We start from the raw sequence: 56353 nt of genomic DNA on the forward strand, positions 1-56353 counted from the left end.
CCTCTTACAGGGGCTTTATTATTTCGCCTATTGAGCAGTAGTGATTGCAAGTACATCCTACTCGGCACCGCATTAGTGTCCAGCGATGCGTATTCATTTCCCCAATGCGGACTAGGACATGCGGCCTCGCAGCGCCAAGACATGATAACCGTTATGGAATCACGATCCGCGCTTCTCCATCCGGGCGTTGGATTCAGGTTCCACAATCAATTTTAAATAATTACATGAGCGGTTTATGTCAATACCTTGCAGTATGGTTTTACCAGAAACGGACTGGCGATATTGATTCAATTAAAACAAAAATAAGCCTTAGCGTTAATATAAAATATTGGCCCTGCAATTCATATATAAAGCGATATATCATCCAAAAATAATAAAGGCTCATCGTGAGCCTTTATTATTGCATGCTGGCTCAGTTCTTCTGATCCAGAGCCGCATGATAAGCATCCAGTACCGCTTGATCGGCCGCCTTAATGGTCATGCCATTCGGCCCTGTACCGACACTGACGAACTGTTTAATCGGTTCACCCTGTTGCTTGAATGCCTCATATTCGGGGGAAGACTCCTTGAATACCCATAGGCGGCCATCTTCTATTTCAGTGACAAATCCAGGTAAATTATGCTCACTGCCATGAGCAGAAAAAGCCGACAGACCCAGCATCAGAATACTTAAAGACAGAAAACCCTTCATATCAAGACTCCGTGATTGATGACCCAGGCACCATAATAAAACTGTATGACATTAATATTTCACAAGATAACAAGTCGACTGTTTTAAAATAATTGCATAATAAACGATCGGCAATGAAAAATAATCCGAATCTATATATCGGGTTTTATATTTATTCACTATTAGCTTCCTGATTATTGAGCAATAAATAATCCATCATTCGGCAATTAAATAATTGCGCACGCACGGAGTGATTCCGCATCGACAATCGCTGTGGTATCCCTTCATCTCGGAAGCAACAAAAGAGAGGTCGACAAAACATGACCAATAGGGTGATGTTCTGTCGACCATACAACAGGGGCAAGACGCGCAGGGACTGGCCGGGCCTGAAGCCCGGCCGGGTGCCCGTCAGCGGCTGCGCCGTTTCAGGGGCTGGCTCATGCAGTGCACGCCGCCACCGCCCTTGGTGATCATGCCGATGTCCGGATCCAGCACCGTCAGGCCCCGGGCCAGGCACTGCTGCTTGAGCGCCAGGCTATCCTTGGGCAGCAGCACCCGCTCACGGCCCAGGGCCATGATGTTGCAACCCAACTCCATGGCATCCTTGTAGGGCACATCCAGGATCTCGATGCCCTTATGCCGCAGCCAAGTCAGCAGGCTGTCCGGAACCACGGCGGTACAGACGGCGGCCAGCTTCTCCGCCACCATGATGCACTGCACGTCCAGATGCAGGAAATGGGGGTCGAAAGGCACGGTATGGAACTCCCAGCCCTCCTGTTCAAACCACCCCTTCACCTGGGCTATGCCTGCCGGGCTGGTGCGCTCGCCGGAGTAACCGCACAGGGCCACACCCGGCTCGATCAACATGAAATCACCGCCCTCGAAGGTGCCGGCAGTCACCACGTCATACACAGGGATCTGGGCCTGCTGGTAGAACTCCAGCACCGTCAACCATTCGCTGCGCCGCCAGGGGCTATACATCTGGCAAATGATGGGTCCCCAAGGGGTCATCACGGAGGAGTCCCGGGCGAAAACGGCATAGGGTTGTTCGGGACGGGGGGTGAGGAATTGCACCTCCACGTCGGCCTGGCGGTAGGCATCGAGCATCTCGCCATACTGCTGCCGGGCGATGGCTGCATCAAAGGGGGTGCCATTGGCCAGATGGCGGCGGGAAGTGGCGTTGCCATCCTTCCAGCTATAGTGGTCGATGGGCCCGACCAGCACGGATTCGAGGATATCGGTTTCGCTGGCCATGCCCCATTGGCTCAATGGGGGGGTGTGTCCGCCCTCTTGGCGGTGTTTCCAGGGTGAAGTCATGAGAGGTGTCCTTCTTGATCCAGAGTCAGCAGGGTGTGCAGCAATACGTCGGCGCCTTGTTGCAGCTGCTGCGGCGTGGCGTACTCCCGCTCGTTATGGGAGAGCCCGTCCCGACAGGGAATGAAGATCATGCCGGTGGGGCCGAGGCGGGTGAGATAAACAGAATCGTGGCCGGCCCCGGACACCAGGGTGCGCTGGGCTAGACCCAGGGTGTCGCAGGCCTGGCGAATGGCGGCCTGGCATTGTTCATCGAAGGCCACCGCGGGCGAACGCCACAGCGAGTGAATGGTGATCTGCAGGGCGCCCTGGCTCAGGGTGCAGAGATCTTCGATGCGGGCGGCCAGGGACTCCAGCACCGCCTGCCGGGGATGGCGCACGTCCAGGGTAAAACGCACCTGGGCCGGTACTGTATTGGTGGCATGGGTCGAGGTACTGATGGAGCCGACCGTGAGGCGGGCCTCTTCACCAGACTCGGCTACCAGACCATAGAGCCGGGACAGCAACTGCATCAGAGCTTGCACCGGATCGGTCCGCATCGCCATGGGCGTGGGGCCGGCATGCACCGACTGACCGCTGATGGTGACCTCGTACCACTGCATGCCCTGTACACCGCTGACCACGCCGATGGGCAGACCGCTCTGCTCCAGCACCGGGCCCTGCTCGATGTGCAGCTCAAGGGCGGCATGGAAGGCAAACGGGGCGCAGGGGTCGCGGCCCAACTGCCCACTATGCTGCAAGGCCTCCAGCAGGCTGATGCCCTCCCGGTCAGAGTGCTGGTAGAGCTCGGTCTGCTCGAATACACCGGCAAATACCCCTGAGCCCATCATGGCCGGGGCAAAGCGTGCCCCCTCCTCATTGGTCCAGACTGCCAGTTCCACGGTACGGCGAAGACGATGCCCGGCCTCTTGCAAGGAGTGCATCACCTCCAGGGCGGCCAGCACACCGTAGACACCATCGTAACGGCCACCGGTGGGCTGGGTATCCAGATGAGAGCCGAGCAGCAGCGGCAGCAGTTCCGGCTCGCGGCCCACAAAGCGGACAAACAGGTTGCCCATGCTGTCCCGGCGCGGCTGGCCACCCAGGGCCTGACACCAGGCTACGAAGCAGTCGCGCCCGGCGGCGTCCTCGGCGGTGAGAGCCTGGCGGTTACAGCCGCCATTCGGCAGGGCACCGAACTCGGCCATGGTCTGCAGTCTCTCCTGCAGTCGGGCGCTGTTGGTGTGTGGTATAGCCATCTTGATCTCGTGAATGGAAACTTGAGATCAATCTAGCGAGCCACAGGGTGCGCGGGTATCCCTCAGTCGGGTTAGCCGGGATGGAGCACCTGGTCAAACAGCTTGCCCAGCAACTCCTTTTGCGAGTTCACCTCCAGCTTGCTGTAGATATTCTTGCGGTGCACCCGCTCGGTCTCATAAGCCATGGCCAGCTTGTTGGCTGACTCCTTGCTGGAGTAACCGCGAATGAGCAACTGCAGCACCTCTTTTTCCCGCGGAGTGAGCCGGTCTTCACCAAAGTTGAGAATGGCCTGCTTGACCGGCACATGGGAGCCCGAATCCGCCAGGCCGTGCTGTTTGTCGTGCATCTGTACCGCAGCGCAGATCAGCGGGTAGAAGGCCTTGAGACGATCCAGCACCCGGCGGTTGAAGCGTGAGAGTGTCTGGGTGCGGCCCAGGGAGAGCAGATAACAGAGCTGGTGATCGGTCTGGATCACCAGGCACACCTCATCCATCAGGCCCGAGTAGCGGAAATAGTCGTCGTAGTAAGCGCTCTGGTAGAAGTCATCCGGGGCAATGTCCGCCAGACTGACCACCCCTTTGCCACCCTGCATGGCGTAGTCGTAAAAAGGGCTCAACAGATAGGCACCCTGCAGATAGCGATCCCAGGCCGCCAACTCGTCGCTGGCCAGGGAGGAACCCAGCACCACGGGGCGCGCCGTAGGGTGGTAGGCCAGGATGACATAATCGTCGTAGCTGCCCGCCAGCCGCAGCAGGTAGATGAGCTTGTCGAAAAACAGCGGATGGTCGATGGCCAAGATCAGATCTGCAGCACCGTGGATCAGGTTCTGTTCATTCATATCGCGCGCTGTCGCCATGGGAAAGGTCCTGTCGCCAAGAAGACATTCAGAGAAAAAACATCCTAACATAGGGTCCCAAAGGGTGGGCGATCAATAAATAGTCATTTTATTTCAATGCATTAGCCTCAAAGAAACCCCATCTAACTCAACAGGGTGATTGGCGGGCTGGTGTGGAGGCCTATGATGGAGTCCTCTCGTCAACACAATGTGAACCGCCAGGACAGGGATACGCCTATGACCACCTCACACCATGTCATGCAAGTCGAGCCGTTTGGCATCGAACCCATACCGGATGCGGAGCGCAACGCCTCCGTACTGGATTTCATCCGTCTGCAGTGGGGTGGCGCCAACACCCTGGCCTCGGCCATGCTGGGCGCCTTTCCCATCCTGTTTGGTCTCTCGTTCCAGCAGGCGCTGCTGGCCACGCTGCTGGGCATAGTGGTCGGTGCCCTGATCCTCTGCCCCATGGGTATATTCGGCCCCACCACGGGCACCAACAATGCCGTCTCCTCCGGTGCCCACTTCGGGGTGGTGGGGCGGATTGTCGGCTCCTTCCTCAGCCTGCTCACTGCCATCTGCTTCTTCTCCTTGAGCATCTGGTCCGCCGGGGATGCCCTGGTGGGGGCCTTCTGCCGCATCTTCGGCCTGACCGAGAGCCCCTGGCTGTTCGCCCTGGCCTACGGCCTGTTCGCCCTTATAGTGCTAGCGGTCTGTATCTACGGCTTCCAGTTCATGCTACTGGTGAACAAGGTGGCGGTGGTGCTGGCTTCCGTGGTGTTCCTGGTTGGCTTTGTCGCCTATGCCGACAAGTTTGACCCCGCCTTCGCCGGCGCGGGCATGACCAGCGGTTCGCCCGGGTTCTGGCCCTTATTTATCGGTGCCACCCTGATCGTCATGTCCAATCCCATCTCCTTTGGCGCCTTTCTGGGCGACTGGAGCCGCTACCTGCCCCGGCAGACCAGCAAGGGCAAAATCATGCTGGCCTCGCTGATCGCCCAACTCTGCACCCTGCTGCCCTTCCTGTTCGGTCTGGTCACCATGGTGGCCATCAGCCAATACGCCCCCGAGTATGTGGCGAGTGCCAACTACGTCGGCGGCCTGCTGGCCATTTCGCCCCTGTGGTTCTTCCCGCTGCTGATGCTGCTCGCGGTGATCGGCGGCTTGTCCACCGGCACTACCGCCCTGTATGGGACGGGTCTGGATTTCTCCAGCGTATTCCCTCGGCTCACTCGGGCCCAGGCCACGGTCCTGATCGGCGTATTCTCCATCCTGATCATCTTCCTGGGACGCTTTGCCTTCGATCTGGTGGCTTCGGTGACCACACTGGTGACCCTGATCATCGTCACGACCATCCCCTGGATGGTGGTGATGACCCTGGGCTACCTGCACCGCCGCGGTTTTTACAGCCAGGACGATCTGCAGCGTTTCAATCGGGGTCAGGAAGGCGGTATCTACTGGTTCTACAACGGCTGGAACCTGCGGGGCATGCTGGCCTGGATCCCTTCCGCCCTGGTGGCTCTGCTAACGGTCAATATCCCGGGACAGTTTGTCGGCCCTTGGGGTGGGCTGGCTGGCGGCCTGGATATCTCCCTGCTGGTCGCCCTGCTGCTGCCGGCGCTGCTCTACCCCTTGTTACTCAAGCTCAGCCCGGAGCCATCCGCCGTGTTTGGCCCAGATGCCAAGCCGGTGACCCAGGCTGAGTTCGCCGTCACTCTCGACCCTATAGCGGAGTAATGCCATGACCCCTTCGCTCCGACTCTGTGTCACCGCAGCCCCGTCGCTGCAGCAGACCATTGACCATCTGATCGATTGCTTTGCCCGTCACGATACCGAAGGCTACTTTGCCTGCTTTCATCCCGACGCGCGCTTTGTCTTCCACACGGTACCCGACGAGGTGCTGAGCAAGGCTGCCTACCGCCAGCGCTGGCACCAATGGGAGCTGGAGACCGGCTTTCAGGTGCTGGGTTGCACATCCCTGGCCCCCAACTCAGCTACTATGGCGATTGCGCCGTGCTGAGCCATCAGGTCCGCACCCGATTGCGGAGCCTGGAGGGCGAACTGACCCTGCTGGAGCGGGAGTCCATCATCTTCCAACAACAACAGGATGGCCGCTGGCTCTGTATCCATGAGCACCTGAGCCCGCTGGGGACACTATGAGTACCTGGCAACAGACCCCCACGGTTGGGGTGCTGATCGATGGTCAGTGGCAACAGGGCCATGGTGAGTCATGGCTGCTGGTGGATCCCCTGAGTCGCCAGCCCCATGGCCGCCTGCAAGCCGCCTCATCCGCCCAGCTGGATCAGGCGGTGGCTGCTGCTCGTCAGGCTCTGAGAGGATGGCGCGCCCTGGGCTATGCCGGGCGTGGTGAGTGGCTGGCCCGCATCGCCGCTATGGTCGAGCGGCATGGCGAGCGGCTCTGCGCCCTGCAGCAGCGCTACAGCGGCAAGCCGGAGCACGAGGCACGCATGGATGTGGCGGATGTGGTAGCGACTTTCGACTATTACGCCGAGCTGTGCCGACAGCTCCCCGCCCGTTCCCCGGTCGCAGTACCCCTGTCCGGCGTCGGAGTCGAGTATCAGCGCGAACCCGTGGGGGTGGCGGGACTCATTACCCCCTGGAACTTCCCTATGGTCACCAGTGCCTGGAAACTGGCGCCCGCCCTGGCCGCCGGCTGCACACTCGTACTCAAACCCTCCGAGTTGACGCCCATGGCCGAAATTGCCCTGCTGGAGCTACTGCAGGAGTCGGGGCTGCCCAAGGGGGTGGTGAATCTACTGCCCGGCGGCGCCCAGGTCGGACGCTGGCTGTGCGCGCACCCAGGCATCGACAAGATCTCCTTTACCGGCAGCCGGGCCGTGGGTCAGCAGATCTTGCAAGGCGCTGCCGAGCGCATCCAGCGGGTCAGCCTGGAGCTGGGCGGCAAGTCAGCCCTGATAGTGCGAGCCGATGCAGATCTGGAGCTGGCCGCCCAGCTGGCCTGCGATGGCGCCTTCTTCAACGCCGGCCAAATGTGCTCGGCTACATCCCGCCTACTGGTACACCAGCAGTGCTACGCGCCGCTGCTGGCCCGGATCCGGGAGAATATGGCGACCTATCAGACCGGCCCCTTGATCAGCGCAGGCCAGCATCAGCGGGTTGAGGCGCTGCTCAAACAAGGGCTGGCGCAGAGCCCTGATCTGCGGCTGCATCAGACGTCTCAACATCCGGCGGGGTTCGGCTTTCCTCTGACGCTGGTGGAGGGAGTAAGTCAGAACAATGTGTTGTGGCAAGAAGAGATCTTCGGACCCGTTCTGTGCGCCATGCCCTTTGAGAGCGACGAGGAAGCTATCCAGTTGGCGAATGATAGCCTCTATGGGCTAGTGGCAACTCTGGTGAGCCGGGATTTGACGGCCGCCCGGGTACTGGCGGATCAACTGCAAGCAGGCACCGTCTGGATCAACACGCCTCAGCTGATATTTCCTCAGGCCGCCTGGGGCGGCTACAAGCAAAGCAGTCTGGGCCGCGAGTTGGGCCCCTGGGGACTTGAGGCTTTTAGCGAACTCAAACACCTGCTGGTGAGTGCCAGCTCGAGTACATAACCAATCCAGCGGCAAACTATCCGACGCGTATCGTGTGTGACAACCGGTGCCAAGCCCCATCTGGGGGCTGGTGTATCCACCCCCAGATGGGAAAAGCAAGCACCGGTTTTGGCTTTAGGCCATCAGCTTTTGCATGGCACGGTTGAGGTCGACAGCCGTTTGATGCAGTTGATCGCTGGCCCCCTGGGTGCGGTGGGAGTTCTCTTCGTTCTCGGTGGCGATGGTTTTGATATCCACCAGGTTGCGAGCGATATCTTCCACCACCAGGGTCTGCTCCTCGGCGGCAGTGGCGATTTGCTGGTTCATGCCGTGGATCTGGCTGATGGAGCTCGTGATGCTCTGCAACTTGCGACCGGCGACCGTCACCTGTTCGATACTCTGCTGGCTGAGTTGCTGGCTGCTGCCAATGGCCAGCACCGCATCCTGGGTCCCGCGCTGTACCTTGGCGATGATCTGGTTGATCTCCGCCGTAGAGTCCGATGTGCGTTTGCCCAGGGTACGCACCTCGTCCGCGACCACGGCAAAGCCGCGTCCCTGCTCACCGGCCCGCGCCGCTTCAATCGCCGCATTCAAGGCCAGCAGGTTGGTCTGTTCGGCGATGGAACGGATCACCTCCAGTACGGTACTGATGCGGCGGCTATCTTCATCCTGTTGTTTGATAACGCCGGCAGTGTTGTCAATTTCTTTACCCATCTGGGCAATGCCGCCTATGGTGTCCTGCATCACCTGCTCACCTTCATGCGCGGTATGGTCCGCCTGATCTGCCGCCTGGGCGGCCGACGCGGCATTCTGCGCCGTCGCCGACATCTCGTGCATCGCGGTCGCCACTTCCGCCCTCAATGGCTCGAGAGCAGCATGGTCTTGCAGCCGCCACAGCATAAACAGCCAGAAGATGCGCAATAACCCAATGACTCTCATCGTCCGCCGACATCGGCATCGATCAGGGTCATGGCTTCCTGACTGGTGATTTCCTTTGGCGATAAAATTAGCTGCCGAGCCAGCCGTTCATCAGCGCCAGGTACAGAAAAGTACCGCTCAGGATGCTGAGCATGGCCTGCCGCCGCCAGAGTTGCAGCACGGCGACCAACAGCACGGCGGCGATTTGGGCCTTGCCCTGGGCCAGTGAGTGCCACTGCTGGACGCCCATGGCATACAGGGTTAGCAACAGCATCATGGCCACCGGCAAGCGCTGACCCAACACCTGGATGCGGGGATGATGGGCAATCCAGTGACGGGCAACGAAGGGAAAGGCCCGCAGGGCGAAGGTCACTCCGCCCATGATGAGGGCCGCCAGCAGATAATCAGTCGTGGTCATGAGTCACCTCCCCTGTGCCAGGCAACGGCCAGGCCAGTAACACCGCAACCAGCATCAAGGATGCGGCGAGCAGGAAATAGTGCGGGAAGAACCATCCCGCCACCAAGGCGGCCATAAGCCCTATCAGCGCGGCCCCCCAATCCCGTTTGGCGCGGATCTGCTCCACCGCCAGCACGGTAAACAGCGCGGTCAGGGCAAAATCCAGTCCCTGCAGGCCTGGAGGCAAGCCTTTGGCCAGCAAGACCCCCGCCAGCGTGCCCAGCACCCAGTAGCTCTGGTTCAGAAACACCACCCGCAGCGCCTGTTGCCGATCTTGCACCTGACCGGACGCACTGAGCAGGGAGTAGGTTTCGTCAGTAATGCCGAAGATGAAGTAGCCGCGCCCCAGGCCGCGGCCGGGTAGCAGGTGATAGAGCGACAAGCCGTAAAAAATATGCCGGAAGTTGACCAGCAACGAAGCCACGGCCAGATCGAGCCAGCCCGTACCGGCTGCCAGCATCCCCACCGCCAGATACTGCAGCGCACCGGCATACACCAGCACACTCATCAGCGGCGCCCAATACCAGCACAGGCCAGCGTTGGCCCATAACACACCGAACACGGCACCCAGGGGCAGATAGCCCATCATCACCGGGACCGTCAGCGGGAAGATCCCCTGCCAGGAACGCATCATCTTCGTCCATGAAACCAGCTCAAGAAGCGAAAATTAAGCCATCGATCGGTGTGGTGCAAGGCAATTCCCCCACTCGCCAGACAATTAGTCAGCAGGCTGTGCCGATTTCCACAGCAGAGCCCTGGATGTCGAACGGCTACATCCGGGTCAGCAAAATAACTTGTATTCGCAATACATCTAACGATAATCACTCTCACCATAGATGAGATTAATTCCTATTAGGTGCACTCATGTTTTTCGTCCCCTTTTTGATCATGTTCCGGGAAGGACTCGAGGCTGCGCTGATCGTCAGCCTGATCGCCGGTTACCTGCAGCGCACGAATCGCGGTCAATGGCTGAGCTCGGTCTGGATCGGCGTGGTACTGGCTTGCCTGCTCTGCTTGGGACTGGGTTGGTGGATCAACGAAACCAGCGGCGAATTCCCGCAAAAGCAGCAGGAGCTGTTTGAAGGTCTGGTCGCCGCGATTGCCGTGGTGGTGCTGACCTGGATGGTGTTCTGGATGCGCAAGGCAGCGCGCTCCCTCAAGGGGCAGTTGCAGGACGCCGTGGATAAGGCCCTGGATTCCGGCTCCGGGAGTGGCTGGATGCTGGTGTTGATGGTGTTCTTTGCCGTGGCCCGGGAAGGGCTGGAGTCGGTGTTTTTCCTGCTCGCCGCCTTCCAGCAAGACGTCGGCCTCGCCGCTCCGCTGGGTGCCCTGAGCGGTCTGCTCGCCGCCGTTCTGGTCGGCATCGCTATCTACTGGGGTGGGGTTCGCCTGCCGCTGGCACAATTTTTCCGCTGGACCGCACTGTTTATTCTGCTGGTCGCAGCCGGTCTGGCCGCAGGCGCGATCCGCGCTTTCCACGAGGCCGGACTCTGGAACCATTTCCAGGACATCGCCTTCGACTGGAGCGGCTTGTTGTCGACCCATTCACTGCTCGGAACCTTCCTGGAGGGGGTTTTCGGCTATCAGGAGTCACCCTCGGTCAGTGAGGTGGGGGTCTATCTGCTCTATCTGATCCCGACACTGGTACTGTTTTTAATCCAACCCCGCGCCCGTACGGCCCAATCAGCCGTCATGAACTCAACACCTTAATCCGTTTACAGGGAGTGTTACCCATGCGATTCCAGACCCAGATCCTGCTCTCCAGCGTGCTGGCCACCAGCCTGCTGGCACCTGCCATGGCCAAACCGGACCCGGCGGCCCTCGTCGGCCCGATTGCCGAATACAAGATGTATGTGATGAGCGAAGCCAAGCAGTTCGTGGTCGCCACCCAGGCCTTCACCGACGCCGTCAAGAGCGGCGATGTCGCCCGCGCCAAGCAGCTCTATGCGCCGGCTCGCCAACACTACGAGCGGATCGAGCCGGTTGCCGAACTGTTCTCGGATCTGGATGCCGCCATGGATGCCCGCGAGGATGACTACGAACAGGGCGCTCAGGATCCGGCTTTTACCGGTTTCCATCGCTTGGAAAAAGCGCTGTGGGCGGATAACAGCACCGCCGGTATGACGCCGTTTGCCGACCAGTTACAGCAGAACACCGTCGAGCTGGAGAAGCGTCTGGCAGGTCTGGCATTCCCGCCCAGCAAGGTGGTGGGCGGTGCAGCCGTGCTGATTGAAGAAGTGGCGGCCACCAAGATCAGCGGCGAGGAAGATCGCTACAGCCGGACCGATCTGTGGGATTTCCAGGCCAATATCGATGGCGCACAGAAGATCGTCGATCTGCTGCGGCCCTTGCTGGCGCAAGAGGATGCCGCCCTGTTGGCCAAGGTGGATGGCAACCTGCAACGGGTGCATAGCACGCTGGCCAAATACCGCACCGCCGAGGGTTTCGAATCCTATGAAAAACTGACCGATGGCGACCGCAATAGTCTGAAGGGCCCGATCACCGCGCTGGCCGAAGATTTGGCCCAGTTTCGCGGCGTACTCGCCCTGAATTGATAGCGCTGGCAAGCCCATAGCCCGCGCTGAACCGCGTCCACTCATTCGGGAGCACGGCCTCAGGGTTGTGCTCCCTGTTCGGAGAACACCATGTTATCTCGCGTCACCCTCTCCCTGCTCACCCTGTCGCTGGTGGCCCACCTGCCAGCGGTCAGCGCCGACGAGATCCGGCAAGTCCAGATCCGCGTCAACGACAAGCAGTGCAATCCCATGACCCTGACCGTACCGGCTGGCAAGACCCAGTTCATCATCAAGAACGACAGCATGCGGGCCCTGGAGTGGGAGATCCTCGATGGGGTCATGGTGGTGGAGGAGCGGGAAAACATAGCCCCCGGCTTTATGCAGAAGATGACGGTGGAGCTGGCACCCGGCAACTACCAGACCACCTGCGGCCTGCTCACCAATCCCCGGGGCACCCTGACGGTCGAGGGCGGTGACCAGAATAAGGTGGTGGAGGCCACGGCCAACGATCTGATCGGGCCGCTCGCCGAGTACAAGTTTTACGTCATGATGGAGGTGGCCGAGTTCGAAGCCAGAACCCATGAGTTCACGGCAGCCGTCAAGCAGGGGGATATCGCCCTGGCCAAGCGTCTGTATGCTCCGGCGCGCCAGCATTATGAGCGGATTGAACCGATCGCCGAGCTGTTCTCCGATCTGGATGCCGCCCTGGATGCTCGCGAAGATGCCTATGAACAACAGGCCGCCGACCCGGAGTTCAGTGGTTATCACCGGTTGGAAAAGGCGCTGTGGGCGGATCAGAGTACCGCCAACATGGCGGCCTACGCCGACAAGCTGGCACAGGATGCCAGCACCTTGCGGCAACGGATTTCTGCCCTGACCTTCCCCCCCACCAAGGTGGTGGGCGGTGCGGCCGTGCTGATGGAAGAGATTGCGGCCACCAAGATCAGTGGCGAAGAGGAGCGCTATAGCCGCACCGATTTATGGGATTTCCAGGCCAACCTGGAGGGGGCGCAGAAGATTGTCGAGGTGCTGCGCCCGTTGCTGAGCCAAGTAGATGCCACCCTGCTGACCAGCATCGACGCCAATTTCCTCACCGTGACTCATATCTTGCAGAAATACCGCACCGATAGCGGTTTTGCCGCCTACGAACAGCTCTCGGCCGAGGATAGACGCGCCCTGCAAGGCCCCATCACGGCACTGGCCGAGTCCTTGGCCAAGCTGCGCGGCACCCTGGGGTTGAACTAAGATGGCCTGTCCGTTTAGTGCCCTGTGGCACAGCCTGCGCGGTAAAACCGGCGGCAACCCCCACGCGGATCCCCAGGCTGCCGCCCATGCCACCCCGAATAGCAATGACCCGCAGGCCATATCTGCGGCGAGCTCAGCGCCGAGTCAACCGGAGCGTCGGGCCCTGCTGCTGGGCCTGGGTGCCACAGGAGGCGCTCTGGCGCTGGGTGGACTGACGGCCATGCGCCCGGTTCAGGCCGCCTCTGACGCCACATCTCATGCCGCCGCCATCTTTCCCCAAGAGGCGAAGCAACAACGACAACCTTTTTATGGCGTGCAGCAAAGCGGTATCACTACCCCGCAACAAGCGGCCATGATGCTGGTCGCCTTCGACGTGCTGGCGGCCGACCGGGTCGCGCTACAACGCCTGTTTGCAGTATTGACCGAACGCTGCGCCTTCCTGATGCAGGGTGGCGAGACACCACAAGTCGACAACAAGCTGCCACCACTGGATTCCGGGATCATGGGCCACCACATCTATCCGGATAACCTAACCATCACGGTCTCTGTGGGTGGTTCGCTGTTTGATAGTCGCTTCGGTCTGGCCGGACTCAAGCCACGGCACCTGCAAAAGATGACGCGATTCCCCAACGATGCGCTGGATGGCAAATGGTGCCACGGCGATCTGTTGCTGCAGATCTGCGCCAACAGCAGCGAGACGGTGCTGCACGCCCTGCGCGATATCATCAAGCACACCCCGGATCTGCTGAGTGTCCGCTGGCGACGCGATGGCTTTATCTCGGCCCATGCCGCCGCCAGTCAGGGCCAGGAAACACCGATCAACCTGCTGGGCTTCAAGGATGGCACAGCCAATCCCGATACTCGCCAGCAGACGCTGATGAACAAGATCCTCTGGGTGCAACCCGCGCATCAGGAGCCAGCCTGGGCCACCCATGGCAGCTATCAGGCGGTACGACTGATCCGTTTTCGCGTCGAATTCTGGGATCGCACGCCGCTGCAGGAGCAGGAGGCGATCTTCGGCCGCCACCGGGATACCGGCGCGCCGCTCGGCAAATCCCGGGAGCATGAGGATCCGGATTACGGCTCGGATCTCGGAGGCCAGCGCATTCCGCTGGATTCCCATATCCGCCTGGCCAATCCGCGCACCCCGGAGAGCGAGAAAAACCTGATCCTGCGCCGCGGCTACAGCTACTCCGCGGGCATCACAGGCTCCGGGCAGTTGGATATGGGGCTGCTGTTTGTCTGCTATCAGGCCAATCTGGAGCAGGGATTCATTGCCGTGCAGAAGAAGCTCGATGGCGAACCGCTGGAGGAGTACATCAAACCATTTGGCGGCGGCTACTTCTTCACCCTGCCCGGGGTACCCGCTCCCGGCCACTACTTCGCCCAAGCGCTGCTAGAGGCCAGCTAAGCGAGAGGCCAGCTAATCATCCGCCCCCGCAACCCCGCCCCAAAGCGGGGTTGCGCAATGCCCTTGGGTAAGGAACGTCCTGAGGGCTAGCAATCCTGCCACTGGAGGGATCGGTTCAACACGCTCCCTGCTTGTAATGTCTTCGTCTTGTGCCAACAATAGCGACCATCTGTCTGCTCTCTGTGCCAAGGCTGTTTCATGGATAAGCGTCTGACCATTCTCGATATTGCCCGTCTCAGTGGCGTCGGCAAATCCACGGTTTCCCGAGTCTTGAACCAGGATCCCAAGGTCAAGCCGGAAACGCGGGAGAAGGTCGAGGCTATCATCCGGGATCAGGGGTTCGTGCCGAGTAAATCCGCCCGGGCGATGCGCACTAACAGCAACCGTCTGGTCGGTATCCTGGTCTCCCGGCTGGATTCGGCGTCGGAGAACCGCGCCGTACGGGGCATGCTGGAGACTCTCTATGCCCGTGGCTACGATGCCATGCTGATGGAGAGCAAGTTCAGTCCGGCTCTGACCGCCGAACATCTGGAGTTGTTGACCCGACGTGGGGTCGATGGGGTCATCCTGTTTGCCTTCAGCGGCCTCGATCTGACCTCTCTCGCTCCCTGGCAGACCAAACTGGTCCTGGTGGCGCGGGAGCAACCGGGCTTCGCCTCGGTCTGCTTCGATGATGCCGGCGCCATCCGTCAGATGATGCAGCACCTGTTCACTCAGGGACTGAGGCGCATCGCCTTTCTGGGGGTCCATCAGGATGACGTCACCACAGGGGCGCGCCGTCTGGCGGCCTACCAGCAATTCTGCGACGAACACCAGCTCACGGCGGAATATGCAGTCGGTGATCTCGATTACCAGAGCGGATTTCAGCTCGCATCCCGTCTTATTCGCGCGGAGACCGAAGCCCTGGTCTGTGCTACCGACACCCTGGCGCTGGGTGCCGCCAAATATCTGCAACAGCAGGGACGCCAGGATGTGTGCCTGACCGGGGTCGGCAACAATGAACTGCTGCGCTTTCTCTTCCCGCAGGTCTTGTCGGTCGATCTGGGCTACAAGAGCGCGGGCGCTCTGGCCGCAAGCCAGTTGTTGAACCAGATCGAGTTGGCTGAGCCACCCAGAGCACATATAGCCCCCGCCAGCATGCTTCACGACTAACCAATCGAGGTGTGTTTTTTGTGAACAGCAGCATAAAATGGGAACGATCCCATTGCGCCATTCGGGAGGCAGCTCCAAGCTATATGGGAACGATCCCAAACACGGAAGACCCGTTATGAGCAAGATCCAGATCCAAGAGGTTCGCCGGCTGGTCCAGCTGGTCGGCGGCAAGGAAAACATAGCCACCGTCAGCCACTGCCTGACGCGATTGCGCTTCGTGCTGCAGCGCCCCGAGAGCGCCGATCTCCAGGGGCTTGAAGCCTTACCCTCGGTTAAAGGCTGTTTTACCAATGCCGGTCAGTTCCAGATCGTCATTGGCACCGAGGTCGATCAGTTCTACCGGCTGCTGGCCGACGAGATTGAGCTCGAAGGGAGCAGCAGCAAGGAGGAGGTCAAGTCCGCCGCCCGTCAGAACATGAATCCGCTGGAGCGCGGTATCTCCCATCTGGCCGAGATCTTCGTTCCGCTGCTGCCTGCCATCATCACCGGCGGTCTGATCCTCGGCTTCCGCAATGTCATCGGTGACATCAAGATGTTCGATGGTCACAGCCTGACCGAAATCAGCCCGTTCTGGGCCCAGGTCCACGCGTTTTTGTGGTTGCTCGGCGAAGCCATCTTCATGTTCCTGCCGGTGGGTGTCTGCTGGTCAACGGTGCGCAAGATGGGGGGCAGCGAGATCCTGGGCATAGTCCTCGGTGTGACTCTGGTCAGCCCGCAGTTGATGAATGCCTACGACATCGGCAAAGCGGTACCACAAGTCTGGGACTTCGGCCTCTTCGCCATCCAGAAGGTGGGCTATCAGGCCCAGGTGATCCCGGCGATGTTGGCGGGTTTGGCGCTGGCGCTGATTGAAACCCGACTCAAGCGGTGGATCCCGGCTTACCTCTACATGGTGATAGTGCCGTTTGTCTCGCTGCTGCTGGCGGTGATCCTGGCCCACAGTCTGATCGGTCCCTTTGGCCGCCTGATCGGCGATGGCGTGGCCTGGGCCGCCAAGGCGGCGATGACCGGCTCCTTCGCTCCCATAGGCGCAGCATTGTTCGGTTTCCTGTACGCGCCACTGGTGATCACCGGGGTCCACCACACCACCAACGCCGTGGATCTGCAGTTGATGCAGAGCATGGGGGGCACGCCGATTTGGCCGTTGATCGCGTTGTCGAACATAGCTCAGGCCTCTGCCGTGGTCGGCATCATGCTGATCAGCCGCAAGGAGAATGAACGGGAGATCTCGGTTCCTGCCGCCATATCGGCCTATCTGGGCGTCACCGAACCGGCTATGTACGGCATCAACCTGAAGTACAAATACCCGATGCTGTGTGCCATGATCGGCTCTTGCCTTGCCGCCATTGTCTGCGGCAGTACCGGCGTTCTGGCGAACGGTATCGGGGTCGGGGGCCTGCCCGGGATCCTGTCCATTCAGCCGCAATTCTGGGGTATTTATGCCCTGGCTATGCTGATCGCCATCGCGGTGCCCATGGTCCTCACGGTACTGGTCTATCGCCACAAGAACCCGCAATCCCAGAATACCAACAACACGCAGCCGCTCACCCGGCAGGCTCGCGCATGATGTTCCGGGAAGAGCAGAGCTCTCTGCTCTTCCCCACTTTTTTGGCTATGAGAACCGATATGCACACAGAACACTCCCCGAATTGGTGGCGGAACGCTGTCATTTACCAGATCTATCCGAAGAGTTTTCAGGACTCCGGCGCCAAGGGCACCGGCGATCTCCAGGGCATCATCCAGCGCCTCGATTACCTGCAACAGCTGGGAGTCGAGGCTCTCTGGCTCACGCCCGTCTATCCCTCGCCGCAGATTGACAATGGCTATGACATCGCCGACTACCGGGACATAGATCCACGCTATGGCACGCTAGCCGACTTTGATGCCCTGGTGGCGGCCGCCCATGCCCACGGGCTGCGCATCATCATGGATATGGTGGTCAACCATACCTCGACCGCCCACCCCTGGTTCCAGCAGGCCCTCGCGGATCCGGGCAGTCCCTATCGCGACTACTACATCTGGCGCGATCCGGTTGCAGGAGGCGCGCCCAACAACTGGCAATCGAAGTTTGGCGGCAGCGCCTGGCAGCTGGATCCGCATTCCGGCCAGTACTATCTGCATCTGTTTGCCGTCGAGCAGGCGGATTTGAACTGGGAGAATCCGCACGTCCGCGCCGAGGTCAAGGCCATACTGCACTTCTGGGCCGATCGTGGCGTCGATGGCTTCCGTCTGGATGTCATCAACCTGATCTCCAAACAGCAGGACTTTCCGGATGATAACAGTGGCGATGGCCGCCGCTTCTACACCGATGGACCCCGTATTCATGAGTTTTTGCAGGAGCTCAATCGCGAGGTTTTTACCCCGCGCAACCTGATGACGGTGGGCGAAATGTCGTCGACCACGCTCGAGCATTGCCAGCGCTATTCCAGCCGCGATGGCAAAGAGCTGTCGATGGTATTCAACTTCCACCATCTGAAAGTCGATTATGCCGATGGCGAGAAGTGGCGCCTGGCGCCCTTCGATCTGGTGGCTCTCAAGCAGATCTTCTGCCAATGGCAGCAGGGATTGCACGGCCAGGGCTGGAACGCACTGTTCTGGTGTAATCACGACCAGCCGCGCCTGCTCTCCCGACTGGGTGTTCCGGAGCCACTGCGGCTGCAGGGCGCCAAACTACTGGCGACCAGCCTCTACCTGTTGCAAGGCACCCCCTATCTCTATCAGGGCGAAGAGATTGGCATGACGGATCCGGGTTTCAGCCGCCTCGATCAGTATCGGGATATCGAAAGCCTGAACCTGTACGCCCTCAAACGGCAGCAGGGCTTGAGTGACGCCGAGACGCTGGCGCTGCTGGCTGCTCGCTCCCGAGACAACAGCCGGACGCCGATGCAGTGGGACGACTCGGCACAGGGTGGTTTCACCCAAGGGCAACCCTGGATCGAACTGGCGAGCAATCATCAACAGGTCCATGTGGCGGCGGCGCTGGGCGATCCCGATTCTGTGCTCCACTACTACCGGGCATTGATCGCACTGCGCAAGCGACTACCGCTGCTACTCGAGGGCGATTACCAGGATCTGCTACCCGCCCACCCGCAGCTGTGGTGTTACCGGCGCCAGCATATGGGTCAGACGTTGACGGTACTCTGCAACTGGAGCGCGCAGGAAGTGGCCCTGCCCGCAGAGGTAGCGCGCCCAGAGGGAGAGTTGCTGTCGAGCAATTATGCGGATCCTGCAGCGGCGCTCATGTTGCGTCCCTACGAGGCGCAAGCCTGGCTCCACTGACAAACCCCACAGAGATACTCTGGAACGACGTGACCCCTTGGCTACAACGGCAAGGGGTCACGTCATGAACAGGCAGAACATATCCCACCTAGATGGGGACTGGTCTGTGCGAAAGATGATATCCCGCGTCGCCCAGACTCAGGCGAACTGCCCGGCGACCCAGCCGGAGCTCCAGGCCCACTGGAAATTGAAACCACCGAGATGACCCGAGACATCCATCACTTCGCCGATGAAGTAGAGCCCGGGCACCTGTTTGGCTTCCATGGTCTTGGAGGAGAGCTCGTCGGTGTCGACGCCGCCCAGGGTCACCTCGGCGGTGCGGTAACCCTCGGTGCCGTTGGGCAGCAGGCTCCAGCTGGCCAGCACATCCGCCACCGCCGCCAACTCCTTGGGTGTGTATTGACGCAACGGCTTGCTGTGTAACTCACCCCGCTCGATGAGCTTCTCCACCAGCCGTTTCGGCAGTTCACGCCCCAGCACGGTTTTCAACTCCTGGGCCGGGTGCTCACTCTGCCACTGCTGCAGCAGAGCCGGAATATCCCGCCCCGGCAGCAGGTTGATACGGATGGTTTGACCCGGCCGCCAGTAGGAGGAGATTTGCAGGATCACAGGTCCAGACAGACCACGATGGGTAAACAGCAGCGCCTCGCGAAAGCGGGTGCCATCCTCCGCCGAAACCTCGGCGGGCAGGCTGATCCCCGACAGCTCGGCGAAGGTCTCCTTGTCGGCCAGGTGCAGGGTAAAGGGCACGAGGCCGGCGTGAGTGGCCACGACCTTGAGGCCAAACTGTTCCGCCAAGCGGTATCCATAGGGGGTAGCCCCCAGTTTGGGCATCGACAGACCACCGGTAGCGACCACCAGGGAGTGACAGCTCAGGGCACCGCGCGAGGTTTGCAGGGCGAACCCGCCCTCGGTATGGCGGCTGACATTCACAATCTCGGTGGCCAGTTGCAGGGTCACGCCGGCCCATTCGCACTCGGTGAGCAAGACACGGACTATCTCCTTGGCCGAATCGATACAGAACAGTTGCCCGTGCTCCCGCTCTTCGTACTCCACGCCATGGCGCTCCACCAGCTCAATAAAATCGCGCTGGCTATAACGGGCCAGTGCTGACTTGGTGAAGTGGGGATTGCGACAGATAAAATTCTGCGGACCGGCATACAGATTGGTGAAGTTACAACGGCCGCCGCCGCTGATCAGGATCTTGCGACCGGGCTTCTTGGCATTATCCAGCACCAGCACCTGCCGCCCGCGATAGGCTGCCTGTGCTGCACACATCAATCCGGCAGCGCCAGCACCTATGATGATGACGTCCCATTGGGTTTGCTGACTCACTCCTGACTCTCCTGCCGACCGCGCCACATGGCGGGCGCCATTGTAACCAGCACCCGGCCGGGAATCATCTGCTGTAGCCGTTTATGCACCCGCCTCCGGCCAGGCAAAGCCATTGAGCTGCAAAAAATCCCGCTGTAACCCGGAAAAATCGCCCAGTTCGCGGAAGTTGTCCGCGCTCAGCACGGCGAGCAAAGCCAGAACCTCCTGCTGCACGTCGGGACGCAGCTCCCGCTCATCCAGCCGCCAGCGCCCCTGACTATCGACGCGCAGGCCTTGGTCACCATACAGCTGGTCGGCAAACAGCCGCGACATCTGCTCGATGCAGCCTTCATGCAGGCCTTTGGCCTTCATCACCTTCATCAGACACATCAGATAGACTGGCAAGAAGGGGATCACCAGGCTTGCCTTGGTCACCAACGCCTTGCAGATCACCGCCCGGGCATCGCCGCCCACAGACGCCAACAGTGGGCGTAGATTGGCCGCCGTCTGCTGCAGATGTTGCTTGGCATGCCCGAGGGTGCCATCCCGATACCAGGCATGGGTCAAGGCGGGGCCTTCATAAGAGAAAGAGAGCGTACGGAATCCCGGCGCCAGACAGCCCGCCTGCTGCAACTGCAGCACCCAGTTTTGCCAATCCTCGCCCCCCATCACCCGCTCGGTGGCCAGCACCTCCTCGGCGCTGGCCACCGGCATCTCCTGACGGATCAACTGCTGCTGCCCCAGATCCAGACCCCAGCCCTGAATGGGATGGCCCATACTTTTGAGCACCGACTGGTAACGCTGGCCATCGGCCATAATGCGGACGCCGGTGGCGAGTGAATAGACCAGCAGATCAATCTGCCCCCACTGGGCGCGGATCCACTCGATGATCTCCTGCTGTAATGCTGGCGCAAAGGCATCACCAAACCGGCTTTCGGCCGCCAAACCCGCGGCATTGGCCAGACGGGTAACCGCCAGCTGGTTATGCCAGCCCGCGCTGCCGGGATGTGTCTCGGAGGGAGCGCGCTCAAAGGCCACCCCCAAGGTTTCGGCTCCACCGCCAAAGGCCAACGAAATCCGGGCCGCCAGACCAAACCCCGAAGAGGCACCCAGGATCAGCACCCGTTTCGGGGCAACAAACCCGGGTTGTTGACGCACATAGGCAATCTGCGCCTCCACCGCACGCTGACATCCTGCGGGATGACAATTTTTGGCGACACAACCCTGGATCAGGGGCTCGGACATGACACACCTCCGGACAGGAAAACCGAGGGGAGGTTCAAGGTCACTCCCCTGCACGTAGTGGTACAACACATGGGTATCGGTAACGAGCTGCAGACTTGCCATTCACTTCAGGCTAAAGCGGGCAGCCCCAGTTGACAATCATCGGGCGTGATCGGGCTCGGATAATTGCTGCAAGGATCCGGTTTATCCAGGCGGTAACATGGCGCACACTATATAGAGATACCGGTATGGCGCCTCTTACCGCGCCAGGATCCCATGGCTTCATCCTCACGGAGGCTCATCATGAATGGTCAAACCTACCAGCATATTCTCGTCGCCATCGACCTGCGGGCGGACAATCATCCCGTTCTGGATAAAGCCATTGCCCTGGCCAAGACCCACTCCGCCAAGCTGTCGGTGATTCATGTCGATGTCGACCTGCGCGAGATCTACACCGAGATGATCGATATCGATATTGGTGAACTGCAGGATCATGCCCTGGCCGAAACCCGCAAGAAAATGGAGCAGGTACTGGCCGGGCTCGGCTTTCCCCTGGAGAAAAAGCTGGTGATCAGTGGCGATCTGGGGGAACAGGTCAATGAAGCCATCGCCCGCTACGGGATCGACCTGCTGGTCTGTGGCCACCATCAGAATTTCTGGAGTCTGCTCATCTCGTCGGCGCGACAACTGATGAACCAGGTGGAGTGCGACATGTTAGTGGTGCCGATCAAGGGCTAACCCCGGCCGTGACACTCCGGCCGTCGCCCGTCAAAAATCACGACCGCCCTGAAATTTATCGACCGCTTTCACAAGCCGGTAAAATTTGTGTATAGACTAGGTAAGCCACCCCAACGAAGGAGAGCTCTCATGGCAGGAAACGACGATTACGATCCGGATGATGCTGTATTCGAGGATGACGGCGACGAAGAAGGTTACGAAGAAGATTGGGATGACGATGACGAAGGTGCCTGGGACGATGATGATCTCATCGACGAGGATGACTTCGACGACGAAGAGTAACCACGCTTTTCAGACCCAAGGCCAGCCGATGCTGGCCTTACTTTTGCCCAGTCACAGCCTGCCCAGAGCCACAACCCCGAGTCGAGGAGAGTATGGATCCCCTGATCGCATTTTATCGGCACCAGGCGCCCGATCACCGGGGGCGCTGGCTGCAGCAGATCTGGCAAGCCTCACCAGGCTGGCTGGAGCAGACCCACGACTATATCCAGTGGTTGTTTCCACTACCGGAGCCTAGCCCGGTCAATCCGCTCGCCCCGGTGCTCACCACGGAGCAACGCCTGCTGTTTGCCCGGGATCCGGGTTTGCAACAGGGCCTACGCCGTAGCCTGCAGTTGATGTTGAGCCAGTTGGGGCTGGTGACAACCGCCGAAGAGTGGAGCCTGCAACCGGGGCTGAGCGCGGAAAGAGTCGCCTGGCTGGCCGCCAGCAATCACAACCAGTTACGCATCAGCCGGATGATCCGCAGCCTGGTGGCCTGCGGACTGATCCAGGAGGGGTTGCAACTGCAGCAACAAGTCCTGTTGCTCGGTCAGTACCGGGTCAATCCGGTGACGCTGGAATACTGGCGACATGCCCATGAACAGCTGCCGCCCCTACCCGCTTCCGATTCAGCCTCACCCGCAGTTACGACTCCGTTTCCCCGCCGTCACTTGTAACCCTTGCGCTCCAGCCAGCGCACCGCATAGCTGCAGGTGGCGACCAGTTGATAGTGCTGCTGTTCACACCAGCGGGCGCACGACTGCATCAGGGCATCCGCCACCCCCTGTCCGCGCAGGGTATCAGGCACCCAGGTATGCACTATGTTGACCCAGGTTTCCTGCAGTGAATACTCCAGACGCGCCTGTCCGGCGGCCAATGAGACAATGAATCTATGTTGTGCCGGTTGATGTTCGACCTGCATATGAACCTCCTGTCGGCGGTAAATAAGGAACTACTCCCAGTCTAGTCATCAGAGTGAAGCAGGCCGTGACCGGCTGCAAGCGCTTGCAATTCACCACACTCATCCGACCAGAGTCAATGAAAACGTAATCATCTGAAAATCAACCGTTTTCATAAAAATAAAGGTTGATCGGGGTCGCAAAAATCCTAATATCAAACGTGACAAGGCTCACAAAACACCACGAGGTGCATCATGAAAAATCTGTATCTGAACCTGACCACACTGTTGAATGGTAAATCAGAGACCCAGTACGCTCCGGCCACCCGCCAGTACTTCTTCCGCTACGAGCGTTGATCCGGTACTGCTGCGCCATATTAGCCAGCTTTCATGACAAACAAACCGCGCCCCGAGCGCGGTTTGTTGTTTTATGGCGTTCGCTGTTTTGTCATCCATCCTGTTTGGCGCCTTGCAGAATCCGGGGTCTTACGCGCCACCGCTTGGGGTATAGTGATAGGTGACTTCCCCACTGCCTCGAGGATGCGCCATGCCACTCTCCGACCGTTTACGTCAGCTCCGCTTGCTGCCTGTTATCGCCCTCAATCAGGCCACGCAGGCGGTTCCTCTGGGCCGAACCCTGATCGCAGCCGGGCTCCCCGCGGCCGAAATCACCTTCCGCACTCCGGCGGCCGCCGAGGCCATCCGCCTGCTGCGGACTGAGTTCCCGGAGCTGCTGATCGCCGCGGGCACCATACTCACACCGGCCCAGGTCGATACCGCTGTGGCCGCGGGGGCCGATGTCATCGTCAGTCCGGGATTGAATCCCACCACGGTGCGCTATTGCCAGCAGTTGGCAATCCCCATCATCCCCGGCATCAACAACCCCAGCCAGGTGGAACAGGCGCTGGAATTGGGGCTCTCGACCCTCAAGTTCTTCCCGGCCGAAGCCTCCGGGGGTATCGCCATGCTCAAGGCGCTCGCCGCCGTCTATCCGGTGCAATTCATGCCCACCGGCGGCATATCCCCCGCCAACCTGGAGAAATACCTGGCCCAGCCCAATGTCATCGCCTGCGGTGGCTCCTGGATGGTACCCGGGGATCTCATCGAGCAGGGCGATTGGCCCGCCCTCCACCAGCTCATCGCCGATGCTGTGGCCCTGTCGGCCCAGCCCTGAGCCCAGCCGGCAACCGTCGCCGGCATCCCGCTTGCGCTTCGCCCGCGACGGGGCAGAATAGGGGGCACTTTTTGTTGTCCGGCAGGCCCCCATGCATTCTGAACGCGATACCCGAATTCCCGTCACCATCATCACCGGCTTTCTCGGCAGCGGCAAAACCACCCTGCTGAACCACTGGGTCAAGCAACCCGAGCTCAGCGATTGCGCCGTGCTGATCAATGAGTTCGGCAGCGTCGGCCTGGATCATCAGCTGGTCAAACAGGTGGATGAACAGGTGATGCTGCTCGACTCCGGATGCATCTGCTGCTCGGTCCAGGGTTCGCTGGCTACCGCGCTGCAGGAGCTGTTCATGAAGGCGCTGCGCAAGGAGATCAAACCCTTCCGCCGCCTCATCATCGAGACCACCGGCCTGGCCGATCCGGCGCCCGTGCTGTTCACCCTGCGCCAGGACAACTTTATCGCCGAGCGTTACCGCTTCGATGGCATCGTCACGCTGGTGGATGCGGTGCATATCGAGGGGCAACTGGCACGGCAGTACGAGGCGGTCAAACAGATAGCCCTCGCCGATCTGCTGGTCATCAGCAAGAGCGATCTGGTCGCGCCCGAGGCGCTCAGCACCCTGCAACAACGGTTAGGTCAACTCAATGGCGCCGCGCCGCAACATGTGGTGCACGAGGGTGACCTGAGCCCAAGCGTGCTGGAGAAGATTGGCCCCTACAGCAGCGAGCGCGGCAAGGATGTGCGCAGTCTGCTGGCCTGGTTGCGGACCGAAGCGCCGAATCTGGGCATCGCCTCGCCATTACGCCCGGTAGCCACCACCACGGCCGCCGTCGGAGCCCAGCCCACAGTCCCCAACAGCCATGCCGATGTCGCCAGCTTCAGCCTGCGCTTCGGCACGCCGTTGCAACCCGCCCGCCTCATCGCCGCCGTCGAGGCGGTGCAGGCCCAGTTCGGTGATTCGCTGCTGCGGCTCAAAGGCATATTGCAGTTGGAGGGCGAAAGCCAGCCGCTGGTGATCCACGGCGTGCATGGCCAGCTCTACCCGCTGACCACGCTGGGCGACTGGCCGGAAGGCAAGGCCCAGAGCCGGCTGGTGTTTATCGTACGCGCCGCAGCAAAAGAGCCGATTGAACAACTGTTCCAGCAGGTTCTGGCCCAGCCGGAGCCCACCCTGGAGCAACAATTCCAGGCGCTGTTTAACCCCACGGCGCAGGGGACCGACCAGTAATTGGTTCCGTTGTTACACGGGTGTGGCGTAAGCTGACTCCTTGATGGCGCGGCGGTCATGCACTCGCCGCCGCGCCAGATGCCCGTTTCGAACCCGCTAACGACAGGATGTACCATGATCCGTAAGAATCCGTCCGGCCATCTGCCGGTCATTGATGAATCTGCCTATATCGACAAAACCGCCATCATCTGTGGCAAGGTCATCATCAAGGAAAACGTGTTTGTCGGCCCTTATGCGGTGATCCGCGCCGATGAGGTCGATGCATCCGGCGACATGGAGCCCATCATCATAGGGGCGAACTCCAACATTCAGGATGGCGTGGTGATCCACTCCAAATCCGGTGCCCCAGTGGTCATCGGTGAATTCACCTCCATCGCCCATCGCTCCATCGTCCATGGCCCCTGCGAAGTCGGCGATCGGGTGTTTCTCGGCTTCAACAGCGTGTTGTTCAACTGCCGGATTGGCGAAGGCTGCGTGGTGCGCCACAACGCCGTGGTCGATGGCTGCGATCTGCCACCTGGCTTCTATGTGCCCTCCACCACCCGCATCGGCCCCAAGACAGATCTGACCCAGATCCCGCGGGTCAGCGCCGATGCGACCGAGTTCTCTGAAGACGTGGCGCACACCAATATCGACTTGGTCAAAGGCTACAAGGCACTCTCCAACGAGTTCTGAGTCGCTCGGGCGCAGGCCAACCTCAGCACACTGCGCCCTGCCTTGACAGTCGCGCTATAACGGCGCGACAGTCGGAGTTCATCCGCTCAGGATTGGAGTCCACCATGTCACCCTTTGCCCAGGCAACCGCCCGCTTCAAACCCGGCTCCCCGGTCTGCGTGCTGCAGATCGAGGCGGACGCGACCCACCTCTACCACGGCGATGTCGGGGAAGAGGCCCGGCACCAGAGCCTGCCCATCGGCAGCCAGCAACTGGGACGCGGTCCCCTGCGCCACACGCCACCCTCGCCGCTGGAGCTGGAGCAGGCCATCGCCGAAGTCGAAGATCGCATCATGCCGCTGGCGCGCCAGTCGCTCGCCCCTTCCCGTCTGGTGCTGCTGGCTCCGGCGTTAGCGCCACTGGCCGCCGTCAGCCAGAGCGCAGAAGCCGTGTCCATTGAGCAGATTGAACGCTATTTTCAGCAGCTCGCCGCCCAGGCCGAAGGCGACCCCGGTGCCACCTCGCTCTTCGCGCCAACCCCGGAGTTTGCCGCCGCGCTGCTGATTGTGCGCGAGTGGATGCACCATCTGGGTTTCGAACAGCTTGAATTTGCCGCTGCCGAGCATCCGCCCCAGTAACTGGCAGGGTCACCACCGCCCGGTAAAACGGGCCCACAAAAAAGGCTCCCGCAGGAGCCTGTTGTCTATCTTCTTGGCCTTATGCCAAAACGGCCAGTGCAGCCGCGTAATCCGGCTCCTGAGCCACTTCCGGCACCAGCTCGCTGTGCAGCACCTTATCCTGCTCATCCAGCACGATGACAGCACGGGCCGTCAGCCCCACCAGCGGACCAGTGGCGAACGCGACACCGTAATCCTGCAGGAAGGCCGCACCGCGCATGGTGGACAGGGTGACGACCTTATCCAGCCCTTCGGCACCGCAGAAGCGCGCCTGGGCGAACGGCAGGTCGGCAGAGATGCACAACACCACTGTGTTGTTCAGGGCGCTGGCTTCGGCATTGAACTTGCGAACCGAGGTAGCACAAACCCCGGTATCCACGCTGGGGAAAATATTCAGAATTTTGCGTTGCCCGGCAAAGCTGGCCAGGGTGACATCGGCCAGATCCTTGGCCACCAGAGAGAATGGCTTGGCCTGGGAACCAACGGCTGGGAAATCACCAGCAACTTCGACCGGGTTCCCTTGCAGGGTAATAGTGTGGCTCATGTTCACTCCTGAGATTCGATGACAAAGAGGTACGGGTTGAGCCCTGAGTATAGGCAGCTTTTTGCCCCGGAAATACCGATCAACTACAAGGTTATTGACCCGGACACCGGCCAGGGCGTGATGCTCCTGACCGGCAGCCGGCTAGCCCTGACGCGCCTTGAAGCGGGGATTGGATTTGCAAATCACATACACCCGGCCACGCCGTTTGACGATTTGGCAATCGGGGTGGCGGGTCTTGGCAGTTTTCAGCGAGGCCAGTACTTTCATCACTTCTCCTCCTGCGATGTGCCACGGACCAGCGAGCCGAAACGCTGGGCGAATTTGGCAACCCGGCCTTCCGAGGAGACCACCTTCTGCTTCCCGGTGTAAAAGGGGTGTGACTCGCTGGAGACATCCAGTGCCACATAGGGATAGGTCTGGCCATCTTGCCGTTCGATGGTGCGCTGGGTGTGGATGGTCGAGCCGACCACAAAATAGGTGTCCGCCGCTGTGTCGTGGAAGACGACGGGACGGTATGCCGGATGGATATCGGGACGCATAGGAAAACCTCATGAGTGTTATGTTATAACACTCATGTTATTGAGAACCCCTCTCAATGTCCAGACAGTTTTTGCGTCGCGGGTAACCACCAACTGGTATCTGCTTTCGGCGTGCCGGGCGGCAAGGAGGGATTACTGAGTAAAAACAGGCGTCGTTGCGCCAGTTGGGCTTGCTGTAACAGTTGGCCATGGTGCTGCATAAAGAGCTGGCGCAAGGAGCCATCGGCTTGGGCGCGCTGCAAACCGAGTTGCAGACGCTCGGCCAGGGCCTGATTGTCCTTGCGGACGAAAAAATAGACCGGCCAGGGGTAATGAAAGGCCAACGTCGGCTCTACCATCAGCTCCGGGAAAGCAGCCTTCTGCTCGCCCAGCTCCTGCCAGGCTTCATTCAACCCCCGAGGGAAGCCGTCAAAGCGCCCACGAGCCAGCATGGCAAACAGGGACTCATAATGGGGGGCGGCGACAACCCGAAAACCGTTGTATTGCAGCAGCGGCAGATCCGCCCAATGCATGCCGAAACCCATCCGGAAGTGGCGCAATTCGGCCAGCGACTGGACAGCGGCGAAATCGGCTTGCTGCTGTTTGCGGATCAGCAGCACCCGGTACCCCAGCAGCCCGCGCAGGACATCAAATCGCACCGCACGCAGATCCCGCTCCCGCTGCAGGGTGGTCGGCATCGACACCACATCGATACGCCCCTCCTGCATCAGCGCCAAGCCCCGATCCTGGGTCACGGTGGTAAATTGCGGGCTTAAGCGGCATGCACCCAGCTCTTGGGTCTTATCCAGCACCAGCCGTAACAGGGCGGTGCGATAGGCGTAACGGGCATCCTGCTGGAAGTAACGAATCGAACAGAGCTCAGCCCTGACCGGCAGCCAGACACACAGCAGACAACAACTGAGCCCATACCAGAATCTCTTCACCATCACTGATCTCGATTGATGATCCCTATCCCGACACCCGACTTGCGACACGCCGAATGTCGGCGTCGCGACCATCATTGCAGCGAAACTCCCTGTGGCAAGACTAGCACAGCACGGGCGAGGCCCCGTGCTGAACGGCGTCAGCACACTCTCGGCGCACAGCTTGGGAGCAAAACCCACAGATCTGCTACCATGGCCCCTAGCTCCCATCGCCCCGTGCCGTGGCGATTTTCGTTGATTCTCAAGGTGCCACCATGTCATTTGCCGATCTTGCCCTCGCCCCCGTCCTGCTGGAGAACCTGCAGCGTCTGGGTTACCACCAGCCCACGCCCATCCAGCAGCAGGCGATCCCCGTCATTCTGGCCGGTCAGGATCTGATGGCCGGCGCCCAGACCGGCACCGGCAAGACCGCCGCCTTTGTGCTGCCGATCCTGCAACGGCTGCTGACGCAGCCGGCGGCCCAGCCCACCTCGACGGTGCGCGCCCTGATCCTGGTGCCGACCCGCGAACTGGCGATGCAGGTGCACCAGAGCGTCGAGCAGTACGGAGCTGGCAGCCAATTACGGGCCGCGCTGGTCTACGGCGGCGTCAGCATTGCCGCCCAGGCCGAGGTGCTGCAATCCGGCGTCGAGCTGGTAATCGCCACCCCGGGCCGCCTGCTGGACCATCTGCGCCAGGGGGTGGTGTCGCTGGCGGGCATCGAGGTGCTGGTGCTGGATGAGGCCGACCGCATGCTGGATATGGGCTTTGCTGACGAGATCAACGCCCTGCTGGCGCAACTGCCCGATGCGCGCCAGACACTGCTGTTCTCCGCCACCTTCAACGACGGCGTCTACCAGCTGGCGAAGAGTCGGCTGCGGGATCCGCAACGCATCGAGGTGGCACCGCGCAACAGTACCGCCCGCGAGATTGAGCAGCGGGTCTATGCGGTGGATAACGAGCGCAAGGCCGAGCTGGTCAGCCATCTCATCCGGGTCAAGGGCTACCAGCCGGTGCTCATCTTCAGCCGCACCCGCCTGGGCTGCGACAAGCTGGCCCAGCAACTGCTGGCGCACGGGGTACAGGCGCAAGCCCTGCACGGCGATCTCTCCCAGGCGGCGCGGGAGAAAGTGCTGCGGTCGTTCCGTGACGGCAGCCTGCAGGCGTTGGTCGCCACCGATGTCGCCGCCCGCGGGCTGGATATCCCCGAGCTGAACTATGTGCTGAATCTGGAGTTGCCCCATGTCGCCGAAGATTATGTGCACCGCATCGGCCGCACCGGCCGCGCCGGTAAGAAAGGGCTCGCCATCACCCTATTCAGCCCCGAAGACGCCCTGCGCCTGGAAGAGGTAGAAGCCGCGCTGGATCAGCGCCTGCCCCAGCAATGGTTCCCCGGCTTCGAACCGGATCTGACCAAAGCTGCCCCCGACCCCAGACGCCATAGCAAAACCGCGCAAAAACAACGCGCCAAGAAGCGAGCGTTGGGCGGCAAGGCTACAGGGAAATATCGCTGAGGCCGGATCCTGTTCGCCATTCGTGGGATGGGCGGTTTTTTCGCGCATCAGAGTTGAATACACTGATTGTTCTGATTTCATGGATGAGAGAAAGATGAATAGACGTTGTGGCTTTTGCCTGCTGGTCCTGACGCTGCTGTCAGGCTGTGCGACTGTTTCCTCCCTGGATGAGGCGATCGCGCAAAATGATCTGGCGCAGGTCAATGCTTTGCTCGATCAGGGAACACCGCCTGACAATCATGATGCCATGAACGGCGGAACCCCGTTGATGATGGCGGCGACCAATGGCTCTAGCGACATAGTCAAAACCCTGCTGGCGCACGGTGCCAATCCGGCGGCCAAAGACCAGTCGGGCAGCACAGCGCTGGAGATGGCGCTGACATCCGGGTGTACTGATTGCGCTATCGCGTTGCTCGAGCGCGGGATCGACGTCAACTATGTTGCCGATATAAATGGCTATACCCCGCTGGGATTGGCTGTCGTCTACGCAAATTGGCCTGTGGTCGAGTCGCTACTCAAGCACGGTGCCCGTTTAGATCTGGAGCCCAGATTTGGCTCTTCATACCTGTTGCTAGTAGCAGCGGGATCCTCATCGACCGAAGATAAAAAAATTACCGAGGAAAGGATACAGGTCGCCCGTAAGTTGCTGGAACTTGGCCAGAAAGTCGATTGGGGTGGTAGCAAGGCGCAGGGTTACAGCCCGCTGATCGTGGCGGCAGGTATGGGCAATGCCGGACTGGTCAGTTTTCTTATCGAACAGGGTGCCGATGTGAACCTGGTTTCGGAAGATGGACAAACGGCCCGCGCATGGGCGCAAAAGTGGAACCATCCAGAGATCGCCCAACTGATCGACCGGGAGGTGGCCCAGCTAGCGCAGCAGAAAAAGCAGAAATCTCAGGATGACCAGGCCAAGCGCGTCGAGGCGCAAAAATGTAAACAATTTGAACCAGACTGGTTCTGGCTGAATGGTAGTTGCAAGCAAGGGATAGCCGATGGCATGGGCGAAGTGGAATCTAGCAGCCGATTCCTGCGTGTGAAAGCCCATTTCCGAAAGGGATATTTTACTCAAGGCCAGCTTTTTGTACTGGAAGACCAGAAGTGGCATCTGCTCTACGAAGGGGGCTTTGAGGCGGGAGAACTACACGGTAAAGGGATTTGTGGTGATCAGAAAGAGCCCTGCCTCTGGGAACATGGGAAACGTGTCGATGCCTTGTTCCTTGCACGCCAGAAGCAACGCGCCGAGCAGCGGGAAGCCGAACGGCGCCAGGAACAAGCTCAAGCGGAGCTGAGGCTTTTGCAGATGGAACAGCAGGATGAAGAGCGACGCTTGGCCGACGTGGCCCGATGTCAGAAGCAGGCGCAGGAAGACACGGATGAGGAGACAATTGCCACCTGCGACGATCAAGGCAACATTCACGTCGAGAAAAAGAGTGCCGAGATCATGGCTCGTCAGCAAGCCATGTATCAAACCTTCGTCAATGTGACCGATGCGCTGGTGGCCAATGCCAATCAGGACCAGGCCACATCCAGTTACAACACGGCGGATACCAGCAGCTATAACCCACCCGATTCGACCGCCAGACTGAACGAACTGCAGCAGCAAATTCAGGCGGCGCAGCAGCGTCTGCAGGCGGAGCAACAAGCCGCCGCGCAGACCCGACAACCGGTCGATAGCCATACCCCCACCCGAACGGATGCCGCTGCATCCACTCCGGCCAGAGCCACGCCGCCAGCGCAATGGGATAGCGCCATGCCGGAGGCGCTGGCGGTCTGCTGGCACAACGACCAGAATTCCTGGTTCTGTGATGGCCCCTTGCAAACGACATTGGTGGGTGAAAAGGAGCTCAATGATGTCCGTAAGCTGGTTGGTTGTCGCACCAGCGACAGCGAAATTCACGAGCTGGGCAGCACAGGCCGCTATCGGGTGTTTGGCTGTGGCAGAGGATTGCGCTCCGGTGAGCGCGATATGCGTCCTCTACATGGCGTCAGTGGCGGCAATCAGTATCGTTGCCTGAAAAAGGACAATGATGCCGGTAAAATCTGTACCCAGATTTCCGATCAATAACCGCAGTTCGGCACAGTCTCTGTGCCCGGATTAAATGCTGATCTCCCTGTTGATGGTGGCCACCCGGCCACCATCCATCTGAGCCGGGTCAAAGACTATCAACCGGTGCCGATCGTCAGCCGCCCCAGACGCCATAGCAAAACCACCCAGAAACAACGCGCCAAGCAGCGAGCCTTGGGCAGCAAGGGCAAGCGCAGCTAAATCGCGATCCTGATAATGCCACCGCGACAGGGCAGCTCACGCTGACACGCCATGAACCCATCCGTGGGGGCTCCACCGCGCCATCCCTGGCGCAGAGGGTCAGCTTAGCGCTACCCAGTCGCTGTCGGGCGAGTCTGGTGATATCAGACAAGGCCCTGGCTCTGGCTCTGGCTCTGGCTCTGGCTCTGGCTCTGGCTCTGGCTCTTACCGAGCCTGACATGCTCCGCAAGGCCAAGGCATTCACCGACCCTCTGCCGCCCCGAGCGTGAGGCTGGCGGCAGGGAATGAGCCGCATGGATGCGGCGAGAGTCAGCGCTGGCACAGGGATGTGCCATCGCTGATGGTCACGGAGGCCAGCCGGTCAGCGAGGGATCAGGCGGCAGCGGGCATATAAGGCCGGGGGTTAAGGGGGCATGGCCTTATGCCCCCTTACCGCCGCCGTCCGCCGGAGGTGGGCAAATCACTGCAGCCTGCAAGGCGGAACCGGACCACTCGGGATCCTGAATCGGCACTCAACCAGCCCTCAATCTATGAACCAAATCAGGCCAGGAAATTGCGCCAGTCAACCGAGATATCGAGACTAACTAATAGTCTTTTGGCTCCCTAATCTGGTAATTTATCAGCAAATAATTAGCGGGAGTGTATTCATCATGATTGAGCAAACAGAACAGGTCGAGGTAGAAGAGATCCCCAAAAATGAACAACCCTTTGCCAAGTGTGCTTTTGGAGATGAACGCTTTAGATTGGCAAGAATGTTTACCAACTATTTTAACCGCACAAAATCTGATTCCGGATATGTAGCCAATCTAAATGGCGAATGGGGAACAGGTAAAACATTCTTTGTTACCGAATGGTCAAGATTATTAAAAGCGGAAGACTATGGCGTGGTATTTATTGATGCATGGAAATCTGACTATCTTGATGACCCATTATCAATTGTTGCATCAGAAATTCTACAGCAATTAACTGAACAGCTAAAAAATGAATTCAGCGTGCATGATTGCGAAGAAATCAAAAAAGGGATCTGGCGAAAATCAGCAGGTTTGACAAAGGCATTTTTACCAGCCATTGCTAAAGCGGTTAGTAAAAAATTTTTTGGTGACGACACAGTTGAGTTAATAAATGACCTTCTTACTGGTGCGATAGAATATTCAGAGCAAGATATACCAAAGAGTTTAAGTGATAAACTGGGTGAGTTTGGCGAACATGCCTTTGCAACACACCAACGGCATCGAGAGTTTGCCAATGATTTCAAATCAGAGCTACAGAAACTCATTGACTTAACATCAGAAAAAAGTGGGAAAGAGAAAGTTTATATTTTCATTGATGAACTTGACCGATGTAGGCCCACCTATGCCATCGAGATGCTTGAAACTATCAAGCATCTGTTTGATATCAAAAATTTGGTATTTATTATCTCAACGGATACCGCTCAACTCGAACATTCCATTAAAGCCGTATATGGAAATGGCTTTGATTCATTTGAATATTTACACCGTTTCTTCAAACAACGAATCACACTACCAAAACCGGATTATTATAAGTTTCTCTGCATGGCCAATGCGTTCGATGGCCTTGATTTCACCGAACATCATTACTACCCCAATATAGACTCTGCAGATAAATTAAGAGCCTTGGTGGCATTGCAAGCAGAAAACAATGAAATTAAACTTAGAAAGCTAGAGAACATTTATTCACAAATAGATGTATTCCTGACGAATATAGAACTCAAAAATAAAATAGCAATAGATCTAATATTTCTTGTTTCGGCAATATTCACCATAAACCTATCACAAATCCAACCCCTTGATTACACTAGATCAATTAAACCAGAAATCAGAGATGGGGGAATAACCGTACATAAAACCAGAATTACAAACTCCACAAACAGCAACATAATAGAATTTTACAATCAAATCGCATACTTCTTCATTACTGAATTTGAAAACCTATCAAGTCATCAAAAACAAATTTATAAGCCAAGTAAGCTTGACTTTGATAACCCATCCGATGGCGCAGCAAAAATATTATTTTTAGACATTGTGAATGGCTATTATTTTACCTACATCAACAACTTAGCGAATGATTTAACTCACAGCGGAATAACATTATTAACACATAATGAACTCACTGAAATGATACGACAGTTGAAAATTTCAGATATATTTAATCAATGACATGACCGTAGGGGCGATTAACAAACCGCAATAGCCCCTACACATAGCTCAATATTCATCACATGAAATATCCGGGGATATTGTATCTTCACAGATAGCAACATTAATTTAATGACCACAGATACAAATATAAAAAAACCTCGACGGTAATACCAGTCAGCGAAGGCGAGATAGCCTATTGAGCCAACCGTTGGCGGCAGGGATGCCGCCATCGAGCCCCCAGGGAAGGGTTTACGGCGAGTTGGCGAGAGAGGTTGTCTCGCCTGAACCCCGGAACTCTGAATCTCAAAACCTCTGACTTTCTGAATGAACGTCTGAGCCTCAAAACCTCTGAACGGATAAACATAAGGCTCCCATCGGGAGCCTTATTGGATGAATACCTGCGAGTCGAGCAGGTATCAGGCCAGCGGCGGGGTGCGCGGTGGTACCAGGCGCTTGCTGCCGGTAGCCTCGAATGCCGCGCCAAAGCGCAGCAGGTTATTGTCGTCATAGGCGCGACCGGCGAAGGTCAGGCCCACCGGCATGCCGATATCGGCCATCACCCCCATCGGCACGGTCACGGTCGGTACGCCCAGATGGCGAATCGCCAGGTTGCCGTTGGCAACCCAGACGCCGTTGCTCCAGGCGATATCGGCGGAGGCCGGATTCACATCAGCATCAGCCGGAGCGACGTCGGCTACCGTCGGGAACAGCACGGCGTCGAGCTTGAGCTCATCCATCCACTCTTCCAAGTCCAGCTTGCGGGTCTGCTCCAGACCACGCAGGCCGTCCGGCACCGAGGCGATCTCGTCGAACCGCTTGAGGCCGCGCTGGGCCATCTTGACGTATTCGTCCATCCCGGCCGCCAGATCGCCCTCGCGATTGGGCAGAGTGCCCGGATCGTGAGGGAAGATCTGCGGGCCATCGACATCGGCCAGCTTGTTGAGCTTGGGATCGCCGTTGGCACGCAGGAAGTCGTCGAACGCCCAGCCGGAGAGCTCCCACAGCTCGTCGTGCAGAAACTCGGGGCTGATGATGCCGCGATTAAACACAGTGGGCGCGCCGGGTCTGTCGCCTTCGCAGTTGGAGACCAGCGGGAAATCCACCTCAATCACTTCAGCACCCGCCGCTTCCAGCGCCTGACGGGCTTGCTCCCACAGGGCGATCACAGAGGCGCGGGTGTGGATACGCTGACCAGTGGGGCCGCCGATACCGGGGTTGTCGCTGGTGCCGGCCAATTCATCTTTATTGATGAACATGCGCGGCACGCCGAGGCGCTTGCCCTTGAGGCTGTCGGCGCTGGCCGCCAGATCCAGATAAGAAGCCGGACGCACTTGCGAGGCCTTGGGGATCGGCACCCAGGGCTGCAGACGCCACAGATCGCCGCGGGTGTCGGCATCGTCGGCCACCACCAGATCCAGCACTTCCAGGAGGTCTGCCATGGTGCGGGCATAGGGCACCACCACATCCATGGTCGGGGTCAGCGGCCAGTTGCCGCGCACCGAGATGACGCCGCGCGACGGCGTGTAGGCGCACAGACCGTTGTTGGAGGCCGGTCCCCGTCCGCTGGACCAGGTCTCTTCGGCCAGGCCAAAGGCGGCGAAGCTGGCGGCGGTGGCGGTACCAGCGCCGTTGGAGGAGCCGGAGGCAAAGGGCGCGGTCAGGTAGTCGGCGTTGTAGGGGCTCTCGGCGCGGCCATAGACGCCGCGTTGCATGCCGCCATTGGCCATCGGCGGCATATTGGTCTTGCCCAGACAGATAGCCCCGGCGGCGCGCAGCCGTTCGATGGTGAAGGCGTCGCGCTGGGCCACCAGATCCTTGAACGCCGGGCTGCCGGAGGCGGCGGTCAGCCCCTTGACCAGATAGCTGTCCTTGGCGGTGTAGGGAATGCCATCCAGCGGGCTCAACAGCTCACCCCGGGCACGGCGGGCATCGGAGTCTGCGGCCTCTTTGAGCGCATCGGGATTCGGCACCACGACGGCATTGAGCTTGGTGGCGGTCTCGGGGCCGTTGTAGGCGGCGATGCGGGCCAGATAGGCCTGAACCAGTTCGACCGCCGTGGTGCGGCCGGATTCGAGCGCGGCACGCAGCTCGGCAATGGAAACTTCGGTCACTTCAATCATGCTGGACCTCCTAAAAACAATGATGATTTGGCCGGCTAGCCAACGCATTTAGCGCACCTGACCACCCGGTTATTAAAGCGATAAAACCCTGGCAGCGGGCGATGCCGATCACTTAAGGCAAATGCAGGGGCATTCCCTTTCACCAACACGCCGTAAACCCATCCCTGGGGCTCGATGGCGGCATCCCTGCCGCCAACGGTTGGTTCAATGGGAACACCCCTGCCTTCGCGGATCCCCATTGCCACTAGCAAGGGAGGAGGAACGATCAGCAGCCCTGGATCTATTTGCCGCTCGGGATCTGCTGGGTGATGCAGTGAATATTGCCACCGCCCAGCAGGATCTCGCGGGCCGGTACGCCGACCACTGTATGGTCGGGGAAAATATCTTCCAGCTTGGCCTGGGCCAGACCGTCAGTGGCCGGATCCAGCAGCGGATAGACGATGCGGTCGTTGGTGATCAGGAAGTTGACGTAGGAGCCCGCCAGACGGTGGCCGGAGTCACGCGGTACGCCGCTGCCATCTACCACGCCTTGGGCCTCTTCGGCGCTGCAAAACAGCGGGCCCGGTTGCGGGATCAGCCAGACTTTCAGCTTGCGGCCCTTGGCATCTGTGGTGTTCTCGAGCACCTCCAGCGCCGCCTTGGAGCGGGCATACTGGGGGTCGTTCACATCATCGGTCCAGGTCAGCAGCACTTCCCCCGGACGCACGAAGCAGCACATGTTGTCGATGTGGCCGTCGGTCTCGTCCAGATAGACGCCTTCGTCCAGCCAGATAAAGCTCTGCACGCCCAGATAGTCGCGCAGATGCTGTTCAATCTGTTCTTTGCTCAGATGCGGGTTGCGGTTTTCATTGAGCAGGCACTCGGCGGTGGTGATGCAGGTGCCTTCGCCATCGACATGGATGGAGCCCCCTTCCAGGATCAAGGGCGCCTTGTAGCGGGCAAAGCCGTGCTGATCGGCCATCTGACCGGCGACCAGCTCATCCTGGCTCCAGGGGTGGTAGAGACCGCCTTTGAAGCCGCCCCAGGCGTTGAAGCCCCAATCCACGGCACGGCATTCACCGGCGGCGTTGATGACCACGGTCGGACCGGTGTCGCGGGCCCAGCAGTCGTCGCTATTCATCTCAACGAGCGTGACATGGGCTGGCATGATGGCGCGGGCCTGGGCCATAAACTCGCCAGGCACGCCCATAAACACCGGGGTAGCCGCGCCAATGGCATCCGCCACTTGGGCAAAGGTGGACTGGGCAAAACGCCCCGCCTCACGCCAGTTGTCCGGACGGAACGGCCAAATCATCCAGACCGCCTGTTGCGGAGCCCACTCGGCAGGCATAAAGAAACCGTCGACGGCAGGCAGGGTGTTCAAAAGTTTGCTCATTACTGATCCCTCACGCAGGCAGGGTGACTGCCAGAAAAGCGGCAACAGGCGGCGCAGGTCAAGGCGCGCCGCCACACGAAGATGGGGCCAGTGTAGAAACTTGCGCCATCATCCATCAAATGAATAATATGCATCTAGCTATTAATCACGCGAATAAACCAAGCCATGAAACTGCATCAGCTGGATCTGAATCTGCTGCTGGCGTTTGACGCCCTGATGACAGCACGGAACGTCACCCGCGCCGCCCAGCAACTCTATATTAGCCAACCGGCGATGAGTCATGCCCTGAACCGGCTGCGCCAGTTCTTTGCCGACCCGCTGCTGGTGCGCACACCCCAGGGGATGATGCCCTCGCCCCGGGCGCTGAAACTGCACACCGGGGTGCGTCAGGCGCTGTTGCTGCTGGAACAACAGTTGGACGACGAGGAGCAGTTTATCCCCGCCGAATCGAGCCGTCGTTTCGTCATCAGCACCACCGACTATGTGGAGTGTGTGCTGATCCCGCCGCTCATCTCCCGTCTCAAGCAGCTGGCGCCCCGGGTGACCATTGAAATTCTGATCCTGCGCGACACCCTGCCGGAGCAGGAGCTGGCCAGCGGCGCCATCGATCTGGTGCTGGGGTTCGATGAATATATGCAGGTGCCGCCCCATCTGTGCCGGGAGACCTGGCTCACCGAGCCGCTGTGCGGCCTGGTGCGGAGCGACCATCCCCAGGTTGGTGAGGCGCTGAGCCTGCCACAGCTGATCGCCACTCCCCATGTCTTTCACTCGCCACTGGGCACCCGGGAGTCCATCGTCGATCACTTTCTGGCAGGCCAGGGTCTGCAGCGGGAGATCTCGGTCAACAGTCAGAGTTATATGTCGGCCGCCGCCATCGTGAGCCAAAGCGACCACCTGCTGGTGTTGCCACGCAAGGTCGCCGAGCTGCTGGCCACCGGCTGGCCGCTGAAACAGGTCAATTTGCCGCTCGAGATGCCCAGCTATCACCTCAACTGCGTCTGGCATCCGGTTCACGATCAGCAACCGGCACAAGCCTGGTTGCGGCAGCTGATGCGGGAATTAGTCAGAGCGCCATAAACAAAAACGCCAGCACTGAGGCTGGCGTTTGCAGTTTCACATTCCGCCGCGCAGGGCGAAAAGATTACTCGGTGACTTCTTTGGTGCCGGTGACGGAGATGGTCACGCGACGATCCGGAGCCAGGCACGCGATCACGGCCTTCTTACCCTTCACGGTGTCGCACTGGGTACCGGTAACCGGGCTGGATTCGCCACGACCTTCGGTGGAGATCTTGTCGGCCGGAATGCCCTTGCTTACCAGATAGTCAGCAACTGTCTTGGCACGCTTCTCGGACAGCACCTGGTTGGAAGCATCAGAACCGATGCGGTCGGTGTAACCGACGACCAGAGCAGAGCCATCTTTCGGAGTTTCAGCCTGGATTTGACTATACAGGGTATCCAGAGCTGCGACGCCTTCCGGCTTCAGGCTGGAGCGACCAAAATCAAACAGCACATCAGAAGAGAGGTTGAATTCCTTGGTCACAGTGACCGGAGCCGGTGCTGGCTCAGGAGCAGCAACCGGTGCCGGAGCGGCAGCTGGAGCCACCTGGCCGAAGCGGTAGCTGACGCCGAGGCTCAACAAACCATTGTCCGGCTCGAAACCGATCTCGTCCTTGTCACCAATCTTGCTGACCCATTGGTATTCAAAACGCGCAGCCCAATCCCGGGTAATGGCGTATTCAGTACCGAATGCCAGCAGAGGGGCGACACCAGAGGAGCTCTCGCTGCCATTCTCGCTCTTGTAGCTGAAACCACCCAACTTACCGTAGATATCGGTGCCGGAACCCAGGTCATAGCTCAGCTTGGCCGCCAGTTGGACGCCTTGTGATTTGACTTCGCCATCGCCAAGAGAGGATTTGTAGGTCATCTTGTCCAGATAGTCATAACCACCTTCAATCCCAAACCAGCTGTTCAACTGATAACCTGCGAACACGCCGGCTCCGACGCCATCATGGCTGTCGACGTCATAATCAGTCAGCAGGCTGGATACGTCGCTGGTACCGACGCTGAAATTGGACCAACCCAGTTTACCACCGGCATACCAGGTGTTGTCTTGCGGGGCAGCCTGAGCTGCCGTCATGGCAAACAAACCTGCAATCGCCACTGCAATAGCTGTCTTTTTCATCGTTTTTGCCTCTTCTTGTGTGATTCCCATCGGCGACAGTGCACTGTCGCTATCCGTGTTACCCGAGTGCTCGGTCAATGATGACAGGAAGCCAAGGAGGCCTCCACGTCCATTAACTAGATCACGCGCACGCGTGATGTCAAAAAGCTTAGCTCTTAAAGAGTCCCTATGCCACACGGTGCGACGAAAAAAACAGCTGGCCATTCTTAAAGCACACAATAAAACAGTCCCGGAAATCCGAGTCACGACTCAGGTAGATACCGATACCCGATCCCGGTCTCGGTCAGTAGATAGCGCGGCAGCGTTGGATCTTGCTCCAATTTTTGCCGCAGATGGCCCATGTAGATGCGTAGATAGTGGTTGTGCTCAATGAAGGTCGGCCCCCAGACCGCCAGTAGCAGTTGCCGGTGAGTCAACACCTTGCCGGGATGGGCCAGCAGCTCCCCCAGCAGCCGGAATTCAATCGGCGTCAAGTGAATATCCTCACCATCCCGGCTGACACGGCGACTGACCAGATCGACACTGACCTCGCCGAGCCGAATCACGGGAGAGACTGCCTCCGGGCTCTGCCCGCGGCGTCGCAGGGCAACCCGCACCCGGGCCAGCAGCTCGCCGATGCCAAACGGCTTGATCAGATAATCATCCGCCCCGGCATCCAGCGCCTGGATCTTGTCGGTCTCGTCCACCCGCGCCGAGAGCACGATCACCGGGACAGGGCTCCAGCGCCGCAGATCCCGGATAAAATCCTGGCCATCGCCATCCGGCAGCCCCAGATCCAGCACTACCAGATCCGGTTTGCGGGTCGCCGCCTCAAGCAGCCCCCGTTGCACACCATCAGCTTCGCACACCCGGAAGCCTTCAGCCTCCAGGGCGGTACGCACGAAACGGCGGATCGCCTGTTCATCCTCGACGATGAGAATGGTTGCCAAGGTTTCGCTCAATCAACCTCCTGCGTATTCACAATGGTTCATCCATCAAAGGGGGTGGCGTCTTGAGAGGCAGGGTGAAGTAGAAGCTGGCTCCGCCCTGGGGCCGATTCTCGGCCCAGATGCGACCGCCATGAGCCTCGACAATCGCCCGACAGATCGCCAGCCCCAGACCGACGCCCGGGATCACCGACTCCTTGTCGCCGCGGGAAAACTTCTCGAAGATCAGTTGCTCCTTACCCTCCGGCAGACCCGGCCCCTGATCCCAGACCCGCACCTCCAGCGCATCGCCCGCGACACGGGCCGAGATGCCGATGCGGGTCTCGGCGCCGGCATATTTACTGGCATTCTCCAGCAGATTGACCAGCACCCGCTCCAGCATGGTGCCGTCACAATAGAGCAACGGCAAGTCGCCCGGCAGATCCCGCTGCAAGGGATGGCCGCGTAAGGGGACTTCCAGCTCGCGCAGGGCGCTGCCCACCAGCTCCGGCAACGACTGCCAATCCCAGCGCAACGCCAGGCCGCCGGACTGCAGACGGGCCATGTCCAGCAGATTATTCACCAGACGCGAGGTATCCAGCACCTGCTGGCGAATGGCCTCCGCCTGCTGGGCCTGGGGCAGTCCCGCCGATCCCAGCTCCAGGGTCAGGATCTCCGCCTGACCAAACAGCACGGTCAGCGGGGTGCGCAGATCGTGGGAGAGCGCCGCCAACAGCGAGTTGCGCAACCGCTCCGACTCCATCTTGAGCTGGGCCTGCTCGGCCTCACGAGCCAGGGCAATCCGCTCCAGGGCGATGGCGATCAGCACGCCATACAAATCCAGCAGCCGCAACTGCTCCGGGATCATCAACAGCCGCAGGTTGGCCGGTTCAATCACCAGCACCCCCAAGGTCAGATTGGCCGTGGTTAATGGTAACAATCGCTGCGCCAGCGCTGGCAGGGTATCGCTGCCCAGCCCGGCAGGCGCCTTGCGATCCAGACACCACTGGGCCACGGCGCGATCCACCGGGCAACGATCGGCACCCGGCACCCCCTCCAGCAGATGCTGCTCGGCATCCACCAACAGCAGTTGGGTGCGCGCGTGGAAAGAGCGGGCGACAAAGTCACAACTCAGCGCGGCTATCTCATCGGCACTGACGGCACCACTCAACGCCTTGGCCAACTCGAACAACTGCCGCGAGCGCTGCTCCCGATACTGGGCGATCCGCGCCTGATAGCGCACTCCGGCAGTCAACTGGCCGATCAGCAACCCCACCGCCAGCATGACGCCAAAGGTCAGCACATACTGCACATCGCTGACTGCAAACGAAAAATGGGGGACCACGAAGAAGAAGTCGAAGATGGCGACATAAAGGATGGCCGCCAGGATCGCCGGTACCCGACCAAACCGCACCGCAATCAGCACCACCCCGAGCAAAAACAGCATGACGATGTTGGCAGAATCGAGGATCGGCATCAGCAGGCGCGAGATGCCCGCCAGCACGGCACCGAGCAGCAAGGTCGCCCCACAGCCCTTGAGCTGCACCTGCCAGCGTTCGCTGAAGCTGCGCAGATCCGGAGGCAGCGATTCGGCGGGGCGTGGTGGAGGCGATTCGTTCTCCACCGCTACCACGATCAGATCCAGATCCGCGCCCAGGCGCCCCAGACGCTCGGCAAAGCGCCCTCCCCGCCGCCAGAACGATTCCCGCTGGCGACGGCCGATGACGATCTTGCCCAGATTATGTTCCCGGGCGTAACCGAGCACGGCCTGCACCTCGTCTGGAGCCGCCAGAGTTGCGGTCTCCGCCCCCAGATCACTGGCCAGTTTCAAGGTCTGCAAGATGCCTCGCCGCTGGGCCTCCGGCAGCCGATGCAGGCGCGGGGTTTCCACATAGACCGCATGCCAGGGGCTGCCCAGTCTGGCCGCCAACCGTGCCGCGGTGCGCACCACCTTGTCACTGCCATCCTGAGGGCCCAGACAGAGCAGCAGCGCATCCTGGGTATGCCAGACCCGCGAAATATCGGCGTCGCTGCGGTACTCGCGCATCTGACCATCGACCCGCTCGGCGGTGCGGCGCAAGGCCAACTCCCGCAGCGCCATCAGGTTGCCCTTGCGAAAGAAGTGCTCGATGGCCCGCTCCGCCTGACCGGCCAGGTAGACCTTGCCCTCTTTCAGGCGCTGACGCAGATCGTCCGGGGTCAGATCGACCAGCACCACCTCGTCGGCACCATCAAACACCCGATCCGGCACCGTTTCCCGCACCCGGATGCCGGTGATGCCGCCGACGATGTCGTTGAGACTCTCCAGATGCTGGACGTTGACGGTGGTGAAGACGTCGATCCCCGCCTCCAGCAACTCCTCCACATCCTGCCAGCGCTTGGGATGACGGGAGCCGGGCACATTGGAGTGGGCCAGCTCGTCCACCAGCACCACTGCCGGGTGACGGGCCAGCACGCCATCCAGATCGAACTCCGCCAGTCGATGGCCGCGGTAGAAGTGATGGGAGAGCGGCAGTACCTCCAACCCGGCCAGTAGCGCTGCGGTTTCGCTGCGGCCATGGGTTTCCACCAGCCCGACCAGCACGTCCAGTCCTTGAGCCCGCAGGCGCTGGGCCTCTTGCAACATGGCGTAGGTCTTACCGACGCCAGCGCTGGAGCCGAAGAAGACCTTCAGCTTGCCTTTTTGCCGCGTCTTGGCCAACAGCGCATCCGGATCCGGACGACGCGGTTCATCCACATTCATGGCTATTTCCTTGTTGGCAGGGACGCGCCGGAGGCGAGTTCATCCAGTGCCAGATTCAATAACAATATATTTACCACAGGAGCCCCCAGCACACCGAGAGGCGGTATCTCAATCTGCCGGCTCACCAAGGCTTCCACCTGAGTGGCAGGCAAGCCGCGAACCTTAGCCACCCGAGCGACCTGGTAATAGGTCGCCGCCGGGCTTAGGTGGGGATCCAGCCCGCTGCCGGAGCTGGTCACCAGATCCACCGGCATCCGTCCCATGCTGCCAGCGATCACAGGCCACAGTGGGCGCTCACTCGCGTCACCCTCGGTTGGCGCCAGCAGCGCCAACCGCGCGGCTATCTGCTGTTGCAGCTCGGGGTTCAGCGGTCCCAGATTGCTGCCGCCGGAGCCCGCGCCGTTGTAGCCCACCGCCGAAGGGCGGCTCCAGAAATAACCAGCCGCAGTAAATGGCTGGCCAATGAGTCGTGAGCCCACCAACCGCTCGCCCTGATAGACGAGAGAGCCGTTGGCCTGCGCCGGAAAGATCCACTGCGCCAGTGCCGTCATCCCCAGCGGGTAAGCCAGTCCCAGCAACAGGGTAAATCCGAACCATAACCGCAGGGCGGTACCCATTTGTGTCAACATCACGCGCTCCTTACACCCAACCCGCCGCACAGAGCAGCAGATCGATGAGTTTAATTCCGACAAAAGGCACCAGCAGACCGCCCAGACCATAGATCGCCATGTTCCGGCGCAGCAGCTTGGCCGCGCTCAGCGGGCGATAATTCACCCCCCGCAATGCCAGTGGTATCAGCCCTATGATGATGAGGCCGTTGAAGATCACCGCTGACAGAATGGCCGACTGGGGAGTGGCCAGATGCATCAGATTCAGCGCATTAAGGGCCGGATAGGTGGCGGCGAACGCCGCCGGTATGATGGCAAAATACTTGGCCACATCGTTGGCGATGCTGAAGGTGGTCAGGGAGCCCCGGGTCATCAGCATCTGTTTACCGATATGCACCACCTCGATGAGTTTGGTCGGATTGGAGTCCAGATCCACCATGTTGCCCGCTTCTTTCGCCGCCTGGGTGCCACTGTTCATCGCCACTGCCACATCGGCCTGAGCCAGAGCCGGGGCGTCATTGGTTCCATCACCAGTCATGGCCACCAGCCGCCCTTCGCTCTGATACTGACGGATCAGCGCCAGCTTGGTCTCCGGGGTTGCCTCGGCCAGGAAGTCATCGACTCCCGCCTCGGCGGCAATCGCCGCCGCCGTTAGACGGTTATCGCCGGTGACCATCACCGTCTTGATGCCCATGCGCCGCAGCTCCATGAAGCGCTCCTTGATACCGCCCTTAACGATATCCGACAGCGCCACCACCCCCAGCACCTGGTTACCTTCACTGACCACCAAGGGCGTACCGCCTTCGCGAGCCACCTGCTCGACCAAAGTCTGTGCCCGGCGTGGGTACTCGCCACCATTGGCCTCGACATGGCGGCGAATGGCATCGGCAGCACCCTTGCGGATCATCCGTTGTTGCAGATTCACTCCGCTCATCCGGCTCTGGGCCGAGAAGGGGACAAAGGTGGCCCCCAGAGCGTGAATATCCCGCTCCCGCAAGTTAAAGCGCAGCTTGGCCAGTACCACGATACTTCGCCCTTCCGGGGTTTCATCGGCCAGGGAGGCCAACTGGGCGGCATCGGCCAACGCTTGCTCGCTCACCCCAGCTACCGGCAGAAACTGGCTGGCCTGACGATTTCCCAGGGTGATGGTGCCGGTCTTGTCCAGCAGCAGCACATCCACATCTCCTGCCGCTTCCACCGCCCGTCCCGAGGTGGCGATGACGTTGGCGGCCAGCATGCGGCTCATTCCGGCCACCCCGATGGCGGAGAGCAAGCCGCCGATGGTGGTTGGGATCAGGCAGACCAGCAGGGCCACCAGCACGGTAATGGAAATCACCTGGCCACTACCGTTCGCCTGCACGGCAAACGCCGAGAAGGGCAACAGGGTGACGGTGGCCAGCAGGAAGATCAGCGTCAGGGCGATCAGCAGGATCGTCAACGCTATCTCGTTCGGCGTCTTGCGGCGCTTGGCCCCTTCGACCATGGCAATCATGCGATCGAGGAAGGTCTCTCCCGGATTCACGGTCGAGCGGATCACCAGCCAGTCCGAGAGCACGCGGGTGCCGCCGGTCACCGAGCTGAAATCGCCGCCGGATTCGCGGATCACGGGGGCCGATTCCCCGGTGATGGCACTCTCGTCCACCGAGGCCACCCCTTCGATCACCTCACCATCGCAGGGGATCACTTCACCGGCGGCGACCTGCACCACATCGCCCTTGCGCAGTGAGTCAGCACTCACCCGCTGGCTGGGCGCGCCGAACTGGGCCACCGTCAGCTTGTGAGCCCAGACGGTCTGCTTGAGACCCCGCAAGCTGGCCGCTTGCGCCTTGCTACGCCCCTCGGCCAACGCCTCGGCAAAGTTGGCGAACAACACGGTAAACCACAGCCAGACGGCTATGCTGGCGGTGAACCACAACGGCTCTGTGTGGTTCGCCAGTTGTAGCCACTGCACCAGCCAGACCAGGGTGGTCAGGGCACTGCCCAGCCAGACCACGAACATCACCGGATTTTGCCACTGGCTGCGCGGATCCAGTTTGCGGAAGGCGCCTTTGCAGGCTTCGCGGCACAGCGCCGGATCCAGCAGGGAAAGCTTCTTGCGAGTCATAGTCAGTCCTTACTTCAGCATCATCAGCTGTTCGACGATCGGGCCTAGCGCCAGGGAGGGGATAAAGGTCAAGGCCCCCACCAGCAATACAGTACCCACCAGCAAACCGATAAATAACAGGCCATGGGTGGGCAAGGATCCCGGATGTTCCGCTTGACGCAACTTGCCCGCCAAAGACCCGGCCAACGCCAGCACCGGCAGGATGACGCCGAAGCGGCCCAGCAGCATGGCCAACGCCAGCATGCCGTTGTAATAGGGGGAATTGGCGGAGAGACCGGCAAAAGCGCTACCGTTGTTATTGGCCGCCGAGGAGAAGGCGTACAGCACCTCGCTGAAACCATGGGCCCCCGGATTGAAGATCCCGGTGCGACCCGCCTCCAGCAGCAGCGTCAGCGCCGTACCCAGCAGCACCAGAGCTGGCGGGATCAACAGCGCCAAGGCGACCAGCTTCATCTCGCCGCTCTCTATCTTCTTGCCCAGATATTCCGGAGAGCGTCCGATCATCAGACCGCAGATGAAGACAGTGAGCAGCACAAATAAAGCCATGCCATAAAAGCCCGCACCGACACCACCAAAAATAACTTCGCCAAGCTGCATCTGCAGCAGAGGGATCAGGCCACCGAGCGGGGTAAAGGAGTCATGCATGGCATTGACCGCGCCACAGGAAGCCGCGGTGGTCACCACCGCAAACAGGCTACTGGCGGCAATGCCGAAGCGGCTCTCCTTGCCCTCCATATTGCCGCCGGGCATCAAGGTGGATACCTGTTGATCCAGCCCCAGCGCCGCCAGCTGTGGCGTACCCGCCTGCTCGGAGCGAGTCACCATGATCACCGCCAGCACCAGCATCAGAGTCATGGCCAACACAATGGCGACGCCCTGACGCTGATCGCCAACGACCCGGCCAAACGCGAACACCAGAGCCGCCGGGATCAGGAAGATGGCGATCATCTGCAGGAAATTACTCAGCGCGGTCGGATTCTCGAAGGGATGCGCCGAGTTGGCATTGAAGAAACCACCGCCGTTGGTACCCAACATCTTGATCGCTTCCTGAGAGGCGACGGGGCCCATCGCCAGGGTCTGCTCGCTTCCGCTCAAGGTGGTCAACTGCAGATAGTCCTGCAGGTTCTGCACCCCACCCTGCTGCACAAACAGCAGGGCTAGCAGACAGGAGATGGGCAACAACAGGTAGAGGGTGATGCGGAACAAATCGACCCAGGCATTGCCAATGGCCGCAGCCCCATGGCGAGTCAGACCGCGGATCAACGCAAAGGCCACGGCACCACCGGTCGCCGCCGAGAGAAAATTCTGCACCGTCAACCCCACCATCTGGCTGAAGTAGCTCAGGCTGGTTTCACCGGCATAGGCCTGCCAGTTGGTATTGGTCATGAAGCTGACTGCGGTATTCAACGCCAGATCGACCGACAGTCCGGGCAGATGCTGTGGATTGAGCGGTAACACCCCCTGCAGCAGTAACAGCACAAACAGCATGCCACCACCCAGTAGGTTAAACACCAGGATGGCAAAGGTGTATCGTCGCCAATCCATCTCCTCTGTGGCGGCTCCCAGGCAGAGTCGCTCCAGACGTTGCAAGGGGCGCGGTAGCTCCCCCTCGATGAGGCGAGCCAACAACTGACCCAAGGGCCAGGCCAGCAGAACCAGCACCAGTAAAAACAGCAGTAATAGTATCCAGGCGTCGGAACCCATTAGAATTTCTCCGCATTGAGTAGGGCATACAGCAGATAGGCGGCCAGAGCCAGAGCCCCCAGCCCGCCCAGTAGCATCCAGATCGTCATCTCATCACTCCATGGCAGCGGCAACCGATCGCCGCCTCTGAGTCAAAGGCTAAGAGACTGCAGGCAAAAATGAGGTAAAAAGGTCGCGGCTCCCTGTAAAAATTCCGTAAAAATCACCGGCTGACGCCGGTTTCTTGCCCGTCGAAGAGTCTTTGTGCCCCAATCACGCCCCGGTTATCGGTTAGCGCTTGGCAAGCTTGTTAAAAACATGTTATTTCCACTGCATTGCCCCTCAGGAATATCACCATGGCTGAACAAATTACCCACCAGGCCCCATCGTCCGATGAACGCCAACCCGTGGGAGCCCTGTTGTTGCGTACTCTGGCGATGCCGGCCGACACCAATCCCAGCGGCGATATCTTCGGCGGCTGGTTGATGGCGCAGATGGATATGGGGGGTGCCATTCTGGCCAAAGAGCTGGCCCGTGGCCGGGTGGTGACAGTCGCGGTGGATGCCATCACCTTTCTCAAACCGGTAGCGGTCGGTGATGTGGTGTGCTGTTACGGCGAGTGCATCAAGGTGGGAAACAGTTCGCTGAAGATCAAACTGGAAACCTGGGTGAAGAAGGTGGCGAGCGAACCGATCGGCGAGCGCTATTGTGTCACCGAGGCAGCGTTTACCTATGTGGCGGTGGACCGGGAGGGTCGTCCCCGCGCCCTGCCAGCTGAACTGAAGTTCAACAAGAGCGAGATATAAGCCGCCAGCCTTGATCTTCGCCATCCAGCGCGATACGTTGCCAGAACCCATGGCTTTCGCGCAGGATTTTATCATGAATAATCAACCACATATCATTATATCCGCCCTGGATCTTGCCCGTATCGAGCGCTTGCTCGACAGCCTGCCGGATCAGCGCTTTCCGGGGAAGCGCGCCTTGGAGCAGGAGCTGGATCGCGCCGAGGTGCGCGATCCGGAAGAGATGCCTCCCCATGTGGTGACTATGAATTCCGAGGTCCGTTTTCGCCTGCAACCCTCGGGTGAAGAGTTCTGCCTGACTCTGGTCTACCCCAAAGACGTTAACGGCCATGCCGATCGCATCTCGATCCTGGCACCGGTCGGCAGCGCCCTGCTCGGCCTCGCCATCGGTGACGAGATCACCTGGCCCGGTCCCGGTGGCCAACCATTGCAGGTGAGCATCATCGAAATTGTCTATCAACCGGAGCGCGAACTGGAGTTCCATCGCTAATCCACCAATCCGTATCAGGATCGCCATCTCGGGTCAGCTATCTGGACCCGCAATCGGCAAGAAGAGGGTGAAGCAGGTTCCGACACCCTCTTCACTACTCACCTCAATCCGTCCCTTGTGTTTCTTCAGAATGCCATAGGCTAACGACAGGCCGAGCCCAGTCCCCTGGCCCACGGGCTTGGTGGTGAAAAAGGGCTCAAAAATTCGCATCCGTACTGCTTCGGACATTCCCTTGCCATTATCCCGGATCTGCACCCAGACCCACTCCCCGTCCCGCCCGGTGGTCAGCCAGATGTCGCCCATCTTGTCGATGGCATGGGCGGCATTGACCAGAATATTCATAAACACCTGATTGATCTGGGCAGGCACACAACGGACCAGCGGCAACTCACTGTACTCCTTGTGCACCTTGGCCTTGTACTTGAGCTCATTCCAAACCACGTTCAGGGTGCTATCTAGCCCCTTGAGCAGATCGGCCTCTTGCCAGACCGCTTCCCCTGCCCGGGCAAAGTCCTTGAGATCCTGGACTATCTGTTTGACCCGATCCAATCCATCGGCGGATTCGGCCAGCAGCTCAATCACATCCTGGCGCACATAATCCAGCTCGATGGATTCCCGGTATTGCAACAATCGCTGCTGCACCGCAGGTGGCAATTCATCCGCCACCTGCTCATAGGTGTTGATCAGTTCCAGCAAGGTCGCAATATAGCTTTTCAGGGTACTGAGATTGGCATTGACGAAACCGATCGGGTTATTGATTTCATGAGCAACCCCGGCAGCCAATTGACCAATCGCCGCCATCTTGTCGGACTGCAACAACTGCCCCTGGGTGTTCTCCAATTGCTGGTTCAAGCGCTGCAAGGTCTCGTAATCATCACGCAATTTACTGTTGGCATCCGTCAGCTCTCGGGTTCGCAGTGCGACCCGATCCTCAAGTTCCTGATTGGTCTGCAACAGGTTGTGTTGTGTCTCGCGCAGACGGCTGTTTTGCCGCACCACGCGCAATTGCGAGTCATAGAGATCGGCATAGGTCTTGTGCATACCGGCTTGCAGAACAGGCATGGCCTGTTCGGCTACATGGGCCGATTGCAGATAAGCATCCCGGGGTGATACTCCCTCCTGAATCGCCAGGATCTGGAAGCAAACCGGCTTGTCGATGGTCAGGACATGGAAACGCATCCAGAAATTCATATAACGCAGGAAGACTCTGAGTTCATCCAGCGTCATCTCTTCCTTGCAGGCTTCATAGAGATGATGCAAGAACAATTGATGGTCCTTGGCGTGCTCAATCATCACCTCGGACAGGCAGCCGACCTCGAACATCATCTCCTCTTCGGAATTCATGTGCTCACGCAGCTGCTCACCGAGGATTTTCAGGCGCGCCTGCAGTTGCTTGCCGCTAATGCCCTCCAACAGACACAGCGCCAGATCCCCCACATCCCGAAACAATTGTTTATGTTCTTCGTCAACTGAGGCAATTCCCGTCGAAAACTCCGCATCCCAACCCGATCCCATAGATACCTCTGCTGAATTCCTGCTGTTTGCTACGACCTGACTCAGGATTCCTCATCCAGCAACAAGGAACCATCTGGACCCCATTTTACTTGGGTAATGCCGGGGGCCTCCTGCTCCAGACGCCGTCGCTCTCGCTCCTGAGGCGAAAGCTGGTTCATTGTCATCCGGCAGAGATCCGCCAGTTTCTGATTCTCGAGCCACAATTGCCGATAACGCAGGGCCTGGGCTATGGTGGTCACCAGCTCATAGTCATTCCAGGGTTTGGCAACGAAGCGGTAAATCTGCGCCTGATTGATCGCCGCAATCAGGGCATTCAGATCGGCATAACCGGAGATGATCAACCGCGGCGCCTCGGGTTGCAGCGCCAGACAGCGACTGAGTAGCGTGACACCATCCATCTCCGGCATCCGGTAATCCGAGAGGATCAACGACACGGCATGGGCCTCCACATAGCCCAACGCCGCATAGGGATCGGTAAAGGAGATCACCTTCAGCGGATAAACCTGGCCATCAAAGGCACAGGGGATGCGCGCCAACAGCCGACTGATGGCCTTGAGCATCATGGGTTCGTCATCGACAAGCACTAGCTGTTCCATACTCACCTCGTGTTATCTGCAAGCCCTGGCAACCAGGTGCCACCAGGTGCCACCAGGTGCCACCAGGATTTATCGCTGATTTAACTCACGGTTGCACAACGTACACAGTGACCGCTTTCCCCTCGGTGCGCTCAAAATGCCAGATGTGCTGGATAATCGCCTCGTCCAGAACCCGCCCCCGGGTGAGCAGCAGAAAACGACTGGCGCTGAACAGATCCCGGGATAGCTTCATGCCAGGCTTCAATTGACTCGATCCCAGCGCGACTTCGCGGATCCGCTGCTGCTCGGCATCCACCACCCGGACCAGTAACGACACCAGATCCGGATCATAACGCTGTCCCTTGTTTTCCCGAATGTAGAGCAGGGCATGCTCGGCGGTAATGGCCTGAGGTAAAATTAATCCCATTTGCAGCTCATCGTAATCCACGGCAATCGCCAGGATCCGTGCCCCCAAGGGGATTGAGTCGCTGTGTAGACGATCGGGAAAGCCGGTACCATCATAATGTTCATGAATATGGCGGATCAGGGCGCCGGCCCGGTTCAACTCGGGGATCGGCAGCAGCACCATCTGTCCAAGCGCCGGATGCTCCATCACCTCACTGCGCTCCTGACGGTTGCAGCTCAAGAATGGCTTGTTCACCAAGGCATCCGGCAGGGCTATCTTGCCGATATCGTGCAATTGGGCCGCATTGCGGATCGCCTCGAACTCCTCTTCCCCCACGTCAGCCATCCGGGCCAACTGCTCCGCCACATCCACCACCCGCTGGCTGTGTCCCGCCCAATCGGCAAAGCGCATGTCCAGCATATTGGCCAAGACCTGTAACGAGGTACGGAACGAGGTTTTCAACTCCTGCTGCGTCATCTCCAGAAAGGAGACCAATTGGCTCAGCTCCGCGGTGCGCTGGGCGACTTTCTGCTCGAGGGTCGCGTTGGCTTCCCGCAAGGCATCATTTTGTTTGGCGGTCAGCTGCTGCAAGCGGGCATTATCCCGCTTCAGTTTTTGCTGTTCCAAGGCCTGAGCCACAATCAGCAGCAACTCATCATCGTGCCAGGGTTTGGCAATATAGCGGTAGATTTCACCCTGATTGATCGCCGCCACGGTTTGGGTCATGTCGGCATGCCCAGTCAACAACAGACGCATGGTATCCGGCCACTGCTGGCGGATCTTGGCCAGCAATTCGGCACCATCCATATGCGGCATGCGCATGTCGGAGATCACCAGGTCCACCGGCTCCCGCGCCATCAATGCCAGTGCTTCCGCACCGCTGGCCGCCATCAGCAACCGATAGTTGTGGGCATGCAGCAGCCGCATCAATGATTTGAGGACATTGACCTCATCATCAACCAACAGTAGCGTGGCGCTCTGGTTCATAGCCTCTTGTTCCCCTGTATTGCCGAGATCGAGTTAAAACAGACCCGGCCTCAACGCACTTATTTCATCATATTTATCAAATGCATCATTGATTGCGACCTTGAGCTCACCCTCTTCCCAAGGCTTGCTGATAAAACGGAAGATCTCACCAGCGTTGACAGCTGACGACAAAGCCTCCAAGTCGGCATACCCACTGAGCATTACCCGCACCGTATGGGGATAGCGCGCCTTGATCTGCCGCAATAGCTCGAGCCCGGTGACACCTGGCATCCGGTTGTCACTGACAATCACACCGACCTGATAATGAGCCATGCAATCCAGCGCCGCCTCGGCCGTGGCCGCCGTCATGATCTGATAACCGCTGGAACGCAAGGTGCGGCGTAGCGCACTCAGGATCGAGGGTTCATCATCGACCAATAACAAGATGCGCGACGGCACGCCTTCCTGGACCGTCGATTGCTCCTGAGTCGAGGATATCTGCGCCACCAGCGCAGGGAGTTGGCCAGCCGAAGTCGGGCGCCCACGCAGGAATCCCTGCATCTCATCGCAGTGCAACAGGCGCAGGTAGGTGTATTGCTCCTGAGTTTCCACCCCCTCAGCAATCACGATTAATCCCATGGCGTGGCCGAGGGCTATAATGGCGCGCACAATCACCGCATCACTGTTGGAGTCCAGCAGGTCGAACACAAAAGATTGATCGATCTTCAACTTGTCGAGCGGGAACAACTTCAGATAACTCAGGCTGGAATAACCAGTACCAAAATCATCCACTGACAGCGTGACACCCAACTCTTTTAACCGTTTCAGTGTCGATATCGCCTGATTGACATCGGCCATGATGCACCCTTCGGTGACTTCCAGCTCCAGACGCTCTGCAGGCAGACCACTGCTCGCCAGACATGCAGCAACCTGCTCCACCAGCAAGCCATGTTGAAAATGCACCGCGGAAAGATTGACCGCCATATTCAACTCCAGCCCCTCAGCCAACCAGGCTGCGGCCTGTTGGCAGGCTGTCTTCAGCACCCAGTCACTGATGGCAACAATCAGCCCCCCCTCCTCCGCCAGAGGAATAAACTCTTTGGGCGGAATAACACGCTCGGCCGTGCGCCAGCGAATCAAGGCTTCGACCCCGGTCACCTTGCCGGTGCGCATATTCAATTGGGGTTGATACTCTAAAAACAACTCCTCATGGTCCAATGCATGCCGTAGCGCTTGCAGCAGGTCGGTTTGCTGCCGCAACCAGAGCGCCTGCTCCGGGCTAAAACGCTGGATCAAGGTGTTGGGATGGGTGCGACACCAGTCAACGGCGGTATCGGCATTGCTCATCAGCTCCAGCGCGGTTCGCCCCTGCTCCGGAAAATCACTGAGCCCCACCACGGGCGGGCAGATAATGTCGTGGTTTTCGTACTGCAATGGCAAAGAAAGCTGGTCGACAATCTGCTGGGCCAGTTCCAGCGCCGGGTCCAAGCTCTCGAGTCGCGGTAAGATCACCGCATAGTGATTAGCCGCCAGCCGTGAGGCCAGACCCCGATCACCGACCAAGGCCTGTAGCCGTTGCAGTTGTGACATCAGCAACCAATCACCGACCGCATAGCCAAATTTTTCATTCAGCGAACGAAAACGGCGCAGATCGACATGCAGCACCGCCACGAGTTGCCGTGAGCGTTCCGCTTGCCGGATATCTTGCGTCAAGCGTTCTTCCACCAGGATCCGGTTCAACTCGGAGAGCGAACCAGTACGCGACAGATGAAGAACACACTCCTCCAACTGACGGGAGGTCCGCAGATCCGTCACTATGCCGATGTAGAAACCAGTCAATGTATCGGGATCTTCCTGCTCCGAGTCCGGGATATATTGCAGCGTCAACCAGAACGGAAAACTCTCGCCCTGCTTGTTCCGCCCATTCAGTTCCCCATCCCACCCCTGCCATTGCCGGATGCGCAGACGAAACTCCTCGTAAGAGTCACCTTGCATGAAGAGGGGCAATAACAAGGAAGAGGGGCGGCCAATCAGCTCCTGCGAGGTGTAACCGCACAGCGCGCAAAAGGCCGGGTTGACCCAGCGTAGCACTCCCTGGGCATCGCAAATAAACATGCCTTGTGCCGCCGCATTGGCCAATTTACATAGCAAGGTCAGCCGTGAATCAGCAGATAACTCGAGGACAAGCTCGTGACCACCCGCGTCAGTGTCGGCCTCTATTGGCAATAACCGCTCCAGTACCGGTTGACCGAGGGATCCGCTCGCCGCCAGAGCCCACAATTGCGCACTGGCCTGCAAATGAACCCAATGCATGATCTGCTCACAAAAAGCCGAACCGCTCAGCGAAGTCGAGATCCGGGCATCAACCAGCGAGAGTTCATCAGCGGCTACCTCATCGTTGTCGCTACTCAGCAGAAGAACCGGAGTGGAGTCGGGACGCAACTCGGCCCGACTGGTGCGCAACCAGGCAATCCGTCGAGTCAAAGCCTGGCGATCCAGCAAATAGACCACCACACTTGCCATCTCGAGCCCATCCGGTTCGCCCACCACCAGATTAAATGCACCGCCCAGGGCACCGGGCAGCCAGGAGCTCAGGCCGGGTTCATCCACTAAAACGCCAATTCTCGGTCGGTCGACCGATGTGATTCCCTCCTGCATTACCCCCATCTCCGCACATGCCGACACAGTCTGACTATAGTTGATCCCGTCGGGTTAACGGGTTGACCGCACGCGCAAGTTTCAACCCGGAAGGGTGCCTTTGGCTCCCTTCCGGGATGCAGATCGGCATTATTCCTCCAGTGTGGAGAGATCCCCCTCATCCTGACCCAAAGCCCGTGCCCGCAGCACCCGGCGCATGATTTTCCCCGAACGGGTCTTGGGCAAGGCCTCGACAAAATGCACGGTTTCCGGGGTGGCGATGCGTCCCAGCTCCCGCGCCACATGCTCCTTGAGCTCGGACTCCAGATGCTTGTCGCCGCTGGCCCCGGCCTTCAGCAGCACATAGGTATGAATACCCGTGCCTTTCATTTCGTGGGGCAAACCGATCGCCGCCGCTTCTGTCACCATGGGATGACTCACCAGGGCGCTTTCGATCTCGGCAGTCCCGAGCCGATAGCCGGAGACCTTGAGCACTTCATCCATGCGGCCAATCACCCAGACATAGCCATCCTTATCCATCTTGGCGCTATCT

The 56353-nt window shown here is 59.5% G+C and carries 54 protein-coding genes (1 of these 54 cut by a window edge); 26 read left to right on the forward strand and 28 right to left on the reverse strand.

Annotation, left to right across the window (positions count from 1 at the left end):
- Positions 1 to 412: 412 nt before the first annotated feature.
- From ACZYUB_RS11850 to ACZYUB_RS11865, 4 genes are all read right to left on the reverse strand, one after another.
- The gene (locus ACZYUB_RS11850) at positions 413 to 691 is read right to left on the reverse strand and encodes a hypothetical protein (protein ID WP_463948132.1); all 279 of its coding nucleotides are present in this window, start codon (positions 689 to 691) and stop codon (positions 413 to 415) included.
- Between the two features lie 387 nt (positions 692 to 1078).
- Positions 1079 to 1987 carry a dimethylarginine dimethylaminohydrolase family protein gene (locus ACZYUB_RS11855; protein ID WP_463948134.1) on the reverse strand — a complete coding sequence of 303 codons (909 nt, stop codon included), beginning with the start codon at positions 1985 to 1987 and terminating at the stop codon, positions 1079 to 1081.
- Positions 1984 to 3222: an allantoate amidohydrolase gene (locus ACZYUB_RS11860; protein WP_463948136.1), complete on the reverse strand. Its 1239-nt coding sequence runs from the start codon at positions 3220 to 3222 to the stop codon at positions 1984 to 1986. The genes ACZYUB_RS11855 and ACZYUB_RS11860 overlap by 4 nt, the downstream gene beginning before the upstream one ends.
- A 71-nt stretch (positions 3223 to 3293) precedes the next feature.
- A complete protein-coding gene (locus ACZYUB_RS11865; protein ID WP_463948138.1) occupies positions 3294 to 4079 on the reverse strand; it encodes a helix-turn-helix transcriptional regulator in 786 nt (261 codons plus the stop codon).
- Positions 4080 to 4295: 216 nt separating this feature from the next.
- Between ACZYUB_RS11865 and ACZYUB_RS11870 the strand changes: the two genes are divergently transcribed.
- Genes ACZYUB_RS11870 through ACZYUB_RS11885 form a run of 4 tightly spaced genes read left to right on the forward strand, consistent with a single transcriptional unit; the run spans position 4296 to position 7639 of the window.
- Positions 4296 to 5795 (forward strand): purine-cytosine permease family protein, encoded by a 1500-nt coding sequence (locus ACZYUB_RS11870; protein ID WP_463948140.1) that lies wholly within the window; start codon positions 4296 to 4298, stop codon positions 5793 to 5795.
- 4 nt (positions 5796 to 5799) lie between these two features.
- Positions 5800 to 6078, forward strand: a complete 279-nt coding sequence (locus tag ACZYUB_RS11875) for a nuclear transport factor 2 family protein (RefSeq protein WP_463948141.1) — start codon at positions 5800 to 5802, stop codon at positions 6076 to 6078.
- Entirely contained in the window at positions 6072 to 6218 is a 147-nt protein-coding gene (locus tag ACZYUB_RS11880) for a hypothetical protein (RefSeq protein WP_463948143.1), read from the forward strand. Before ACZYUB_RS11875 ends, ACZYUB_RS11880 begins: the two co-directional genes overlap by 7 nt.
- Entirely contained in the window at positions 6215 to 7639 is a 1425-nt protein-coding gene (locus ACZYUB_RS11885) for an aldehyde dehydrogenase family protein (RefSeq protein WP_463948144.1), read from the forward strand. Before ACZYUB_RS11880 ends, ACZYUB_RS11885 begins: the two co-directional genes overlap by 4 nt.
- 114 nt (positions 7640 to 7753) lie before the next feature.
- Here ACZYUB_RS11885 and ACZYUB_RS11890 read toward each other — a convergent pair whose 3' ends face one another.
- The 3 genes from ACZYUB_RS11890 to ACZYUB_RS11900 all read right to left on the reverse strand — a co-directional run bounded on the left by ACZYUB_RS11890 (position 7754) and on the right by ACZYUB_RS11900 (position 9627).
- Complete coding sequence (locus tag ACZYUB_RS11890) at positions 7754 to 8557, reverse strand: methyl-accepting chemotaxis protein (protein WP_463948146.1); 804 nt, start codon at positions 8555 to 8557, stop codon at positions 7754 to 7756.
- Positions 8558 to 8624: 67 nt separating this feature from the next.
- Positions 8625 to 8954: a branched-chain amino acid transporter permease gene (locus ACZYUB_RS11895; protein ID WP_463948148.1), complete on the reverse strand. Its 330-nt coding sequence runs from the start codon at positions 8952 to 8954 to the stop codon at positions 8625 to 8627.
- Complete coding sequence (locus ACZYUB_RS11900) at positions 8941 to 9627, reverse strand: AzlC family ABC transporter permease (RefSeq protein WP_463948150.1); 687 nt, start codon at positions 9625 to 9627, stop codon at positions 8941 to 8943. Before ACZYUB_RS11900 ends, ACZYUB_RS11895 begins: the two co-directional genes overlap by 14 nt.
- Positions 9628 to 9857: 230 nt before the next feature.
- Between ACZYUB_RS11900 and efeU the strand changes: the two genes are divergently transcribed.
- From efeU to treC, 7 genes are all read left to right on the forward strand, one after another.
- Positions 9858 to 10703: an iron uptake transporter permease EfeU gene (gene efeU / locus ACZYUB_RS11905; protein ID WP_463948152.1), complete on the forward strand. Its 846-nt coding sequence runs from the start codon at positions 9858 to 9860 to the stop codon at positions 10701 to 10703.
- A 23-nt stretch (positions 10704 to 10726) separates the two neighbouring features.
- The gene (gene efeO / locus ACZYUB_RS11910) at positions 10727 to 11548 is read left to right on the forward strand and encodes an iron uptake system protein EfeO (RefSeq protein WP_463948154.1); all 822 of its coding nucleotides are present in this window, start codon (positions 10727 to 10729) and stop codon (positions 11546 to 11548) included.
- Between the two features lie 90 nt (positions 11549 to 11638).
- Positions 11639 to 12754: an iron uptake system protein EfeO gene (efeO, locus tag ACZYUB_RS11915; RefSeq protein WP_463948156.1), complete on the forward strand. Its 1116-nt coding sequence runs from the start codon at positions 11639 to 11641 to the stop codon at positions 12752 to 12754.
- A gap of 1 nt (position 12755) precedes the next feature.
- Complete coding sequence (efeB, locus tag ACZYUB_RS11920; RefSeq protein ID WP_463948158.1) at positions 12756 to 14165, forward strand: iron uptake transporter deferrochelatase/peroxidase subunit; 1410 nt, start codon at positions 12756 to 12758, stop codon at positions 14163 to 14165.
- A gap of 198 nt (positions 14166 to 14363) precedes the next feature.
- Positions 14364 to 15317 carry a trehalose operon repressor TreR gene (treR, locus tag ACZYUB_RS11925; RefSeq protein WP_463948159.1) on the forward strand — a complete coding sequence of 318 codons (954 nt, stop codon included), beginning with the start codon at positions 14364 to 14366 and terminating at the stop codon, positions 15315 to 15317.
- 115 nt (positions 15318 to 15432) lie between these two features.
- Positions 15433 to 16884, forward strand: a complete 1452-nt coding sequence (treB, locus tag ACZYUB_RS11930; protein WP_463948161.1) for a PTS trehalose transporter subunit IIBC — start codon at positions 15433 to 15435, stop codon at positions 16882 to 16884.
- 59 nt (positions 16885 to 16943) lie between these two features.
- Positions 16944 to 18596: an alpha,alpha-phosphotrehalase gene (gene treC, locus ACZYUB_RS11935; RefSeq protein ID WP_463948162.1), complete on the forward strand. Its 1653-nt coding sequence runs from the start codon at positions 16944 to 16946 to the stop codon at positions 18594 to 18596.
- A 138-nt stretch (positions 18597 to 18734) separates the two neighbouring features.
- Here the strand turns inward: treC and ACZYUB_RS11940 are convergent, their stop codons facing one another.
- Together ACZYUB_RS11940 and fabV are read right to left on the reverse strand one after the other, a co-directional pair.
- Positions 18735 to 19931, reverse strand: a complete 1197-nt coding sequence (locus ACZYUB_RS11940; RefSeq protein ID WP_463948164.1) for a BaiN/RdsA family NAD(P)/FAD-dependent oxidoreductase — start codon at positions 19929 to 19931, stop codon at positions 18735 to 18737.
- Between the two features lie 81 nt (positions 19932 to 20012).
- Entirely contained in the window at positions 20013 to 21155 is a 1143-nt protein-coding gene (gene fabV / locus ACZYUB_RS11945; protein ID WP_463948166.1) for an enoyl-ACP reductase FabV, read from the reverse strand.
- Between the two features lie 282 nt (positions 21156 to 21437).
- Here fabV and ACZYUB_RS11950 point away from each other — a divergent pair, with 282 nt between their 5' ends.
- From ACZYUB_RS11950 to ACZYUB_RS11960, 3 genes are all read left to right on the forward strand, one after another.
- Positions 21438 to 21872, forward strand: a complete 435-nt coding sequence (locus ACZYUB_RS11950; RefSeq protein WP_463948168.1) for a universal stress protein — start codon at positions 21438 to 21440, stop codon at positions 21870 to 21872.
- A 129-nt stretch (positions 21873 to 22001) separates the two neighbouring features.
- Positions 22002 to 22154, forward strand: coding sequence for a hypothetical protein (locus ACZYUB_RS11955; RefSeq protein ID WP_463948170.1), 153 nt, complete (start codon positions 22002 to 22004; stop codon positions 22152 to 22154).
- A gap of 92 nt (positions 22155 to 22246) precedes the next feature.
- Complete coding sequence (locus ACZYUB_RS11960) at positions 22247 to 22810, forward strand: opioid growth factor receptor-related protein (RefSeq protein WP_463948172.1); 564 nt, start codon at positions 22247 to 22249, stop codon at positions 22808 to 22810.
- On the opposite strand, the gene ACZYUB_RS11965 is transcribed toward ACZYUB_RS11960, so the two are convergent.
- The gene (locus tag ACZYUB_RS11965; protein WP_463948174.1) at positions 22801 to 23055 is read right to left on the reverse strand and encodes a GNAT family N-acetyltransferase; all 255 of its coding nucleotides are present in this window, start codon (positions 23053 to 23055) and stop codon (positions 22801 to 22803) included. The genes ACZYUB_RS11960 and ACZYUB_RS11965 overlap by 10 nt on opposite strands.
- A gap of 523 nt (positions 23056 to 23578) precedes the next feature.
- Here ACZYUB_RS11965 and ACZYUB_RS11970 point away from each other — a divergent pair.
- The 4 genes from ACZYUB_RS11970 to ACZYUB_RS11985 all read left to right on the forward strand — a co-directional run bounded on the left by ACZYUB_RS11970 (position 23579) and on the right by ACZYUB_RS11985 (position 26725).
- The gene (locus tag ACZYUB_RS11970) at positions 23579 to 24205 is read left to right on the forward strand and encodes a bifunctional 4-hydroxy-2-oxoglutarate aldolase/2-dehydro-3-deoxy-phosphogluconate aldolase (RefSeq protein WP_463948175.1); all 627 of its coding nucleotides are present in this window, start codon (positions 23579 to 23581) and stop codon (positions 24203 to 24205) included.
- A gap of 91 nt (positions 24206 to 24296) precedes the next feature.
- Positions 24297 to 25433 (forward strand): CobW family GTP-binding protein, encoded by a 1137-nt coding sequence (locus ACZYUB_RS11975; protein WP_463948177.1) that lies wholly within the window; start codon positions 24297 to 24299, stop codon positions 25431 to 25433.
- A gap of 114 nt (positions 25434 to 25547) precedes the next feature.
- Positions 25548 to 26108 (forward strand): gamma carbonic anhydrase family protein, encoded by a 561-nt coding sequence (locus ACZYUB_RS11980; protein ID WP_460882463.1) that lies wholly within the window; start codon positions 25548 to 25550, stop codon positions 26106 to 26108.
- Between the two features lie 104 nt (positions 26109 to 26212).
- On the forward strand, positions 26213 to 26725 hold the full coding sequence (locus ACZYUB_RS11985; RefSeq protein WP_463948179.1) for a hypothetical protein: 513 nt from the start codon (positions 26213 to 26215) through the stop codon (positions 26723 to 26725).
- A 79-nt stretch (positions 26726 to 26804) separates the two neighbouring features.
- Here the strand turns inward: ACZYUB_RS11985 and tpx are convergent, their stop codons facing one another.
- The 4 genes from tpx to ACZYUB_RS12005 form a co-directional block, all read right to left on the reverse strand.
- Entirely contained in the window at positions 26805 to 27308 is a 504-nt protein-coding gene (tpx, locus tag ACZYUB_RS11990; protein WP_463948181.1) for a thiol peroxidase, read from the reverse strand.
- 141 nt (positions 27309 to 27449) lie between these two features.
- Positions 27450 to 27575, reverse strand: coding sequence for a type B 50S ribosomal protein L36 (gene ykgO / locus ACZYUB_RS11995; protein ID WP_463948293.1), 126 nt, complete (start codon positions 27573 to 27575; stop codon positions 27450 to 27452).
- On the reverse strand, positions 27575 to 27847 hold the full coding sequence (locus tag ACZYUB_RS12000; RefSeq protein ID WP_463948183.1) for a type B 50S ribosomal protein L31: 273 nt from the start codon (positions 27845 to 27847) through the stop codon (positions 27575 to 27577). Before ACZYUB_RS12000 ends, ykgO begins: the two co-directional genes overlap by 1 nt.
- A gap of 53 nt (positions 27848 to 27900) precedes the next feature.
- Positions 27901 to 28773: a substrate-binding periplasmic protein gene (locus ACZYUB_RS12005; RefSeq protein ID WP_463948185.1), complete on the reverse strand. Its 873-nt coding sequence runs from the start codon at positions 28771 to 28773 to the stop codon at positions 27901 to 27903.
- Positions 28774 to 29024: 251 nt separating this feature from the next.
- Between ACZYUB_RS12005 and ACZYUB_RS12010 the strand changes: the two genes are divergently transcribed.
- The 5 genes from ACZYUB_RS12010 to ACZYUB_RS12030 all read left to right on the forward strand — a co-directional run bounded on the left by ACZYUB_RS12010 (position 29025) and on the right by ACZYUB_RS12030 (position 34706).
- The gene (locus ACZYUB_RS12010) at positions 29025 to 30263 is read left to right on the forward strand and encodes a DEAD/DEAH box helicase (protein ID WP_463948188.1); all 1239 of its coding nucleotides are present in this window, start codon (positions 29025 to 29027) and stop codon (positions 30261 to 30263) included.
- 94 nt (positions 30264 to 30357) lie between these two features.
- Positions 30358 to 32328 carry an ankyrin repeat domain-containing protein gene (locus ACZYUB_RS12015; protein WP_463948190.1) on the forward strand — a complete coding sequence of 657 codons (1971 nt, stop codon included), beginning with the start codon at positions 30358 to 30360 and terminating at the stop codon, positions 32326 to 32328.
- A gap of 21 nt (positions 32329 to 32349) precedes the next feature.
- Positions 32350 to 32529: a hypothetical protein gene (locus ACZYUB_RS12020; RefSeq protein ID WP_463948192.1), complete on the forward strand. Its 180-nt coding sequence runs from the start codon at positions 32350 to 32352 to the stop codon at positions 32527 to 32529.
- Positions 32530 to 32666: 137 nt separating this feature from the next.
- Positions 32667 to 32798, forward strand: coding sequence for a hypothetical protein (locus ACZYUB_RS12025; RefSeq protein WP_463948193.1), 132 nt, complete (start codon positions 32667 to 32669; stop codon positions 32796 to 32798).
- Positions 32799 to 33179: 381 nt separating this feature from the next.
- Complete coding sequence (locus tag ACZYUB_RS12030) at positions 33180 to 34706, forward strand: KAP family P-loop NTPase fold protein (protein WP_463948195.1); 1527 nt, start codon at positions 33180 to 33182, stop codon at positions 34704 to 34706.
- A gap of 398 nt (positions 34707 to 35104) precedes the next feature.
- Here ACZYUB_RS12030 and ACZYUB_RS12035 read toward each other — a convergent pair whose 3' ends face one another.
- Entirely contained in the window at positions 35105 to 36808 is a 1704-nt protein-coding gene (locus ACZYUB_RS12035; RefSeq protein ID WP_463948197.1) for an amidase, read from the reverse strand.
- A 280-nt stretch (positions 36809 to 37088) separates the two neighbouring features.
- The gene (gene aguA, locus ACZYUB_RS12040) at positions 37089 to 38183 is read right to left on the reverse strand and encodes an agmatine deiminase (RefSeq protein ID WP_463948199.1); all 1095 of its coding nucleotides are present in this window, start codon (positions 38181 to 38183) and stop codon (positions 37089 to 37091) included.
- 165 nt (positions 38184 to 38348) lie between these two features.
- On the opposite strand from aguA, the gene ACZYUB_RS12045 reads away from it, so the two are divergent.
- The gene (locus ACZYUB_RS12045) at positions 38349 to 39260 is read left to right on the forward strand and encodes a LysR family transcriptional regulator (protein ID WP_463948201.1); all 912 of its coding nucleotides are present in this window, start codon (positions 38349 to 38351) and stop codon (positions 39258 to 39260) included.
- Between the two features lie 64 nt (positions 39261 to 39324).
- Here ACZYUB_RS12045 and ompA read toward each other — a convergent pair whose 3' ends face one another.
- The 7 genes from ompA to kdpF form a co-directional block, all read right to left on the reverse strand.
- Complete coding sequence (gene ompA / locus ACZYUB_RS12050) at positions 39325 to 40365, reverse strand: porin OmpA (RefSeq protein ID WP_463948202.1); 1041 nt, start codon at positions 40363 to 40365, stop codon at positions 39325 to 39327.
- 242 nt (positions 40366 to 40607) lie between these two features.
- Positions 40608 to 41306, reverse strand: a complete 699-nt coding sequence (gene kdpE, locus ACZYUB_RS12055) for a two-component system response regulator KdpE (RefSeq protein WP_463948204.1) — start codon at positions 41304 to 41306, stop codon at positions 40608 to 40610.
- A 16-nt stretch (positions 41307 to 41322) separates the two neighbouring features.
- Complete coding sequence (gene kdpD / locus ACZYUB_RS12060; RefSeq protein WP_463948206.1) at positions 41323 to 44013, reverse strand: two-component system sensor histidine kinase KdpD; 2691 nt, start codon at positions 44011 to 44013, stop codon at positions 41323 to 41325.
- Between the two features lie 2 nt (positions 44014 to 44015).
- Positions 44016 to 44642: a potassium-transporting ATPase subunit KdpC gene (kdpC, locus tag ACZYUB_RS12065; RefSeq protein ID WP_463948208.1), complete on the reverse strand. Its 627-nt coding sequence runs from the start codon at positions 44640 to 44642 to the stop codon at positions 44016 to 44018.
- A gap of 10 nt (positions 44643 to 44652) precedes the next feature.
- Positions 44653 to 46725, reverse strand: coding sequence for a potassium-transporting ATPase subunit KdpB (gene kdpB / locus ACZYUB_RS12070; RefSeq protein WP_463948210.1), 2073 nt, complete (start codon positions 46723 to 46725; stop codon positions 44653 to 44655).
- A gap of 9 nt (positions 46726 to 46734) precedes the next feature.
- Positions 46735 to 48429 carry a potassium-transporting ATPase subunit KdpA gene (gene kdpA / locus ACZYUB_RS12075; RefSeq protein WP_463948212.1) on the reverse strand — a complete coding sequence of 565 codons (1695 nt, stop codon included), beginning with the start codon at positions 48427 to 48429 and terminating at the stop codon, positions 46735 to 46737.
- On the reverse strand, positions 48429 to 48518 hold the full coding sequence (gene kdpF, locus ACZYUB_RS12080; RefSeq protein ID WP_460883602.1) for a K(+)-transporting ATPase subunit F: 90 nt from the start codon (positions 48516 to 48518) through the stop codon (positions 48429 to 48431). The genes kdpA and kdpF overlap by 1 nt, the downstream gene beginning before the upstream one ends.
- A 246-nt stretch (positions 48519 to 48764) precedes the next feature.
- Between kdpF and yciA the strand changes: the two genes are divergently transcribed.
- Together yciA and rnk are read left to right on the forward strand one after the other, a co-directional pair.
- Complete coding sequence (gene yciA / locus ACZYUB_RS12085) at positions 48765 to 49214, forward strand: acyl-CoA thioester hydrolase YciA (RefSeq protein WP_463948215.1); 450 nt, start codon at positions 48765 to 48767, stop codon at positions 49212 to 49214.
- Positions 49215 to 49287: 73 nt separating this feature from the next.
- A complete protein-coding gene (gene rnk, locus ACZYUB_RS12090) occupies positions 49288 to 49701 on the forward strand; it encodes a nucleoside diphosphate kinase regulator (RefSeq protein ID WP_463948217.1) in 414 nt (137 codons plus the stop codon).
- Positions 49702 to 49734: 33 nt separating this feature from the next.
- Here rnk and ACZYUB_RS12095 read toward each other — a convergent pair whose 3' ends face one another.
- The 5 genes from ACZYUB_RS12095 to acs all read right to left on the reverse strand — a co-directional run.
- Positions 49735 to 51216: an ATP-binding protein gene (locus ACZYUB_RS12095; RefSeq protein ID WP_463948219.1), complete on the reverse strand. Its 1482-nt coding sequence runs from the start codon at positions 51214 to 51216 to the stop codon at positions 49735 to 49737.
- 41 nt (positions 51217 to 51257) lie between these two features.
- The gene (locus ACZYUB_RS12100) at positions 51258 to 51812 is read right to left on the reverse strand and encodes a response regulator (RefSeq protein WP_463948221.1); all 555 of its coding nucleotides are present in this window, start codon (positions 51810 to 51812) and stop codon (positions 51258 to 51260) included.
- 85 nt (positions 51813 to 51897) lie between these two features.
- Positions 51898 to 53184 (reverse strand): response regulator c-di-GMP phosphodiesterase, NosR family, encoded by a 1287-nt coding sequence (gene nosR, locus ACZYUB_RS12105; protein WP_463948223.1) that lies wholly within the window; start codon positions 53182 to 53184, stop codon positions 51898 to 51900.
- A 33-nt stretch (positions 53185 to 53217) separates the two neighbouring features.
- Positions 53218 to 55821 carry an EAL domain-containing protein gene (locus ACZYUB_RS12110; RefSeq protein ID WP_463948225.1) on the reverse strand — a complete coding sequence of 868 codons (2604 nt, stop codon included), beginning with the start codon at positions 55819 to 55821 and terminating at the stop codon, positions 53218 to 53220.
- A gap of 129 nt (positions 55822 to 55950) precedes the next feature.
- Positions 55951 to 56353, reverse strand: the end of a protein-coding gene (gene acs, locus ACZYUB_RS12115; RefSeq protein ID WP_463948227.1) for an acetate--CoA ligase. It continues 1481 nt past the right edge of the window; only the last 403 of its 1884 coding nucleotides appear in the window; its start codon lies beyond the right edge, outside the window; it ends in the stop codon at positions 55951 to 55953.

This window comes from Pseudaeromonas sp. HNCC25DJ182 (assembly GCF_055413365.1).

What these genes read in the sequence shown, in the direction of transcription:
- ACZYUB_RS11850 (WP_463948132.1), bottom strand. Translation starts at nt 691, where the DNA reads ATGAAGGGTTTTCTGTCTTTAAGTATTCTGATGCTGGGTCTGTCGGCT.
- ACZYUB_RS11855 (WP_463948134.1), bottom strand. Translation starts at nt 1,987, where the DNA reads ATGACTTCACCCTGGAAACACCGCCAAGAGGGCGGACACACCCCCCCA.
- ACZYUB_RS11860 (WP_463948136.1), bottom strand. Translation starts at nt 3,222, where the DNA reads ATGGCTATACCACACACCAACAGCGCCCGACTGCAGGAGAGACTGCAG.
- ACZYUB_RS11865 (WP_463948138.1), bottom strand. Translation starts at nt 4,079, where the DNA reads ATGGCGACAGCGCGCGATATGAATGAACAGAACCTGATCCACGGTGCT.
- ACZYUB_RS11870 (WP_463948140.1), top strand. Translation starts at nt 4,296, where the DNA reads ATGACCACCTCACACCATGTCATGCAAGTCGAGCCGTTTGGCATCGAA.
- ACZYUB_RS11875 (WP_463948141.1), top strand. Translation starts at nt 5,800, where the DNA reads ATGACCCCTTCGCTCCGACTCTGTGTCACCGCAGCCCCGTCGCTGCAG.
- ACZYUB_RS11885 (WP_463948144.1), top strand. Translation starts at nt 6,215, where the DNA reads ATGAGTACCTGGCAACAGACCCCCACGGTTGGGGTGCTGATCGATGGT.
- ACZYUB_RS11890 (WP_463948146.1), bottom strand. Translation starts at nt 8,557, where the DNA reads ATGAGAGTCATTGGGTTATTGCGCATCTTCTGGCTGTTTATGCTGTGG.
- ACZYUB_RS11895 (WP_463948148.1), bottom strand. Translation starts at nt 8,954, where the DNA reads ATGACCACGACTGATTATCTGCTGGCGGCCCTCATCATGGGCGGAGTG.
- ACZYUB_RS11900 (WP_463948150.1), bottom strand. Translation starts at nt 9,627, where the DNA reads ATGATGCGTTCCTGGCAGGGGATCTTCCCGCTGACGGTCCCGGTGATG.
- efeU (WP_463948152.1), top strand. Translation starts at nt 9,858, where the DNA reads ATGTTTTTCGTCCCCTTTTTGATCATGTTCCGGGAAGGACTCGAGGCT.
- efeO (WP_463948154.1), top strand. Translation starts at nt 10,727, where the DNA reads ATGCGATTCCAGACCCAGATCCTGCTCTCCAGCGTGCTGGCCACCAGC.
- efeO (WP_463948156.1), top strand. Translation starts at nt 11,639, where the DNA reads ATGTTATCTCGCGTCACCCTCTCCCTGCTCACCCTGTCGCTGGTGGCC.
- efeB (WP_463948158.1), top strand. Translation starts at nt 12,756, where the DNA reads ATGGCCTGTCCGTTTAGTGCCCTGTGGCACAGCCTGCGCGGTAAAACC.
- treR (WP_463948159.1), top strand. Translation starts at nt 14,364, where the DNA reads ATGGATAAGCGTCTGACCATTCTCGATATTGCCCGTCTCAGTGGCGTC.
- treB (WP_463948161.1), top strand. Translation starts at nt 15,433, where the DNA reads ATGAGCAAGATCCAGATCCAAGAGGTTCGCCGGCTGGTCCAGCTGGTC.
- treC (WP_463948162.1), top strand. Translation starts at nt 16,944, where the DNA reads ATGCACACAGAACACTCCCCGAATTGGTGGCGGAACGCTGTCATTTAC.
- fabV (WP_463948166.1), bottom strand. Translation starts at nt 21,155, where the DNA reads ATGTCCGAGCCCCTGATCCAGGGTTGTGTCGCCAAAAATTGTCATCCC.
- ACZYUB_RS11950 (WP_463948168.1), top strand. Translation starts at nt 21,438, where the DNA reads ATGAATGGTCAAACCTACCAGCATATTCTCGTCGCCATCGACCTGCGG.
- ACZYUB_RS11955 (WP_463948170.1), top strand. Translation starts at nt 22,002, where the DNA reads ATGGCAGGAAACGACGATTACGATCCGGATGATGCTGTATTCGAGGAT.
- ACZYUB_RS11960 (WP_463948172.1), top strand. Translation starts at nt 22,247, where the DNA reads ATGGATCCCCTGATCGCATTTTATCGGCACCAGGCGCCCGATCACCGG.
- ACZYUB_RS11965 (WP_463948174.1), bottom strand. Translation starts at nt 23,055, where the DNA reads ATGCAGGTCGAACATCAACCGGCACAACATAGATTCATTGTCTCATTG.
- ACZYUB_RS11970 (WP_463948175.1), top strand. Translation starts at nt 23,579, where the DNA reads ATGCCACTCTCCGACCGTTTACGTCAGCTCCGCTTGCTGCCTGTTATC.
- ACZYUB_RS11975 (WP_463948177.1), top strand. Translation starts at nt 24,297, where the DNA reads ATGCATTCTGAACGCGATACCCGAATTCCCGTCACCATCATCACCGGC.
- ACZYUB_RS11980 (WP_460882463.1), top strand. Translation starts at nt 25,548, where the DNA reads ATGATCCGTAAGAATCCGTCCGGCCATCTGCCGGTCATTGATGAATCT.
- ACZYUB_RS11985 (WP_463948179.1), top strand. Translation starts at nt 26,213, where the DNA reads ATGTCACCCTTTGCCCAGGCAACCGCCCGCTTCAAACCCGGCTCCCCG.
- tpx (WP_463948181.1), bottom strand. Translation starts at nt 27,308, where the DNA reads ATGAGCCACACTATTACCCTGCAAGGGAACCCGGTCGAAGTTGCTGGT.
- ykgO (WP_463948293.1), bottom strand. Translation starts at nt 27,575, where the DNA reads ATGAAAGTACTGGCCTCGCTGAAAACTGCCAAGACCCGCCACCCCGAT.
- ACZYUB_RS12000 (WP_463948183.1), bottom strand. Translation starts at nt 27,847, where the DNA reads ATGCGTCCCGATATCCATCCGGCATACCGTCCCGTCGTCTTCCACGAC.
- ACZYUB_RS12005 (WP_463948185.1), bottom strand. Translation starts at nt 28,773, where the DNA reads ATGGTGAAGAGATTCTGGTATGGGCTCAGTTGTTGTCTGCTGTGTGTC.
- ACZYUB_RS12010 (WP_463948188.1), top strand. Translation starts at nt 29,025, where the DNA reads ATGTCATTTGCCGATCTTGCCCTCGCCCCCGTCCTGCTGGAGAACCTG.
- ACZYUB_RS12015 (WP_463948190.1), top strand. Translation starts at nt 30,358, where the DNA reads ATGAATAGACGTTGTGGCTTTTGCCTGCTGGTCCTGACGCTGCTGTCA.
- ACZYUB_RS12030 (WP_463948195.1), top strand. Translation starts at nt 33,180, where the DNA reads ATGATTGAGCAAACAGAACAGGTCGAGGTAGAAGAGATCCCCAAAAAT.
- ACZYUB_RS12035 (WP_463948197.1), bottom strand. Translation starts at nt 36,808, where the DNA reads ATGATTGAAGTGACCGAAGTTTCCATTGCCGAGCTGCGTGCCGCGCTC.
- aguA (WP_463948199.1), bottom strand. Translation starts at nt 38,183, where the DNA reads ATGAGCAAACTTTTGAACACCCTGCCTGCCGTCGACGGTTTCTTTATG.
- ACZYUB_RS12045 (WP_463948201.1), top strand. Translation starts at nt 38,349, where the DNA reads ATGAAACTGCATCAGCTGGATCTGAATCTGCTGCTGGCGTTTGACGCC.
- ompA (WP_463948202.1), bottom strand. Translation starts at nt 40,365, where the DNA reads ATGAAAAAGACAGCTATTGCAGTGGCGATTGCAGGTTTGTTTGCCATG.
- kdpD (WP_463948206.1), bottom strand. Translation starts at nt 44,013, where the DNA reads ATGAATGTGGATGAACCGCGTCGTCCGGATCCGGATGCGCTGTTGGCC.
- kdpC (WP_463948208.1), bottom strand. Translation starts at nt 44,642, where the DNA reads ATGTTGACACAAATGGGTACCGCCCTGCGGTTATGGTTCGGATTTACC.
- kdpB (WP_463948210.1), bottom strand. Translation starts at nt 46,725, where the DNA reads ATGACTCGCAAGAAGCTTTCCCTGCTGGATCCGGCGCTGTGCCGCGAA.
- kdpA (WP_463948212.1), bottom strand. Translation starts at nt 48,429, where the DNA reads ATGGGTTCCGACGCCTGGATACTATTACTGCTGTTTTTACTGGTGCTG.
- kdpF (WP_460883602.1), bottom strand. Translation starts at nt 48,518, where the DNA reads ATGACGATCTGGATGCTACTGGGCGGGCTGGGGGCTCTGGCTCTGGCC.
- yciA (WP_463948215.1), top strand. Translation starts at nt 48,765, where the DNA reads ATGGCTGAACAAATTACCCACCAGGCCCCATCGTCCGATGAACGCCAA.
- rnk (WP_463948217.1), top strand. Translation starts at nt 49,288, where the DNA reads ATGAATAATCAACCACATATCATTATATCCGCCCTGGATCTTGCCCGT.
- ACZYUB_RS12095 (WP_463948219.1), bottom strand. Translation starts at nt 51,216, where the DNA reads ATGGGATCGGGTTGGGATGCGGAGTTTTCGACGGGAATTGCCTCAGTT.
- ACZYUB_RS12100 (WP_463948221.1), bottom strand. Translation starts at nt 51,812, where the DNA reads ATGGAACAGCTAGTGCTTGTCGATGACGAACCCATGATGCTCAAGGCC.
- nosR (WP_463948223.1), bottom strand. Translation starts at nt 53,184, where the DNA reads ATGAACCAGAGCGCCACGCTACTGTTGGTTGATGATGAGGTCAATGTC.
- ACZYUB_RS12110 (WP_463948225.1), bottom strand. Translation starts at nt 55,821, where the DNA reads ATGCAGGAGGGAATCACATCGGTCGACCGACCGAGAATTGGCGTTTTA.